This window comes from Palleronia abyssalis, from assembly GCF_900302445.1.
In the GTDB taxonomy this organism is placed as follows: Bacteria; Pseudomonadota; Alphaproteobacteria; order Rhodobacterales; family Rhodobacteraceae; genus Palleronia; species Palleronia abyssalis.
In genome coordinates this window covers 498,634-554,764 of record NZ_ONZF01000002.1, presented here as the reverse complement: position 1 = coordinate 554,764, position 56,131 = coordinate 498,634, and the positions used below count along the sequence as shown (strand labels likewise).

The following is a 56,131-nucleotide window of genomic DNA, read 5'->3' as shown; positions in this document are numbered from 1 at the left end:
AGCGGCAAGACGACCCTGACCGCGCGCCTCTGCGAGGCGCTGCGCGACACGCTGTCGGTCGGCGTGGTCACGAACGACATCTACACCCGCGAGGATGCCGAGGCCCTGGTGCGGATGCAGGCGCTGCCCTCCAGCCGAATCGAGGGGGTCGAGACCGGCGGCTGCCCCCACACGGCGATCCGCGAGGATGCCTCGATCAACCTGCGCGCCATCGAACGGCTGCGCGGGCGGCATGACGACCTGGACGCGGTGCTGATCGAATCGGGCGGCGACAACCTGGCGGCGACGTTCTCTCCCGATCTGGCGGACCTGACGATCTATGTCATCAGCGTGTGCCAGGGCGATGATATCCCTCGCAAAGGGGGGCCTGCGATCAGCCGCTCGGACCTTCTAATCGTGAACAAGACGGACCTAGCCCCGCATGTCGGCGCGGATCTGGCCCGCATGGAAACCGATGCAAGCGCGGCCCGGGCCGGCCGTCCAACCATCTTCGCCGACCTGCGCCGCGGCGATGGCGTGGAGAAGATCGTCGCGTTCCTGCGGCGGACCGGAGGTCTCTGATCCGTCCTACGGCGCGCCCATGGGCAATGGACGACGCGAGCCGCCGAAGCCCCGTTTCAGGGACAGCGCGGGACGTTCGACCAGGTGCCAGGACAGGATTGCGCAGACAAACGTCAACGGTAGAGCGAAAGCGATGTTCGCCATTGGCGTCGTGTATCCTAGCGACGCACCGAGTTGCTGGATCGGGAAGGCATAGATGTAGATGCCGTAGGAATAATCTCCCGGTTTCTGCCACGCCCGGCCTCGCCGGGGCAAAAACCCGACGACCATCACGCCATACGCAAGCGCTGCCGGAAACAGCGTCGTGAAAACGCCGGTCCCGCGCAAAAGCATGGTTGCGCCGAAAACGGCGATTACAATCCGCAGATCCAGCACGACGCGATCGCGCCAGATATACAGGCAAACGCCTAGAAAGAAGGGCCACCCGAGGTCCAGCACCCGCAACACCCTTGGATGATCGACGCCGGTCGGGATCGCGATCGCCAGAAGCCCCACCCCCACCAAAATGGCCATACGCCGCGACCGCGCTCCGAAAAGGCCGGCGAGCCCGGCGAGCAGAAGCCCCGCATAGCAAATGACTTCGTACATCAGCGTCCACAGCGATCCGTTGACCGTGGGGCCGAAGGGCGCTGCGGTGAACACGCCCGGCAGGGTTTGCTGCAGAGAGACCAGGGACAGGTTTCTTGCCAGGTAGGCCGGGGCTGCGGCCCATACCGCGCCGGGGCTGTCCGACAGCACCATTGCCGCCGCGTGTGTCGCCAAAAGCATGACGACCAGCGCCGGGAACAGACGCAAGGCGCGAGCCCTGACGAACCGGATCGGATCGGGGGTCCTGTCAAAGCTTTGCGCGATAAAGAAGCCCGAGATCGCGAAGAACACCAGTACCGCCACATGGCCCAGGGAAAAGCCGGGAAGGATGGTTGACATTGGCTCGGCCCAGCCGCGACCGTAGGACAGAGGCCAAGCGTGGGAGATCAGGACGGCCACGGCCGCGATCATCCGGATCAGGTCGAAGTGATTGTCCCGATCCCCTGCCCGATCGCCCAGCCTAGATCCGTGCAGCATCGGGCCCGTTTCGGTCTGTTCGCAGGGTCAAGATACCGTCCGCCTGAGTTTCACCCCTGCCAGAGTGGGCGGCAATACTTGGTTTTCCATTAACACAATCCGCCAAATCTCAGAAATTTTTCACGTCGGGATTCACCGGTTGGAAACCATTTCCCCGCTCATTGCCCCAGAGGCACAGAGAGCAGGAGACCTGCATGAAGGTTGCCATCTTCGGATTGGGATATGTCGGATTCACCGCGGCGTGCTGCATTGCCAGCACGGGCCATGATGTGGTGGGCATCGACGTCAGCGCCGCCAAGGTCGCCCGGATCCGTGCAGGTGTCGCCCCGATCGTCGAGCCCGGGATCCACCGGCTTTTGACGAGTGCCCTGTCCTCGAACCGGCTGACGGTCGACACCTGCATCGGCGACCATCTGGATGATGCCGATGTCGCAATCGTCTGTGTCGGCACCCCCTCGGCCCCCGATGGCGCGCATGACATGAGCTTTGTCGCCGAAGTCTCGCGCCAGATCGCCCGGGCGGTTCGGATGCGCACCACGCCCCTGACCGTTGCCTATCGCTCGACCTTTCGGCCGGGCACCCTGGACGACCTGATCGCCCCCCTCTTCCGGCACGAGGTGGGCGCGGACTGGATGTCGCGCGCGCGGCTGGTCTACAACCCCGAGTTCCTGCGCGAGGGGACGTCGGTCCAGGATTATTTCGCCCCGCCGAAGATCGTGATCGGCACCCACGACGGCGCCCCGGACCCGGTGATGGACCGGCTGCACGAGGGGATCGAAGCCCCGGTCTTCACGACCTGTTATCGCGAAGCCGAGTTCACAAAATTCGTCGACAACGCCTGGCACGCCACCAAGGTCGCTTTCGCCAACGAGATCGGGCGGATGTGCCTGAACCTCGGGATCTCGGCCGGGCAGGTGCACCGGATGTTCGTGGCCGATACCAAGCTGAACGTGTCGGCCTGTTACCTGCGGCCCGGTGGGGCGTTCGGCGGGTCCTGCCTGCCCAAGGACGTGCGGGCGCTGCAATACATCGCGGCGGACAGCGGCACGCACATGCATCTGGTCGACGCGCTGATCCGGTCGAACGATGCCCACAAGCACCGGCTGTTCGAGTATGCCGTGGCAGGTTTGCCCAAGGGGGCCAGGGTGCTTCTGGCCGGGCTTGCCTTCAAGGCCGAGACCGACGACCTGCGCGAAAGCCCCAACGTGGACTTGGCCCGCAAGCTTCTGACGGCCGGGTTCGACCTGGCGATCTATGACCCCGCGGTCGATCCGGCCGCCCTGACCGGGGCCAACCTGGGATACGCGTTCAGCCACCTGCCCGACCTGCGGGACCTGATGGTCGATGCGTCCGTGGCCGAGACGGGGCACTTCGATCGCATCCTCGCGGTGAACGCGACCGCCCGGCGTCTGAACCTGCGCGGCGATATTCCCGTCCTCGACCTCAGTGCACTGCCATGAGGGGGCTCGACGCGCTGCGGCGCACGCAACCGCTTGCCGGACGCCGGATCCTGATCCTGGTCGAAAACCTTCCGGTTCCGTTCGACCGGCGTGTCTGGCAGGAATCTCTGACGCTGGCGGCCGCAGGGGCCAAGGTATCGGTCATCTGCCCCACGGGGCCCGGGTGCGAGGCCGAGGAAGAGACCCGGGACGGCATCCACATCCATCGCCACCCCCTGCCGACCGAGGCGGACGGGGCGCTGGGCTATGCAAGGGAATACGCGGCCGCGCTATGGCACCAGGGCCGTCTGGCCTGGAAGATCCACCGGACGCGCGGGTTCGACACGATCCAAGCCTGCAATCCGCCCGATTTGCTGTTCCTCGTCGCGCTGCCGTTCATCCTGTTCCACAAGGTGCGCTTCGTCTTCGACCACCACGACATCTCGCCCGAGCTGTTCGAGGCCAAGTTCGGCCGGCGCGGCCCGCTGTGGCGGCTGATGCTCTGGCTGGAACGGGCGACCTTCGGGCTGGCCGACGTCGTGATCTCGACCAACGAGTCCTACCGCCGCATCGCGCTGGATCGCGGTTGCAAACCGCCCGGGCGGGTGCATGTCGTCCGCTCGGGGCCCGATCTGGACCGGTTGCGCCCGGTCCCGCCCGATCCGTCCTGGCGCAACGGGCGGGCCTATATGGTGGGCTATGTCGGCGTGATGGGCCAGCAGGAGGGAATCGACCTGCTTCTGGACGCGGCTGCGCGGATCGTGCGGGCGGGCCATGACGTGCAGTTCGTGCTGGTGGGCGGCGGACCTGCACTGCCGGGCATGCGTGCGCTGGCCGCGAAGATGGGGCTGGCGGACCACGTGACCTTCACGGGCCGGGCGCCGGACGCGGCGCTGTTTTCGGTCCTGTCGACGGCCGATATCTGCGTAAATCCCGACCGGGTCACGGTCATGAACGACAAGTCGACGATGAACAAGATACTGGAATACATGGCGTTTTCAAAACCCATCGTCCAGTTCGACGTGATCGAGGGCAGGGTGTCGGCGGGGAATGCCTCGCTCTACGCACGCCCCGACGATACCGCCGACATGGCTCGGCTGATCGTCGATCTTCTGCACGATCCGTCAAGACGGGACGCGATGGGGCGTGCGGGGCGCCGACGACTGGAGGCGCAGTTCGACTGGAGCCACCAGATCGCCCCGCTGATCGCCGCCTACCGGGACGCCGGCTCAGGTCAGACCCGCCTCCGCAAGCGCGGCTTCGGCGGCGTCGGCGGTCAGGAAACGACCATAGGGGCCGACCTCGATCTCGCTGCGCAGGATACGGGCGGGATTGCCGGCCACCAGCGACCGCGGCGGAACCGACTTCGTCACAACGGACCCGGCCCCCACGACCGAGCCGTCGCCGATCTCGACCCCTGGCAGGATCAGGCTGCGACCGCCGATAAAGCAGTCCGTCCCGATACGTGTATGAAGGTATAGGCCCCGGGTCCGATCATGCGTCAGGATGCGCGTCTCGAAGGCGATGTAGCTGCGCGCGCCCACATGCACGCCGATGGGAAACGTCCGGTCGAGCTTGGCGGAAAGCGACATCTGCATCGTCGGGTGCAGGTCCATTCCCCAGACCCGCCGCAGCCATGCACGGCGCAACCCGACGATGGCGTTTCGCAGTCCCGCCAGCCGATTCAGGCCCCGGCGCCGCGCCTTGGCCGTTCGGCCGCTGTTCATCGTGTTTAACTCCGCGTTAACCGACAACGCCTAAGCCTGATCGCAACCCCGATGGAGCCGGTCAAGCTTTGATGCCCGTCAGAATACTGTGCATGCTCCTGTGTTTCGGTCTCGCCCCGGCCGTGAAGGCGGATGGCGGTCGGACGGTCGCGCCCCCGGGCGTCGCACACGCGGCGTTCGATGCGCCGCAGGACGGGATGGCGGCGCCTGCTCCAACGCTCTGGGCCGGTTGCGGGCATGCTACGGGTAGGACCCGATGACCGAGTATGGCGTCCGGGGAAAATGGATTGGCCTTTCGATCATACTGGCATCCCTTTTCCTGCCCACCCATTTCGAGGTGGCATCGATCCGATTCACCCCCTCCCTCGTGGTCCTGATCTTCGCCGCGCCCTTTGCCGCGGGACTGTTCTTCGCTCAAAGACAGCGCATCCGCCTGCCGGACGTGCTGATCATGGCCTTCGTCTGTTGGCAGGGCCTGACCATCGCGATGAACAATCCGGGGCGCTTCGTCGAGTTCACCGGACAGCAGACCCTGATGACGCTGGGCGGTTACCTGATCGGACGCACGATGATCCGGGACGCCCGGGACCTGGCCGCCCTGATCCGCATCGGCGGCGCGATCGTCGTGTTCAGCCTGCCCTTCGCCCTTTACGAGGCGTTGACCGATGATCCCATCGTCCTTCTCTGGATCGACCAGTATACCGGGTTCGACACCTTCATCCCCAACGATTACGAACCGCGCCTTGGGTTGCACCGCGCGCAATGGGTGTTCACGCATCCGATCCATTACGGGCTGCTGGGGGCGTTCTTCCTGCCGCTCGTCGTCCTTGGCCTTCGGGGCGCAGACCGACCTGTCTTCCGCATGTCGTGCGGTCTTCTGATCTTCAGCGCCTGCGTTCTTTCGGTCTCGAGCGGGGCCATTCTTGCCGCGTTCCTGCAAGCGGGCGTCTATATCTGGTACCGGCTGGCCAAGCTGTTCGGTCCACCATGGCGTATCGTTCTGGCGACGGGAGCCGTTCTTTACGTCGTGCTCGAGGCGATAACCACGAAAAGCGCGTTTTTCGCCATCAGCGGTCGGCTGGCCATCAATCCGCAGACCGCGCATTACCGGACGTTGATCTGGGACTACGGATCGGCGCAGGTCGTGCGGACGCCGATCTTCGGAAACGGGTACAACTATTGGCCCCGGCCGCACTGGATGGTGTCAAGCGTCGACAACTACTGGCTGCAGCAGGCCATGGTTCATGGGGTACCCGCCGTGGCCTGCGTGGCCGGGGCGCTTGTGTACGCCGTCGTCGCGGTCAACCGCGGACAGGACAACGACGCGATGCGGCTGGCCTGGACGCTGTTCCTGATCGGCTTCGCGATGAGCGCAGCGACGGTCGCGATCTGGGGTGAAATCCAGACGCTGTTCATGATCCTGTTCGGCGCTGGCCTTTGGATGCTGCCCCGGAAAGCCATCGCACCGAACGTCCGCACCCCGCGCCCGTTCAGCCGCAACATCGCTCCGCGCCTGACCCGCTTTCCCGCCGGCCAGACAGGAAGCACGGCATGAGCCAGCCTGACCTGACCGTCATCATCATAAGCTACAACACCCGCGCGCTGACGCTGAAATGCCTGTCGACACTTTTCGAAACCACTCGTGAGACCACTTTTCGGACGGTGGTCTTCGACAACGCCTCGGATGACGGATCGGCCGAGGCCATCGCGCAGGCTTTCCCCAGGGTCGAGCTGATCAGGTCGGAACGGAATGTAGGGTTTGCCAAGGCCAACAACCTGGTGGCCGAAAAGGCCCGAACGGAATGGCTACTGCTTCTGAACCCCGACACCGAGTGTCATGAAGGGGCGGTCGACCGGCTTCTGGCGTTCTCCCGCGCGCGTCCCGACGCCGGCATTACCGGGGGCCGGACCGTCTTCCCCGACGGCGCGCTCAACCCCGCGTCGTGCTGGATGCGGATCACCCCGTGGTCGGCATTCTGCAAGGCGACGGGCCTGTCAGCCATGTTCCCCGACAGCGCGCTTTTCAATCCCGAGGGCTTGGGCGGATGGCGGCGCGATACGGTGCGCGAAGTCGATATCGTGGTGGGGTGTTTCCTGATGATACGAAAATCCCTGTGGGATCGGCTGGAAGGCTTCGATCCGCGGTATTTCATGTACGGGGAAGAGTCCGACCTGTGCCTGCGCGCCCGCAAGCTGGGGTTCCGGCCGATGATCACGCCCGAGGCGCAGATCATGCATCTTGTCGGTGCCTCGTCGAAAACCGTAGCGCGCAAATACGTCCACAGCGCCAAGGCCCGCGCGACCCTGACGGCCGATCACTGGCCGCGCTGGCAGGTGCCTTTTGGCCGCGCCATGCTGGTCCTGTGGGTCGGAAGCCGCGTCTTGGCCACCCGCGTCGCTGGCCGCGACGCCGCAGCCCGGATGTGGACCGAGGTCTGGGAAGCGCGGCGCGACTGGATCCGGGGCTATGGCCGTGGATAGGCCCGTCCAGAAGATCCGGCGTACACGCCGGGCGCGGTTCTTACGGCTGCTTGGATCCGTATTGGATCCGCGCGCATGGGCGCATCTGCTGAAAATCGTGAACTTCTACAACTATACCCACGTGCAGGAACTGCGTGCGGCCGATGTCGATCGCTCGGCGAACATCGCGCCCACGGCCGGGTTCGCGAATGGTCGGAACCTGCGGATCGGCGCGCGGGTGACCGTCGGGGCTTATTGCCAGATCTGGGCGGGGTCAGGCCGCGCGCGGATCGTGATCGGCGACGACACGCTTCTGGGACCAGACGTGATGATGACGGCGGCGAACTACCGCTTTAATGACGGCAGCCCCTTGGCGCGTCAGGCCATGAATGAGGCCGATATCCTGATCGGGTGCGATTGCTGGATCGGCCGCGGCACGACGGTCCTGGCTGGCGCCCGGATCGGGGACGGTGCCGTTATCGGCGCAAATTCGGTCGTCCGGGGCACGGTGCCGCCTTTCGCGATCATGGCAGGGTCACCGGCGCGGGTCGTTGGCACGCGAAGCTGTGGCGCGATGCCAGAAAACGAATGGGAAGAATCCGCCTGAGCTGGGGCGAAAAGGTCAGCAGCCCGCCGCACGACAACAGGGCAGCACCCGCCGTCCACACCTGACCGAAGGCCAAGGTCAGGACCGGCAGCCCTGACAATGCGACCCCGGTCACGACAAGTGCGGGCCCAAGGGCGCGGACGGGAAGCAAGACGCGCCGCGAGCCGACGAACAGGGCCAGCGCGGTACCCGCAACTTCAGCCAGGATCGCGACGAAAACCACGCTCAGAAGTGTACCGTCCCGGGACAGGATGACCCATACTGCTGGAAGGGAAAGGGCGCGGATCAGGTCCGTCGCGGCCCCCAGCCATGATACTCCGCACGCGAGCGCCGCCGTGTTCATACCCGCGCGGCACACGCGAAGGGCCTGTTGAACCGCCATCCAGGGCAGGAGGAGCCCAAGCGCCTGGAATGCCGGGCCAAGCGCCCAGTCGATCAGAACCGGGCCAGCCACCATGACGCCGGCACACAGAACGATGGCAGAAAGCAAGGTAGCCTGGGCGCAGGCCACGGCCGCGGGTCGAAACGCGGACGTGCCCATGGCGCGGGACAGCTGAGGCAGGAACCACGATTGCAGCGATTTGGTAACGACCAGTGTCGGCGCAAGCGAAATCGTGACCCCCATGGCGAACACGCCGAGCGCCTCGAACCCGAGGGACCGCGCGACCAGGATCTTGTCGCCTTGGAACACCGCAAAGAGGACGACCCCCTGCAACAGGATCGGCCATCCGAACCGTACACTGCGCCGCCACACCAACAGATCGGCGCGCACCCGATAGGGGCGTTCGGCCATGATGTGCGAGGTCAGGCAGGCGCAGATCTCCTGAATAAGCAGGGCGCCAAGCATGATGCGCCAGTCCTGCGCAAGATACGCGAGCGGGAAGATAGCAATGAAGGAGATCGCCGCCGCACTGGTGGCGGTCAGAAGCACAGGGCCGAACCGCATCGCCCTTGTCTGCCGGTGGATGTCGAAATTATGGAACGCCCGGATCAAGGGGGCCAAAGCCAGGACCCGGTAGGCCCAGGCCAGATCGGGCATGCCCAGAAAGGCGGAGATAGGTCCCGCGCACAGGAAAAGCGCAAGCGCCGACATGCCGCCTCGCGCGATCTGGAACCCGTGAACCGCCGCCAGGTAATCGCGGCCGCCGCCCTCGGGCGACTGGACGATCTGGGCCTGCATTCCGAATTGCGACGCCATCTCGACCAAGGCCATTGCGACGGCAAAGGTCGCCGCGATACCGTAATCCTCGATCGGGAGAAGATGCGCGATAAGGAGGTTGCGCGCCAACAACAAGGCCGACGCGGTGGCATTGCCGCCAAGAAGTGCCAGTAACCTTGCCAAAATCGATCGCCTTTCACCCCCGTGATCCGGCCTACCCGCCAGAGTTTAACCAATCCTTTCCGTTTCCCCCGTATTGCCCGGGACATGCCCCGTGCTGCCATCATCATCCCGCATCGTGACGATCCGATCCGGTTGGAACGGTGTCTGGACGCCCTTCTTCCCATTGCCCGGGACATCGAGATCTGCGTGGTCGACAACGGATCGACCAGCGACCTGACGTCCCTGCGAGACAGGTTTCGCGCGGTGCAGTTCGTCGACGAACCGATCCCTGGGGCCGCCGCGGCCCGAAACCGGGGGGTAAAGGCGACCTCCGCCCCGCTGCTGTTTTTCCTTGATTGCGATTGCGTGCCGGACGTTGGCTGGACCACCCGCGCATTGTCGGCGGCTGCAAAGGCGGACATCGTGGGTGGCCGGGTTTCTGTGTTCGCAGAAGCTGGCAGCAAGCTGTCCGGAGCCGCGGCGTTCGAGATCGTGTTCGCCTTCGACAATCGCCGCTATGTGGAAACTATGAATTTCTCGGTAACGGCGAACCTGCTGACAACGCGGGCGGTCTTCGATGCGGTGGGTCCGTTCCGCGACGGGGTGTCCGAAGATGTGGACTGGTGCCACCGGGCCGTCGCGGCCGGATACCGCCTGTCCTATGACCCGGAACTGGCGGTCTCGCATCCCGCAAGGTGCGACTGGGCCGCGCTATCGGGCAAATGGCGCCGCACGACGCAAGAGGCGTTCGGCCTGTCACGCAGGCACCCGGCACGATGGCTGGCGAAGGCGCTGGTCCTTCCCGTCAGTGCCCTCGTCCACGCGCCGAGGGTGATCCGCAGCCGGGAACTTTCGTCACTGCGCAGCAGGGGCCTGGGGCTTGTCACGCTTTTCGGGATACGATGCGCGCGATCCTTCTGGATGGTGCGTCTGGCTTTGGGACGCGCGATCTAGGCATCGCTCTCCGGCTGCAAGGAACTGGGCGTAGCTCGCACCGACATGGCGGTCGAACCTCGAGAGCACCTCCATGTTCCAGTCGGCGCGCCAACCAGACGACAGAACGACCGAATCCCGTGCCAAGTCGTGCTGTCGTGCATGTAATGGCTTGACGGTCTTGGCCCGGGTGGACCGCGAAACGAAGGCGTCGAGGGACGCTTTGCCTGCGTCCGTTGCCCCAAGGAAACCTGCCAGCGCGCGTCCCAGACGATCCGTGTCAAGGAAGACAGTCTCGTGGGGTACGACAAAAAGACCCTGGTCGCGCAGAACGCGAGGATCGGCCAGCAGTGGGCCGTACAGATCCAGCCACCAGGCGCACATACGCTCGATGCGATCACCCGTTCCGCGGTCCGAAACCCGCCATCCCATACGGTCGAGGGACCGCAAGATCGCGGCGGGATGGCGAACCGATACGATCACCCGATGGCCCGAGGCCAGCAGAAGGGGTGTCATCCTGAGAAGGAACGGGTCCTTGATCGCCATGAAAGCAGTGGGAGCACGGTGAAAGGCGTGAAAGGCCCGCTCCGTCCCGCTGCCACGGACAAGGACAGAGGCTGTCGAAAGTGGGCGTTTCAGATCGACCTTCCGATGAAACCTTGCCGTTCCATCCTGCAGGCACCGCAACCCGTCGAAAAGAATGTCCCGGTCGGACAGACGATCGGGATCCAGATACCAGTCGGAGACTCGGCGCAGCCCGAAGTTCGGGTGGAACGGTTCGTCCAGAAGCCGGGTGCCGGTGATGGCGGACGTCGCATGGCCCAGCCAGGTCGTCCCGCTTCGATGCATGCCGGTCACGAAGCACAGCCTTGGTTCCCCCGGCGTCATCAGTATTTCGTCCGGAAGGCGCGGACCAGATTGACCTCGAACTCGGCGTTCTTCGATGTCCCTTCCGCCTCCAGAAGGCCGAGGCCGATCCCGACGTTCACCGAAATGTCCCGCGTAAGAGCATGCTCGCCCCCGAAGACGACCCGCGCTTCGGCCCGGTCGATCCCGGAATCAAGGGGGTCTGCTCGGCCAAAAGAAAGCCCCACCAGCGCCTCGGTCAATGGGCCCAGTTTCCGGCGCATTCTCAGATCCACCGCCGTCACATTCTGAGGCCCGGTCTGCGCGTCGTCACGGACCGCGCGGGCGAGCCCCAGCTCCGCCCACGTGTTCGGCACGATTTCGGATCGCCATGCGACCTTTCCCGTCGGAACATACCGGTCATCGATGCGGAGTGCGCCGGCCTCCAGCACTATTGACGTGCGCTCGGAAAGCCTGCGTTCGCTCCCTAATTCGAAGCCGGTTCGGTCGCCCTGCCCATTGCCTTCCAGAACGGCGTTCGCAAAAGACGTTCCAAGCGGCAAATCCCGTCTTAAACCGAACGTTAGCCGGTTCGACGTATTGGTTTCCGGGCCGCTGGTGGTCGTCTCGCTGGTGAACTCCGCGATGCCGAACCAAGCTGCGCCGAGACCCAAGTTCAGATCGACCGAAAAGCCGTTTTCCGTTCGATCCCCGACACCCGATTCGTTGCTCCAATCCACGCGATGGGCCCCGACCTGGGCTTTCAGGGGGCGCGCTCCCTCGACCGAAAGGGAAAGCAAGGCACCTAGCTCCCGCCGGGTCTCGTCATTTCGGGCGACCCGATCGACGTCGAGCGGCTGTACCTCAAGGAGCGAGATATCTTCCCGCCCGGCATAGGCCCCGAACTCAAGCCTGGTCCTTGGGCGCGCAATGAAGGCTGATAACGAAGCGGTGGTATCCGGAAGGCCATAATCGCTGTTCTTACTCTCGATCCGCCCACCAAGCGTCAGTGTGACGCCCGATGACGGGGTCGCAGTCGAAAGCAGCCCCGACAGATCCAAGGTCGCCCCCGCGTCGCCCTCCCCGGATCGACGCTCGCCGGTTATTCCGGTCGAAACGTCAAGACTGATCACGCGACCCCCAGGTTCACCCGAGGTTTGAGGGGCGGAAATCAGACTTGCCACGCAGGCAAGCGCGAGGGTGCGCATCGGGTCCGGTCACTCGAACAGGCGGCGAACCGGAACGACGAACGTGTCGCCATGCGTAACGCGAAGACTGCCGCTAGCGCTCTGACCACGTTCGATGGCGTTGTAGTTCAGGCGATGAATGCTCTCTTCGTCTTTCGTCGTTCGCCGCAACTGGATCCGTTTCGTCGCAGCAAACGGGCTGAACCCTCCGGCAAGCGAGAACACCTGCAGTACGGTTGTCCCGGGCTCTACTTCGATCCGACCGGGCTGACCGACTTCGCCCAGAACATACACGCTGATCGTCTCGTCTTCCGAAGGCTGCGCGATCGGCGCGACACCGGATATAGAAAGGGTGATCGTTGGCGGATAGGCAAATTTGTCTGCCAATTTCGCAGACAAGTCTGCGCGGATCTGATCCACACTACGCCCTGCAGCCAAGACGGATCCGGCCATCGGAATCGCAAGCCGGCCATCAGGCGGCACGAGGACGGTCCGATCAAGCGACGAATCCTCGATAACTTCCAAGCGAAGCGTGTCACCGGGGCGAACCCGGTACGCATCAGCAAGCGCAGCAGGCGCCAATAGAAAAATCAGGGCGAATAGGCGGAATAGCACGGACATCGGATTCTCCGACAGGTTCTGACCCGGCCACCTTGCCCTCGTGAAGGTTAACAATTCGTGCAACATGGAAGGCTCGACGCGCCACCCGATCTTAACGGTAATTTCACCAAAGCCGGGTGAGAGCATACAAGATGCCTTACGGAACGCGTACGCCCGCTCCTTTCAACCGACGGCAGAGAACCCAGTGGAAAGGGCCATCTAAGTGATGCAAAAGTCGCGTTTTCTATTCCGACTGCTGAAACGCCGACTTCCGGTTGCGTTGGCGGTCATGGCGGGCTTCGCCGTGATCGGGCTGCTAGTAGGCGTTGCGCGCCCGATTACCTACAAGGCGGATGCGATACTCATGGCAAGCTTTGGTCAGATCGACGAAGGGATTTCGCAGTCTGGGGTGCAAACCGACGAGATTCTTTCTCTGCAGGTCATTCAGCAGAAAATCTTAACTCGAAACCGTCTGGAAGAGATCAAAGGGAAGCTCAATGGCAACCCCGATCTCGACATTCAGGACCTTCGTGACAGTACAAGCATCAATATTTCCGGTGGACCAGCTTTGCGGGGACCGTCGCAGCCAATCGTCGTCCGTGTATCTTTCTCCCACAAATCTCCTGAAATAGCAGCCGACGTCGCGAACGAAATTGCACGTGAAATTGCCTCCTGGAACAAGGAGATGCGCTTGGACATCTCGGCCAGAAATCTTGAACTGTCTCTCGACGCTCTTAACCAGCTTTCCCGCGATGTTGAGGCGAAAACCGCGGAAGTACGGTCGTTCAAACTTTCTCATTCCGACGCGCTACCTGCGTCTCTTGCCATACTCAGGACTGAGAAGGAGCTGTACGAAAGCCAATTGGTACAGCTCGAAGAAGAGAGGGCGTTGATCGAGGGGCGCCTTGCCGGGGGCGGTTCGAAAGAAGCATCAGAGATTGAGAGTAGATTGCAGGAAATCCAAATCGAATACGAGACTTTAGCCTCCGTGTATACGTCCACTCATCCGAGACTCAAGGAGCTTTCAGGCCAAATGTCCGTTCTCAATTCTAGGGGGGAACGTCTCGCAGTGCGATCTGGCTTGGAGGATGAGGCAGCGACGCAGAACCTTCACGACAAACTGCACGACATCGAAGAAAAGAAACAAGATATTCTCATAGAGATTCAGAGTCTTGAGGAGTCTATTGTAAAAACTCCAGTCATCGCCCTCGATCAATCTCGAATTGAGGGGGAACTGGCCAAGCTCACCGCTGATCACGACGAAGCGAGGCGAATTGCGCGTCAGGCCAGGTCCCAGCATTTGATTGAACAGCAATATATGGAAAGGCGGATTGAACTGGTCGAACCGGCGATCGCCACAAATAACCCCAACGGGGTTAGTTTCGAAATTTTCATGTCTATCTTCGCGATCGCCGGACTTTCGCTTGGTTCCGTATTAGCTGTGACTCTGGAATACATCGACAAAACGATTCGACACCCTGCAGATATATCCAAATCGATCGGGATCGACGTGATCGGAAGTGTTCCGTTTATCCCATCGGACCAGGAAAATTTACACTCCATATTGCGAAATCGCCTGGCCCCGTTGGTGATACCGACATGAGCATGGATAGCACGAAATACGGCTTTGATCGATCAGCTGGCTCAAACGTGAAATTCGATCGAGCAGCTGGCAAGGACTTTCACCCCACTGCGACAGACAACTGGAAAGCCCTTCAACCGTTTCACCCTACAGAGAAGCATCTGGTCGAGAACCGTATCTTATCCTATGGCGGAACGCCCGAAAGTGCGGCATTCGATCAGCTTCGCACCCGCATCTCGCGCCGCGCGGAATCGCAAGGATGGAAGCGCATTGTCATCACGTCTCCCACTCCCCGATGTGGCCGGTCGACGATCACGGTCAATCTTGGTTTCGGCCTCGCGCGTCAGATCGGGAAACGAATCATCTCGGTCGAGACCGACTTCCGTAATCCCTCGCATGCCGGGCTGATCGACCTTCCCCCGGCGAAACTTTCAGCGGCCTATTTCTACTCAGGCGAAGCACGGTTTTCTGACTGCGCCGTCCTAGTCCGCCCGAATTTCGCCATGGCCGTGGCCGGAAGCCCCATGGCCGCTGCGTCCGACATCCTTCTCGATCCGGCCGTCGGTGATGCCTTGGCTGAAATCGGCGCCGAGTATGCGCCGGACGTGACCCTTTTTGATACGCCGCCAATTCTCGCCCATGATGATACTCTGGCGTTTCTCTCCCATGCAGATTGCGCACTGATCGTGGCCGAGGCTGATCGCACGACGACCGCGGAACTAGACGAATGCGAAAGGCTGGTGGCCCAGGAAACCAATGTGCTGGGCGTCGTGCTCAACAAGACGCGTTAAGCACGACCCGTTTACTATCGCGCAGTCGGGGCTCCATTCACCAGCCAGGTCCCACCGGAACCAGTGCCGCTTTCGGCATAATAAGGCGCGTTCGCCGTCCCGCGCACTTGCCAACGCGGGGCACCCAAGCCGTCGATCTCACCGTCCGCCGTTCCCTTGAACCAGACTGCCAGGCAATCCACCGCGCCAATCCAACCGTTCCCAGACCCGGTAAGGAAATGGACGGCCCTGTTCGCCTCGAATGATTGAACGTTCGGCGCAATAGCCAAGTCTTCCACGAAAACCCCGTCCTTCCAAACCCTGATCCTGCCCGCGGCGAGGTCCACGGACACGATCAGATCGACGAGTGTCCCAGCTGGCAAATACGTCGACGTGGAGGGGACCGTGACAGTGCCGCCAGCGTCCATCATGAGAAGTCGCAACTTGCCGTTTGGCACCTTCTGCACGTTCAATCGCACAGCTTCGATCCCACCGAGATCCATCGTGTCGCTCGAAGCGTCCGGCGCGATCTTCCACCGCCACGTGATCGCGGAAACGCCGTCTGGAATCAGGTTCGGGTCACGGAACACGACAGAACCATCCGATCCGAACTGGCCGTCCCGCGCCAACGTCGAGGCAATCTCGGCCGCGTCAGGGATAGGTTCGATGGCTACTCCATCGACGCCCGACACCCCATTGACCGCCAGCGGGAGGTCCATCCAGAGACTGTCGAAGGCATCATCGGGCATGACGACCAGTCCGGACGCCCCGCCCAATCCATAATCTATTCGAGTGTTGCCGTCGAACGCTCCGCCATTCGGGTATACGCGAATGCGCCCCCCGACGATCTCGACCCGCTGGGCCGGGACACCATCGATCCGAAAACCCGCGACTTGGGTACGGTGAGGATGGGTCGTCTCAGGGGGCATCAATCCACGCTCCAGCCGGGTTGTGCTTAGTCGTGGCATGGCACCCGCGCTGTCTTCGAACCAGAACTCGGCATAATCAGAACGCCAGAACGCCCGGTTCAAACGCGGAACCTCATCGGTCACCCGCCCCAAAGCGTGCAACGCGGCAATCGCTGTATGGCGGGCACGGGCGGGCAAACCGTCGTCGCTGTGGGTCGAGGGGTGGGCGAAATCGGTCCAGTTGCGCCAGGTGTCCGGATTCGGATCGAAGCCGTCGGCATACCGCGTCCCGACCCATTCTGTCACAGTGGTAGGAGATCCGTTCTGGTAGAGGACGATCTCCGGGCCCTTCGGGCGCATGATGGGACCCAGCGCTGGGTCGGTGACCATTCCGCGAATCGACACACGCGTATCCTGCTTCTGGTCGCGCAATCCCGGCACGTATCCCCCGGTGGAATCCATCGAGAAGTCTTCGAAACGATGGGGACCGTGGAACGCCAGCTTCGTCACGTCCGAACGAAACAAAGCCTCGGGGCGGTCAGCTCCTGACAGATCCCACAGGAAATGATCGATGCGATAGTCGGTTCCGCCGTCGCTCATCGTACCGCCGGCCGGGAACGTCGAGCCGTCACGGCGCAGCCCGCTATAAAACGGATAGAACCGCGTCGCGAAGTTGTCGCCCGGGGCACTGTCAGCCGCCGTCCAGCTGTCCATGACGACCCCCACATCCGATCCCCACGAGCGGACAAGGTCCACACCCTCGGCCAACGTGGCGGTCCAGGCGCGGGCATAGTTCGTATCGTCGACCAGCGCCGTCCGGCTTGTCCCCGCCATCGTCCCGTCGACGATCAGAATCGTCTCGCCCGGTGCATTGCTGGACAGGATCTTTGCAATATGGGCCAGGGCCGCCGTGAACGGTGAGCCTGACCGGACCGGGACGACCCCCAGTTCCGCGTACCCTCTCGGGCCGCGATGATCGCGGGTGACCACGAACAGGCAATCGTCATCGAACTGCGGAACGGACTGCCACCTGCGATCGTCGAAGAGGGGATCGAACATCCGGCTGTCCTCGGACTGACCGATCAGGCAGACCACATGTCCGATCAGAATGTCACCCACTTCGGCGGTCCCGGCCTTCCCAGACACCCGCACCTGGGCCTTCAATCGCCCCTCATGCCGCATCGCCCCGGGATAGGTTCCCGACCAATGGCCGCCCTCGACGGCACCGATCGGCACCCACGGATGGACCTCCCCACGATCTTGGGTTCGAACCAGTCGGGCCTGAACCTCGGCGCCATCGGGGGCGTTTGCCTGCCCTGAAAGTGGAATATCGGCCGTATTCTCCCCCCTGGCCGCACCGGAATCGAACACGATCACGGGCTGCGCCAGCGCGTCGATCGTGATTGGCGGGGCATATGCCAGCCCAGACAGGGCGGACGGCGATGCGGCACAGGTCGACAGCCCGGCCCCGATGGCAAGTTCCATGAGAAGACTCCGGCAAGAATGGGATCAAGTGTTGGGAATCGAACGGTGTGACCTAGTAGAGGCCGCGGATCCCCGTCGCGTCGGTACCCTGCGCCCAGACTCGCGTGGCCCGGATCGGAAAGACCACACCCGCTGCGACGAACACGGTCTCGGTCGTGCCCAGAACGGTGGTCACGCGAACGACACCGCTGCCCGATACGTTCAGGCCGCGTGTGACATTCGCCAAGTCGGTCGTATCACTGGGGGTAATTGCATCCACACCGCCCGGGGGCGACGACAAACCGGATGCATGATTAGAAAATCGGTCGGCCATGATAAACCCTCTTCGCATGCGACATGCCCCGTGCAGCCGCTGGAAAGGGTCTAAGACGCGAAGGTTTCGCAAATCTCGGCGCACCGAACGGCCGGGCACAGCACTACGCAACACCCGGCCATGGTGAACCCTGCGGGGTCAGGCCGCCAGATGTTCCGGCTTCTTCCCGGCGATGATCATCGCCAGCAAGTCGTCGGTCGAGACGTCATCGACATCCACGATCCCGACAAGTTCGCCGTTCTTCATGACGGCCGCGCGATCGCACAGACGCTTAACCTGGTGGACGTCGTGGTCGATCAGGAAGATCCCCAGACCGTCCTTCTTCAGCTCCTGGATCAACTCCGCCACCATTTGCGTCTCTTGCGGACCCAGGGCGGCCGTCGGCTCGTCCATGACAAGGATCTTCGCCTCGAAATAGACCGCGCGCGCGATGGCGACCGATTGCCTCTGCCCGCCCGACAAAGCGCTGACAGGCGATGCAAATTTGCGGAAATTGGGGTTCAACCGCCCCATGATCTTCCGCGTTTCCGCCTCCATCGCGGCATCGTTGACGAATCCCAGCCCCGTGGTCAGTTCGCGCCCAAGGAACAGGTTCGACGCGGCATCTAGGTTATCGGCCAAAGCCAACGTCTGATAGATCGTCTCGATATTGTAATCCCGGGCGTCGCGCGGATTCTCGATATTCGCCTTCTCGCCGTTGACGAAAATATCGCCGGTATCCTGCCGGTATGCCCCAGACAGACACTTGATCAGCGTCGACTTGCCCGCCCCATTATGGCCCAAAAGGCCCACGACCTCGCCGGGGAAAAGATCGATGCTGACGTGATCGACCGCCTTGATTCCGCCGAAAGAGACCGAGATGTCGCGCATTTCGACAAGGGGGGTGCCACTTCGGTCCACCATCATTTTGCTCCCGTACGCTTGCGGTAGACGATGTCCACCAGCACGGCGAGGACCAGGACCCCGCCCACCACGATATTCTGGAACGGCGCGTCAACGCCGACCATGGCCATTCCCGACTGCAATGACTGCATGATCAGCGCGCCCAGGATCGCCCCATAGATCGTGCCCATGCCCCCTGCCAGGGCCGTTCCGCCGATGACCGCGGCCGCGATGACGCGAAGTTCGTCCAACGTGCCGATATCGTTGGAATGAAAGGACAGTCGGGCCGATGCCACCAGCGCAGCCAGCGCGCAAAGGACACCCATGATCGCGAAGACCTTGACCGTCAGCATCCGCGTGTTGATCCCCGACAGCTCGGCCGCATCCGGATTGCCGCCCGTCGCGAAGATATACCGCCCCAAACGGGTCTTGCGGGCCACCACCGTCATCACGACAGCCACGGCGATCAGCAACAGGACCGAGTAGGGCACGCCATAGCCTTGGGTATAGCCCTCGGGTACGGTCAGGCCCTGCGCCTCGAACTGCCGCGCAAGAACCCGCTCGGGAACTTCATAGGCGTTCAGGGTCGCGACCAGACCAAGGATCAAGACTGCTGCGACGATCATCAGGGCGAATTCGGCCCAGATCGGCTTGACCGGGAACTCGTGAGCAATCCGTGCACGCCGCGCGCCCCAGATGGCAACGGCTGCCACGATCACGGCGATCACGCCCAGGATCCAGCTTCCGGTCTCGCCCATGGTGCCGGAGATCCCGCCCAGAAGCTGGAAGGTCTCGTCCAGCGGGCCAATGGTCTGACCGTTCGTCAGATACCACGCGACGTTTCGCCAGACCAAAAGGCCGCCCAGCGTAACGATGAAGGCCGGGATCGCCAGATAGCCGATCAGGTATCCTTGGAAGGCCCCGATGACCGCACCCGTCGCGACGCCCACCAGGATCGCCAGGGGCGCGATAAGCGGACTTCCAAAGTCGAGGCCCAGCCCGGGAAGGATGGCCGTCTGGGTCATCGCCATCATCGCCGAACAGGTGGCCAGCAAGGACCCAACGCTCAGGTCGATATGGCGGGTGACGATCACAAAGACCATGCCGGTGGCCATGATGGCCACGCTGACGGTCTGGATCGTCAGATTGAAGATGTTGCGCGGCGTCAGGAAACGCCCGTCCGTCAGGAAATTGAACATCAGGCAAACGACGACGAAGGCGCCCACCATTCCCAGAAGGCGCGTATCGACTTCAAGCGTCTGGAAAAGGGATTTTCGCTTCGAAGACGTGCCGGAGGCGCTCGCGTCGGCCATCACTTCACTCCGAAATAGGAAATGTCCCGGCGCGCAAACCACGCACCGGGACAAAGACAGGTTGTATCAGTTGCAGGGTGCGGGGCCGTTCTCGACGCCTTGGCACAGCTCTTCCTGGCTGATCCAGCCGGCATCGACGATGACGTCCAGATTGTCCTGGGTGATCGGCACCGGGTTGAGGAACTCGGCCCAAAGCGTCGTGCCACCGGGCGACGTCCACTCTTCCGCACCTTCGATGTTGCTCATCTCGGTGCCGTCCGCCATCGACAGGGCGATCTCGGCAGCGCGACGGCCAAGGTCTCGGCTGTCTTTCCAGACCGACACGGTCTGCGTGCCCTGCGCGATACGGTTCAGAGCGGCGAAGTCCGCGTCTTGACCCGACACCGGGATCCCGTCGAGGCCCTGCGCCTGGAGAGCCGCCACGGCACCACCCGCCGTGCCGTCGTTCGAGGCCACGACCGCATCGACGTTGTTGTCGTTCGCCGTCAGGATCTGCTCCATGTTGCGCTGCGCGTTGGCGGGCAGCCACTGGTCGGTATAGGCCTCGTCGACGATGGTGATGTCACCGGCATCGATCGCGTCCTGCAGGACCTCCTGCTGACCGCCACGCAAGAAGTCGGCGTTCGGGTCGGTGGGCGAGCCCTTGATCATGACATAGTTGCCCTCGGGCTGTGCCTCGAGGATCGCGCGGGCCTGCATCCGGCCGACCTCGATGTTGTCGAAGGTCAGGTAGAAGGCCCGGGGGTCTTCGATCAGACGGTCATAGCCGACGACCGGAATACCGTTGTTCGCGGCCAGCTCGACGGCGGGAATGATCGCTTGGCTGTCCTGCGCAAGAATGATGAGGGCATCGGCGCCCTGGCTGATCAAGGACTCGATGTCCGAAAGTTGCTTCGAGGACGACGATTGCGCGTCGGCCGAGATGTATTCGGCGCCGGCTTCCTCAAGGGCGGCCTGGATCGCGGCTTCATCGGTCTTCCAACGCTCTTCCTGGAAGTTGGACCAGCTTACGCCAACGGTGGGCCCGTCCTGCGCGAAGGCGGCCGGGGTCAGACAGGTGGCCGAAAGAGCCACGGCGAGCAGAGTGCGTCTTTGCATCAATTCCTCCCTAGAACGATCCGGACTCAGGTCGATCCGGCTGGCAAAGATGTTGCCTGTTTTAATTCGCCTGTCAAACTTAATGTTTGCAATCGGAATGAACGCCCGCGTATTCTCGCGACATGCTGCGCCTGCAACAGACTTATTTTGCGCCGCAGCATAAAAACCGTGGGTCTATTTGTTCGGGGAGGGAACGAAATGGCCGCCGATATTGCGGAAGAGGGCGACTCCGTCTGCGGTCCGCTGATCGTTGGCCCCGATCCTTCGCGCCCCCTGAAGTTGCAAATCTTCGACTATGTCCGGGCATCTGGCCCGGTCTCGCGGGCGCGAGTTGCCCGTGACCTCGGAATATCTCCGGGAACCGTATCCACCCTGACCGGGGCGCTGATCGACAGCATGCTGTTATGCGAGTCCCCCGTTTCACGCAGCGCGGCGAACAGTATCCGCGGTCGCCCCCCCGTCGGCCTCGCCGTGCGCCCCGAAGCGTTCATCGTAGCCGGCATCAAGCTGTCGTCGCGCGACAGCACCGGTATCCTGCTCGACTTTGCCGGGCAGCAACTGACCTCCATCCGGCACCGATCGTCTGCGCCGCAAACGGATGTCGACGCACAACTCGCGACGATTACCGCGATGGTGGACAAGATGCTGTGCGACGTAGGCCGAACGCGTCGGGACCTGGGCGCGGTCGGCGTGGGGGTGCCCGGCTTCGTCCATCATGCTTCTGGGCGGGTGCACTGGTCCTGGGCGCTGGACGGGCGGGACATCGACTTCGCCCGCATCGCGACCGAACGGATCGGCGTTCCGGTCGCCGTGGACAATGACGCCAACCTCGTCGCGCTGGCCGAACTGTGGTTCGGCAAGGGGCGCGACCGCGCGAATTTCGCCGTCGTGACAATTGAACAGGGGGTCGGCATGGGCATGGTCCTCGATCACCGCGTCTTTCGGGGGGCAAACGGCGTGGGCCCCGAACTAGGTCATACGAAGGTTCAGATCGACGGCGCCCTCTGCCGTTGCGGCCAGCGCGGATGCCTCGAGGCGTATCTGGCCGACTATGCCATCGCGCGGGAAGCCTATGCCGCGTTGAACTTGCAGATCGAGGATACGCAACCGGTCCCGGAACTGATCGACGCCCTGCAAACAGCCGCCGCGTCTGGAAACGAAGTTGCACAGTCTATCTTCGACCGCGCCCGCCACCATCTGGCCGCCGGGCTGTCGACCGTCATCAACCTGTTCGACCCTCCGCTTCTGATCCTGTCCGGCGGCCAGCGGCGCTTCGACTGGCTGAACACGCAGGACCTGCTGGTCGAGATGCAGGCCTTTACCATCGATTCCGGGCAACCCCTGCCCCCCCTGGTCATACATGAATGGGGCGACCTTTTGTGGGCATACGGCGCCGGCGCGCTCGCACTCTCGCGTATTACCGAGACCGAGCTGGGCCTCGTCCGGGAAGATGTGGCATGAGGCTGGCGTTCGCCCTGGCAATTCTGCCGCTTGCCGCGCAGGCCGACCCGTCCTTCACGGTCCGTCCCGATGCGTTCCCAGTCGAGCACGTCTATTCCGGCGGGTGGGAGCATTTCGTCGGCGGCGGCGTTGCCGTGCTGGACTGCAACGGCGATACCCGTCCCGACATCGCCGCCGCCGGGGGCGAGACGCCCGCCCGTCTTTTCGTGAATGCCACCGAAGGGCCGGGGGGCGCGATCCGGTTCACCGAAGGCCAAATGTCGGATCTGACGGGCGTCACCGGCCTTTACCCTCTCGATATCGATGGAAACGGGATTCTCGATCTTGTGGTGCTGCGGGTGGGCGCGAACCTCCTTCTGAAGGGCGACGGCGATTGCGGGTTCCGCGATGCCAGTGCCGAATGGGGCTTCGACGGCGGCACCGCGTGGTCGACCGCGTTCTCGGCCACGTGGGAGGGGGAAGCCCAACTACCTACACTCGCCATCGGCAATTACGTGGATCGCACCGACTCCGATGGTCCGTTCGGCGCGTGTGACGACAACGCCCTCTATCGCCCAAAAGGCACGGGCTACGGTGCGCCCAGACCGATCGCACCCGGATGGTGCGCGCTGTCGATGCTGATCTCGGACTGGCAACGCAGCGGGACGCCCGAACTGAGGATCTCGAACGACCGGCACTATTATTTGACCGGCGGATACGAGGAGATGTGGCGCCTATCTCCGCTTGAACCGCGGACCGAAGCGGACGGGTGGAAGAAGGTCTCCCTGTGGGGCATGGGGATCGCCAGCGCCGATATCACCGGCGACGGCCTGCCCGAGGTCATGCTGACCTCCATGGGCGATCAGCTATTGCAGTTCAACGATGGCAAGACCTGGGAAAATGCCCCGTACGAGGTCGGCACCGCCGCCCAACGCCCTTACCAGGGCGACGACGGCCGCCCGTCCACCGGGTGGCACGCCGAATTCGGGGACGTGGACAATGACGGCCGCCTCGACCTGTTCATCGCCAAGGGCAACGTGGACCAGATGCCGTCGAACGCGATGCACGACCCGAACAACTTGCTGATGCAGACTGCCGATGGCCGGTTCACGGAAGCAGGCGCCGCCGCGGGGATCGCCGACGACGCCCGGTCTCGCGGGGCGGCGCTGGCCGATTTCGATGGCGACGGGCGGCTGGACCTCGTTGTATCGGCCCGCCGCGCGCCTCTGAGGCTGTGGCAGAACACCAGCCCGGCGGGCAACTGGCTGAAGGTTCAACCCGCTATGGACGGCCCGAACACCCAAGCCGTCGGCGCTTGGATCGAGCTTCGCGCCGGGCCGGTCCGCCAGGCGCGCGAGATCACCGTGGGTGGCGGTCACGCCGGTGGGCAGGCGGGTTCCATCCATTTCGGGCTGGGGGATGCGACGTCAGCGCAGATCCGAGTGATCTGGCCAGACGGGCGCAAGGGCGCGTGGAAAACGGTACCGGCGAACACCTTCCACGCCCCGCAAGGCTAACGGTCGATCGGCAGGCCCGACGGCACCGTCTCGGGGATCCCCATGCGCCCGGAAAGCGCGGTTTCATCGTCGAGCGCGGCGAGGAACGCCATCAACGCGTCCAGAACCCGCTCATCCAGCGGATGCGGCTGACGTTTGACGGCAGACAGGATCGCCCCGCGTTCCTTGGGATCCGACCAGATCGCCCAATCCGGCTTGGCCCCCGCCAGCGGCGGCAACGCGACGTCGGGCGTATACCGGTCGCTGGCGGCCAACGGCTCGGCATGATCGCGCAGGAATTCGCGCAAGTCGGCATGGCCGCCTGCATGCCCCCAAGGTCCGGTCCTGGTGACGTTGCGCAGCATTGGCGTGCGGAAGGCGTACGCGTCCTCGGTCCGGCCGGTGACCCGCATGCGCCCGACATCACGCTGGTGGCTCTCGAACCGCTCGGCCTTGCCGGGGCCAAGCTGCGGCGCGCCCATCGCGTGAAACTCTTGGTCCGACAGGAAGGGCCCGTCATGGCAGGATGCGCACCCCGCATCGCCGAAGAACAGCTCCATCCCCGCAAGCGCTTCGTCCTCCAGCGCGCCTTCCCCCCTTAGATGCCGGTCGAAAGCGCTGTCGTCGGACCGCCATTCCGCGCTGACGAACGCAGATATGGCGTTCGAGATGTCGGTGAACGCGATACGCCCCCCGGACGCGATGTCCGGATAGGCCGCCGCGAAACGGGTGCGGTATTCGGGAATGTCCGCAACGCGGCCCGCGATGATGTCCCACGCACCGCCATCGCCGGTCAGGCGACCCTGCCGCACCGCCTTGGCGACGTCGTTTTCCTGGTAGTGCCCCGCCATCTCGTCCGGGGACAGCACCGGAAACATGGTCTGCGCGGACAACAGATTGTCGAAACCCGCTACCATCTCTTCCTCCAGCGGGGTCCGAAGACCAGAGGGTCGGTCGGGATCCGCCTCGATCCGGCCGTCGGCGAACATCACCGTCACATCCCGGTGGCCGGTGTTGAACAGCGCCGGCGCGTTGCGCGGGATCCGCTGCTCTGGCAGGTTCTCGGGATCGGCCTGCCGGTCGGGCCCAAGCCCCACGCCGCCATCCCCCAGACCCAGGGCAATTCCGTCGCCCGTCGCGAACCTAGGGTGATGACAGGTCGCACAGCTGACGCTGCGATTGCCCGACAGGATGGGATCATAGAACAGCAACTTCCCCAGCTCGACCTCCTCCGCGCCATGGCTTGGAAAGCCCGTCTCGTCGATTGGGACGGGATCGGCCGCGACAGGATTGGCGGCGAGTAGGCTCAGGAAAATCAGAAGGCTGCGCATGCGCGTACCAAAGCACCGCGCACGTCGCTGGGCAAGATCGCCCATCACCGGTGATCCGTCGGAAATCGAAGGCGCAAATTGACGCGCGGCCCGGGTTGCGGCCAGGGCGGAGGGAACGAACCCGTCACCCTGCCCATTTCCGGGGGCAGGAGGTGCCGATGCCCGAATTACCCGAAGCCGAAGCGAACAGGCGCCGCGTCGAAGCGATGTGCTTGAACCGTACCATCGTCAGCGTCGAGGCCGGCGACGACGTCCAATACATCACGCTTCCGGGCGGCAATGCGCGCCAACGTCTGGTCGGACATCAGTTCACCGAAACCCGCCGCCACGGCAAACTGATCTTCGCGGGCTCGAAGACGGGCCCCTGGATCGCCGTCCACCTTGGGATGAGCGGATCGCTCCGCCCCTATGACGATGGGGGAAAGACACCGGATTACCGCAAGCTGATCATCGCGTTCGAGGGCGACCGTCGGCTTGCCTTTCGCTGCCCCCGCAAGCTGGGCTGGGTCCACGTGATCGACGACCCCGAGACCTTCATACGAGACGAGGGCTACGGGCCCGATGCCCTGGAGATCAGTCGCGAGGCGTTCCGGGATGTGATCGGCGGCACACGCGGGGCGGTCAAATCGGCATTGATGGACCAGAAGAAGCTGGCCGGTATCGGCAACCTGTGGTCGGACGAGATATTGTTCCAGACCGGCACATCCCCAACGGCCAAGGCCGCGGACTTGGACGGTGACCGGTTGGACGCCCTCCATGACAAGATGCCCCGCGTTCTGGAAGCGGTGGCTGCGACGGACATGGATTACAGCAAGCTGCCCGGCGATTGGCTGATCCCGAACCGGACTGAAGGGGCGGACTGCCCCGTTTGCGACGGGACGATCGTCAAACGCAAGGTGGGCGGCCGCACATCCTACTTCTGCGACACCCACCAAGCCTAGCGCGGTGCCGGGTTCAGGGCCTTGTTGTAGGGGTGCCAATCCTTGATCTCAGGATAGAACTGCCGCCGCCACGCCTTCACCCTCGGGTTCATGATCCGCTTCCACAACGGGGGGATCATCGCGGCTACGGTCATCACGGGATAGCCCGCGGGCAGTTGCGGGGCCTCGGTACTGGAATAGGTCTGCAAAAGCGGGAAACGGCGGTCGGGCTTGTAATGATGGTCGGAATGCCGCTGCAGATTGATCAATAGCCAGTTCGAGGCCTTGTGACTGGCATTCCACGAATGCCGGGGCCGCACATGCTCGTATCTGCCGTCGCCGAGGTATTTCCGCGTCAGCCCGTAATGTTCGACGTAGTTGACCAGTTCCAGTTGCCAGATCGCGACCCCCGCCTGGAAAAGCAGAAGCCCCACGCCGGCCCACCCGCCGATGAGGAACGCAGCCAGAAGGAACCCTGCTTGGAGCGCCCAGTATTTCCAGAACGGGTTGGTGCGATGCCACCAGGGCCGGCCCCGGCGCTGCTGCATCGCGCCCTCGGCCCGGAACGCCGAGACCAGGCTTTGCTGCAGGACACGGGGATAGAAGCGGTGGAACCCCTCGTTGTAGCGCGCGGTGACGGGGTCGCGGCCGGTCCCGACATACCGGTGATGGACCAGAAGATGCTCGGACCGGAAATGGGAATAGAAGACCATGGCCAGCAGAAGGTCCGCCAACCACCGTTCCGCCCGGTTCCGCTGGTGCATCAGTTCGTGCGCGTAGTTGATGCCGATGGTCCCCGACAGGACGCCGACGCCGAAGAACAGGCCAATGGCCTCGGCCGTACCCAGATCGGACTGTTGGACATACCAGATCAACCCGTAGGTCAGCGCAACCTGGATCGGCAGCCAGATCAGCGTGATAAGACGATACCAGAACAGTTGCGTGTCGGGTGTCGTTGGATCGGCATTGGCCTCGTTCAGGCCGGCGAAACTGTCGATGATCGAAAACAGCCACCACGTCGCGGCAGGCACCAGAAGGACCCACCATCCGCCCAGCGCCGCCGCGAGGATCACGACGGGCACCAAAAGCAATGACAACCAGAAGGGCAGAGCCTGCGAAATGTGGGTCATGCGATGCCTCCTTGCCGTGTCATCATACCGATCCGTTCGATTGTTGCTCAACGGTGCCGAGCTGTCCTGACGCAAGGTCAAACGCCTTGCGCATGACGGTCGGCAGGTCGGATGGACGAAACTCCGCCGATGGCAGGAACCGCCCTCGTCGCGGCTCCTTCAGATCGTCCGCGATCATCACGTCGAGGATAAGGTGAAAATGCGTGAAAGTGTGGCGCACTTCTCCGGCTTCGGCCCATTTGGCGTCCGCGGGTGGAGCATGATCGGGGACCGCTTCGGCCCAGTCCGACCCCGGCCAGCCCCGCATGCCCCCCAGAAGCCCGCTTTGGGGGCGCGTTTCGACCAGCCATGCCCCATCGGCCCGACGCCCGACATAGACGACGCCCCGCCGCACCGGCTTGGCCTTTTTCGGGCTTTTGCGGGGAAGCGTGGCGGCGATCCCCTCGGCCCGTCCCACGCACATGTCCATCAGCGGACATATCCCGCAAGCGGGGCTGCGCGGCGTGCAGATCGTCGCCCCCAGGTCCATGATCGCCTGGGCGTAATCCCCGGGCCGCACCTGCGGCGTATGCGCATCCGCCAACGCCGTCAGTTCGGGCTTTGCCGCCGGCAGGGGCGTCTCGACCGCATGAAGGCGCGAGATCACACGCTCGACATTCCCGTCGACAACCGTTTCGGGGCGATCGAACGCGATGGATGCGATAGCCGCCGAGGTATACGGGCCGATACCGGGCAGCCCCGCCAGACCTTCGCGGGTATCCGGAAAATGACCGCCCAGGTCCCCCGCCACGATGCGCGCGCATTTCAACAGGTTGCGGGCGCGGGCATAGTATCCAAGACCGGCCCATTCCCCCATGACAGCGGTATCCTCGGCCGCGGCCAGATCCCCGACCGTGGGCCAAAGGGTCGTGAACCGCTGGAAATAGGCCTTCACCGCCGCCACGGTCGTCTGCTGAAGCATCACCTCGGACAACCAGATACGGTATGGATCGGGCCGTTCGTCCGCCCGGCGCGCGGCGGGCCCCACGCGCCAGGGCAGGTCGCGGGCGTGTCCGTCGTACCAGTCCAGCAATCTTTCGGAGACGGAGGCGTCACGCATCTTTTATGCTTCCTGATCAGGGCGGGGCTTCCCCCTGTGGCGCACATGCCTAGATTGGCCGCATGAGTGCAAACCAGTCGCCACATCGCCGCACGTTTCGCAAGGGGGCAGTCCGCGCCGCCCAACTGATCGAGCGTGACGTCCGCAAGGTCGGTGAAAGCCGCGGGTTCGCCGTGTCGCGCCTTCTGACTCGCTGGGCCGAGGTCGTGGGGCAGGATATCGCGTCGATCTGCCGCCCCGTCGATGTCTCGTTCTCGCGCGGGGGGATGGGGGCGACGCTAACCGTTCTGACCACCGGCGCGCAGGCCCCCATGCTTCAGATGCAGAAGGAGAAACTGCGCGAGAAGGTGAACGCCTGCTACGGCTATCAGGCGATCCGCCGCGTCCACATCACCCAGACCGCCCCGACGGGCTTTGCCGAACCCGCATCCTCCTATACCCCGCCGCCGAAGACCACGGCGGCCCCGGCCGTCTCGGTTCCCGAGGTGGGCGACCCCGGCCTGCGCGCCGCCCTCGAACGCCTGGGCTCGAACGTCCTCGCCTCCAGCACCAAGAAGGAACAATCATGAACAAGATCGCGACCCTCGCCGCCACCGCCGCCGTTGCCGCAGGGGGTATCTGGTACCTGTCCGGCCCGGGCGACAATCCCGCGATGACGCCGTTCACCCCGGCCCAGGCGCAAGAGGGCGAGGCCACCGCTGAGGCATCGGATGTCGAGATCCAGGAGATGACGCTAGGCAACGAGGACGCCGCGGTTCAGGTCATCGAATACGCGTCCTTCACCTGCCCGCATTGCCGTGACTTCCACGACAACGTTTTCCCGCAGCTCAAGGCCGACTACATCGACACGGGCGAGATCGAGTTCGTCTATCGCGACGTCTATTTCGACCGCTACGGCCTTTGGGCCAGCATGGTCGCCCGGTGCGGTGGATCGGAAGACCGCTTCTTCGGCATCGCCGACCTGATCTACGAGCGGCAGCGCGAATGGACCCAAGGCGAGCCTGCCGAGATCGCGTCGAACCTCAAGACCATCGGCAAGACCGCCGGCCTGGACGAGGAACAGCTTGATGCCTGCCTGTCGGACGGTGCGAAGGCCGAAGCGCTCTACGCCAACTTCCAGCAGAACGCCGAGGCTGACGACATCACATCTACGCCCAGCTTCGTCATCGACGGCGAGAAATACTCGAATATGAGCTATTCCGAGTTCCAACGCATTCTGGACGAGAAGCTCGGCGGGGAAGGCTAAATCCCGATCCGGTCCAGCGCTGCCAGCACCGGCGCCGGATCATCGAACTCCAGCCGAACGGGGACCGTCAGGACGGACGGACGGAAGGACGCGGGCAGACGCACCGCGTCCTTTTCCGTTGTGACGAGCTGCGCGTTTGCCTCTCGCGCCTCTCGCGTCAGCCGCGCCAGGATCGTGTCGGAATAGACTTGGTGGTCGTCGAAGCTTCGCGCCGCGACGACATTGGCACCCACCCCGTTCAATGTGTCGAAGAACTTTTGCGGGCGGCCGATCCCGGCGAACGCCAGAACTCGCAGGCCGTCCCAGGGCATGCCTGTCCGGATCGGGGACAGCCGACCCGTCGCACGCGCGCAAGGAATTTGTGCGCCCCATGCCGCGTCGAAACCCTGCTGGGCATTTGCGGACCCGATGGACAGCAGAAGGTCCGCGCGCCCCATACCGGCCGACACCCCCTCCCGAAGGGGCCCTGCCGGGACCACACGCCCGTTGCCAAAGCCGGTTTCGGCGTCCACGACCAGGATCGAAAGGTCCTTGCGAAGGGCCGGGTTCTGAAAGCCGTCATCCATCACGATGACGTCCGCCCCGCCTTCCACGGCGGCCTTCGCGGCGGCTGCGCGATCCCGCGAAACGTGTACGGGGGCGAAATTCGCAACGATCAGCGGCTCATCCCCTACATCAGCGGCAGTATCCCGTCGCGGATCGACCAGGTGGGGGCCTTTCAGCGTCCCGCCATATCCGCGAGAGACGACGTGCGGCGCGGCGCCGCGGTCGGCCAGCATCTGCAACAGGGCGATGACGGTCGGGGTCTTTCCGGTCCCCCCGACATTCAGGTTGCCCACACAGATGACCGGGACCGGCAGGCGTAAGCCCGACTTTCGCAAGCGGGCCGCGGTCGCCGTCGCATAAAGATGCCCGAGGGGCGACAAGGCGCGCGCGGCGAACCCCGGCGCATCGGCGGGCCGAAACCAGAACTTCGGCGCGCGCATCAGACCGGGATCCCCGCCAGCGTATCGTCCAGAAGATCGACCAACTGCGCCGTCGCTTCCGCACCTTCGCTGGTAACCGACCAGCCGCGATGAGCCATGGCCGCGGCCTCCTCGGGGTTCAGAAGGCTCTCGACCCCGGTGCCGAGGGTCGCGGAATCCTGAATGCTCCGGACCGCACCGACCGCCGTCAGGCGCGACATGCTCGCGACATCTGCCCCCTGCGGCCCTGCAAGAAGCGCCGTGCCCAGGGACGCCATGGCCAGCGGATCGAGGGAAGGGCCATCGCCTGAGAGCGTGCCGCCCATGAACGTCACCGGCGCCAGTCGAAGCCAAAGTCCGTCCTCAGTCCCAAATTCCGTCAGCAGGACCTGTGCATCTATCGGAACGCCATCCGCATCCCGATCCACCCAGCGCCACCCACCGTCGCGCAACCGCGACGTGGCGGTGGCATCGTCGACATCCAGCACCAGCAACAGCCTGTGGGTCATCCGGGATGCCAGCGCGTGGGCCTGCAGAATGGCCTCGGTCTCGTCCGCCATGGCCCCCAGTGCCAGCCAGACGGGGCGGTTGCCGAAGGCTTCGTGCATCCGTTCGATCTCGGCGCGGTCCGCATGGGGCAGAAGCGGCGTGGTCGACAGGGGGCCGGTCACCTCGATCACGGGATCCAGTCGCAGATCGGGCTCAAGCGCGAGGATGGCATCGAAGCCCCGCATCTGCCGGATCATGGCGGCGGCATGGCGGGTCGTATCGACCTCGACCGCGATCAGGGGGATGCCGCGCGCCAGCGCTTCGGACCAGAGCATGGGGAAAACGTCGTTACCGGCGAACAGGGCGATGTCGGGCCGCCAATGGTCCAGGAACGCGCGCACGGACGGGACGGTGTCCGAGGGCGGGGCGTCGATCAGGCCGCCATCGGCTTGGTCCCCCGTGATCAGAACCCGAAGATCCCGGTGCCGTTCGCGCAGCCGTTCGACCGCGATGCAGACACCGGTCGGGTCAAAATTCTCCCCCAAATGCAACCACATAAGCCGCCCCTCGGGTCGCGCCCGCCGCGCCATGGAGGGGCGGCGGGACTGGGTGCGGGCCGAGAGACGGTGGCGCAGAAGGGTGAGGGAGAAGTCGGGCAACCCCGGTGCCCTCAGCCCAGTTCCTCGGTCGGAGAGGCGGCGGTCTCCTCGTCCCGGAGGCGATGAAGATGCGCGATGTAATAGCGCATATGCGCGTTGTCGACGGTCTTTTGCGCCCAGGTTTTCCAGGCGTCGTAGGCACTTGCGTAGTCGGGGAACATGCCGACGATATGGATGTCGTCGACCTTCTTGAACGCGTTCTGGGCGGGATCGACAAGCTCTCCGCCGAAGACGAGATGCAGGCGTTGGGTCATGGGATGTCTCCTTTCGGTGCCATCTAGGCCGTCCCGCCCCCGTCCCGCAAGCGCCGGACTTGTGTCGGACCTGCGCCGGGTCTCCGTCGTGCCTGCGCCGGACACGCGCCGGACATCTGTCATGCATCTGTCGGGACGGGGTCAGGACACTTGCTGGAGCTCGGTAACCAGCCGTTGGAAAGTTGGAATCGAGGAAGCGAATTTGGCGCCCAAATATTCGTTTCCAAACCGTAACAGAAAATCCACCGACTTCTGAAGTTGCTTTAAGGCGCTGGCCGCTAGATCAGCATCATTTTTTCTACGAGCCATACCATGCAGTGCAAAGGCTTCTAAACCAAACGCATTTGCCCAGTCCAATGGAGAATTCTCAGGTCTCCAAACCTTCAAAGCGTCGCGATATGCCGCCATTGCATCCTCAAGGCTTTTCACGCCCGGCTCGCGTGCAGCGATGGCAGCAAACGCGAGACCCAAGTTCATACTCGAACGCGCGTGCTCCATCGGGATGTTCTCGAGGGTATTAACGGTAAGCGCATCCTTCAACTCCGAGACCGCCCTGTATAGGGTTCTTTGACCGGCAAGCCCTAGCTGGCGATACCCTAGTTCCGTCAAAGACGCTCCCATATTAGTCTTCAATATTGCCCAGTCGCCTGGAACCCGTTCCCTCGTCCTAACTCTCAGGGTCGCCTCGTATGCCTCAACCGCCCTAACAAGATAGTTTGATAGATTTTCGCGAATCCCAATTACGGAGAGGGCGTTTCCTAAATTCATCTGAAAGTCGCACCATACGTCGGGGTGCTTATCATGCGTCAATACCGCTAGGGCTTTCCGAAACGAGACCTCCGACTTCCTTAGCAAGTACGTTCCTTCCTCTCGAGTTCCCATATTAAACAATACACCCGCGATACTTCCTTCAACTTCAGACCATCTAATCGGCAATACATCGAGACACCATTCCTCTTGGACAGATTTGAATATCGATAAAGCTTCAGTGAAGTTTTCATCACCTCCTTCCCGCTCACCCATTACAGCTAGTGTCTGAGCAAGCTGAAACCGCAAAACCGTTATATCGTGAGTAGACAATGACGACTTGCCGGCATCGAGGGCTTCGCGGAAGGCGCTGGCCGCCTGCTTTAAAATAAATCGATCTAGGAGACGCCCCCCCAAAATATGGGAGGCAAACCCAAAGCTATACAACGCCGATACCTTTTCCTGCACATCACTCGCGCGCTCTTTCCAGACGCGGCCCAGTTCAACACAAACGCTTAGTTCTAGTCTGGTTTTATCGGCGTGATCGTCGACACCCCATTCTCGCATCTTCTGATTCATGCTCTCAAGCGACATGCGCCCGCCCGCCTCCAGATCACCCTTCTTGACCAGCAGGTCGGCGACGCGGGCGGGGTCGCGGTCGAGGGTTGCGACCTCGATCCCGCGGTCGAAGAGCTTGGTGCGGCGGGCGCGGGTTTCCTCCTCGTCGCGGGCGAGGGCGGCGTCGATCTCGTTGCCTGCGTCGGCATAGCGCGACTCTCGGGCAAGGGCGGCGACGCGGGCCATGACCTCGTCCACGAAGTCCGCGTGGTTGGACGGTGTATGACCCTCGCGCTCGACCCGTTCGGCGATCTCCACGGCACGGGCGAGTTCCTCCATCGCGGAATACGGATCATCCACATCTGCGGAAATCCGTCTTGCCAGTCGGATTACAACCGCCGCGGGAACTCCTGCCTCGACAGCTCGGTCGAAAACAGCGCTCCTGAGCTCCCGCAATTCGCTCAACAGGACTAGTACATGTTGGTTTACCGCCACGACCTCTCGCAGGGTCGTCAGGCTGCGGTCATCGCGCAGAGCGGTGCGGAATTCGTCATCCTCCGTCAGTACCCGCGCGGTTTCGGTCAAGACGAGGCCCACGACCCGGCGCGCACCCTCGCTGGTGGTGCTGTCGAGAGATCCCAATACCGGCTTGGCGATTTCTTCAGGGATCTTGTGCCAAGTTAGGGATACAAGGCTGGTGGTGTCGATCTGCCGGAACAGGTCATTGCGCAGAGTCCCGACGATGGCGGCAGCTTCGGGGATGTGCGGGGCAAGTTCGCTGTCGGAGGTCAACGCGGCCATAACGCGCTTGCCGGGGCGGTCGCGGCACCGGGAGGTCAGTTGTGCGCGGATGCTGGCCCCGCCCGCGATCAGAAGTCCGACGGGCCCGGCAACTGCCCCGAGCGTTGCTGAGCCGATCGCAGCGGCGGTCATGCCAATAACGAGGGCGGCACAGCCCTCGATCAGCTTGTCGGTGTCTTTCATCGGCAATGCCCCATCTTCCCCCAGCCTACGCTATCCGGGTGGGGGGACGGGTCAACTCTGTTGGCGGCGGCCGGTCACCCTGTGGGTCTTCTCGTAGCCGCGGGCGATGAAGAGGAAGGACAGGGGGACGGTCCAGAGGAACGAGCCGCCGATGGCGATCTTCTCGACGATGCCGTCGATGCTATCTGGGGACAGTTTGAAGGCCGCTGCGAACAGGGCCCAGATCGCGGCGGAGGCGACGAAGAGCCAACCATAGGTGGGCGAGATGCCCCCCGCCCCCTTGGCCATCACCAGCGGCCCGATCAGGTAGAGCGGGCCCAGAAGGAACGTGAGCTGGGTGTGGACGGTCATGTCGGTGCCCGGGCCGCCGACGTCGTTGAACTCGTCCCAGAGGCCCAGAAGGACCACGACCAGCGCCAGGAAAGACAGGGCGAAGACGCCCAGCGTCCAGCCGACCTTGCCCAGATGCGCATGCGCGGCGGCTATGGCGATGGCCAGCAAACCCGAGGCGTTGAGGTAGAACCCCACGTCCATGATCCGCTTGTGATCCCCGCGGGCGAGGTCGCTGATCGTATCGGCGATGAAGTCGTGATCTGCCACCGCGGTGCCCCAGACGATGGTCACGAACGGCGCGATGCAGCCCGCAAGACCCATCAGGCCGCAGAACATCAGCAACTCGGGCCGCTCCAGCGAGACGACCTCGGCTTCTTCGTGGCGGTCTTCCAGTGTAAACATTGCACCCCCATGCGGTATCGCAACACGGCTGCGCGGCAAGGGGTTCCCTCAGGCCAGCCGGGCGCGGATGGCGGCGCTGAGCGTGGGGTTGGCGGCAATGACCCCGTCGGTGGTGCGCTGAGGCGAGTTGAACAGCAGTGGACCGCCGCGGCGGTCGGTAACGGCCGCGCCGGCAGACGCGGCGATCAGGGCGCCCGCGGCGATGTCCCATTCCCAAGCGCGGTGCAGCGTCAGCATGGCGTCGGCCTTGCCTTGGGCCACGCAGGCCAGGCGATAGGCCATCGAGGGGCGGAAGGCGCGGTCGAAGGCGGGCACGCCGTCCCAGTTATGGGTGGCGAAGGCCGCCTTGTTGCCAAGGGTCCGGGCGCCGTCGGGTGCGGAATGGGTCGAGGCCTGAAGGGGGATGCCGTTGCACCACGCTCCGGTGGCGTCCGCGGTATAGGTAAGATTGCGCGCCGGAAGATGAATGACGGCGGCAGTGGGCTGGCTGCCGGTGGTCACGGCGAGGGAGACAGCCCAGGTCGGTTCCCCCTTGAGGAACGCGCGGGTGCCGTCGATGGGGTCGAGGATGAAGCAATGCTCGGCCCGCAGGCGGGTGGGGTCGTCGGGGGTTTCCTCGGACATCCAGCCATAGGCGGGGCGGGCCGATAGCAGGGCGTCGCGCAACGCCAGATCCACCGCCAGATCGGCGGCCGAGACGGGGCTGGCGTCGGTCTTGGTCCAGGTCTTGGGGTCGCGCTGCCAATGGGACAGCGCGATCTGTCCGGCTGCATGGGCCGCGTCGATCAAGAGGGCAAGGTCAGTCGCCGGCAAGGGTGATCCCGTCGATCAGAAGCGAAGGCACCCGGCGCGACAGGTGCGGACGGGCGTCGTTGGCGGGCACGATCCGGCGCAGCATGTCGGGCAGGTGGCCGGCGATGGTGATCTCGTTCACCGGATAGGCGATTTGGCCGTTCTCGACCCAGAAGCCCGAGGCTCCGCGGGAATAGTCGCCAGTGTTGGGATTGATCGTGGACCCGATGAAGGAGGTGATCAGAAGCCCGGTGCCCATCTGCGCCAGCAGGCCGGCGCGGTCCGTCTCGCCTGGCGTCAGTGTCACGTTCGTCAGGCTGGGCGATGGCGGAGCAGAGGGCGAGCGGGAGGCGTTCGCGGTCGAGGTGAGGCCCAGCTTGCGGGCGGTGGCCAGGTCCAGCGTCCAGGTGCGCAGCATGCCGCGATCCACGATGGTCCGGGGCGCGGTGGCCAGCCCCTCGGCATCGAAGGGGCGGGATCCGGCGATGCGCTTGCGGTGCGGATCCTCGGTCAGGGACAACGCCTCGGGCAGGACCTGCCGGTCCATGAGGTCGCGCGCCCATGACGAGCCGCGCGCGATGGAGGTGCCGTTGATCGCGATCAGCAGATGACCGATCAGGCTGGAGGAGATGCGTTCGTCGAACAGCACGGGATAGGTGCCGGTCTTGGCGCGGCGCGCGCCCTGCATGGCGGCGGCGCGTTCGCCGGCGAGGCGCCCGACCTCGGCCGGGTCGGGCAGGTCCGCGGCATGGGTGCGGGATTCGCCGTGATACTCACGCTCCATCTTCGTGCCCTGCCCCGAAATCGCGACGCAGGAGATCGACGCCCCGGTCCGCCGGTACCCTCCCGAGAACCCGTTGGTCGCGGCCAGATGGATGTCGCGGTCGCCCCAGGACGCTGTGGCCCCCTGCGCCTGGGTGACGCCGTCGATCTCCAGCGCGGCGGCCTCGGCTGTGCGGGCCATCTCTTCCAACCTTGCGGGATCGGGTTCGGGGCTGTCATCCGCCAACTCCAGCCCCTCGGCCGAGACGTCCTGCGCAAGTTCGGACGGATCGGCAAGGCCCGCACCCGGATCCTCGGGCGCTTCGCGAGCCATGGCGACGGCGCGTTCGGCCATCTCCGAGATCGTGCGCGGGGTCAGGTCGGACGCCGAGACGCAGGCTTGGCGTTGGCCGATCAAGACGCGCAACCCAATCTCGACCCCTTCGGAACGCTCCGCCTGTTCGAGCGTCCCGTTGCGCACGTCGATAGAGAGTGAGGCGTCGCGCACCGCGATGGCGTCGGCCGCATCCGCCCCCGCGGTCTTCGCGGCGCTGAGCAAGGCGGCTGAGAGGTCGGCGAGGCTGTCGGTCATCGATGGCGTTTCCCTGGCTGGTCCGGGGCTGGACCTAGCGCGCCCGGTGCAACGGTCCAAGCAGCGACGGCGACACGGGTGCGATGATCGCCGACCATGATATGGTCCGCCTTCCCGCCCCATATCGGCGACGCCCCCAAGGACACCCTGACGGCGTGATCTGGTTTCTGCCGGAAGACGTCGCGAGCCTGCGGAACGAGGCACGGAAGCAGAAACTGCGATTGGGGATTTTCGACCGTCGCTTTTCCCTAGCGAGTTTGGGCGCGTTCCGTATTATCTTGGAAACCGCCCCCATCGACCTGTCAGGGCCGAACACGCGCATGGAGGGCATCCGGGTTTTCGGCCACGCAACAGGTCCAGCGGCAGCTCCCCAAAACACATGCCGCCAGATCTAGGCGTCTTGCATAATGTCGAGCGTGATGATCGTTCCATGCTTCGACGAAGTCACAGTCAGATCGCCGTCCAGATACTGGACCATCGCGCCCACAATGCTGCCGCCGGCGCCGGATTTCCGTTTGCCGCCGCGCGTATTCAGAACGTCCGCCTCGTTCTCGTTCGCCTGCTTTTGGCGATCCTCGATGGACGGGGCGTTTTCCGGCCAGGTCGACCCTTCGGGCAATCCTACCCCGTCGTCCTCGACCGTCAAACGCAGCTTTCCGCGTGTCTGACGGTGGAACCTGACCTGGATGACCCCCGCGTCCCGCCCGGCAAAGGCGTGTTCGAAGGCGTTGGTCAGAAACTCGGTCAGTAGCATCCCGATGCGCGCCCCGGTCTCGATCGGCAGGTCGACCTCGTCGCAATCGACGTTCAGCCTGATCGACGAGCGACCGTCGAGCGCACCTATCGTATTTGCGACGCGGCTGAGATAGGCGCCCGCAGGAAGGCTCTCGGAATTGCCGGACACCGCGCCCGATGGGGAAAGTTCTTCGTAAAGAAGCGCGAGGCTCTGCACGCGATGGCTCAGCGCCTCGAAAGATTCCTGCGTGACTTCCCGCCTGGAATGAAGGCGGATCATGCTGACCACCATCGAGAGGTGGTTCTTCACGCGATGCTGCAACTCGGCCAGCATCTGTTCACTTTCGTCCCCGACCGAGGTTTTTTGTTCCTTTTCGGTGCCAGCTATTTCACCCTGAATTCCCAGGTAGGCTTGGACTTTACCGTCATCGTCGCGGATCGGCGCGATCACGACTCGATTGAGAAACCGCGTTCCGTCAGCCTTCTCGTTGATCAGATCGGCGGTGACATTCTTCTCTTCCGCAATCGCATCGCGGAGTTTGCGGCGCGCAACCTCATCCGTCTCGTCGCATTGCAGAAAACGGCAGTTCTTTCCCAGCACGGCATCGCGCTGGTACAGCGTGACCGCTTCGAAGGCCTCGTTCACGAATATCAGGGGATTGTCCGGAAGGTTCGGGTCGGACAGGACCATCGCCACGGGATTGTTCTCGATACTGGCCTTGAGTGATGATTTAGGCATAGGCTTTTCGTACATGGGATAAGCCACCATAGGCGGATGGCTTGCCGCTGTCGATTATCAAGATCACGAATTTGGGAGGTCCGATGCGCCTCGCCTACGGCAGTTGCATCACCACCCGGCCATTGACGCTGACCGCGCCCTGGGGGCCGATGTTGATCGTGCTTTCAAGGCTATCGTCGCCTTCGCCCGGGCGGGTGAACATGCCAAGACCCATGCGCGCGCCGATCAGCGCCCCGGTGGGAAGGGTTCCAAGCTCATCCAGGCGGTCCAGCACGCCCAATGCCCCTTCTAGAGTGAACGAGAAGGTGCCCACGGGCTTGCCGAGCGCGCCTTCGCCCGGCGTCTGGAACAGAAGGGAGCCCTGCCCCATCAGCACCGCGCCCAACGCCTCGAGCCGGAAAGCCTCGAGCGCCGCGCGTTCGGGCGCCATCTCGGCGGTGCCGGTGCGCAGGGTCTGGCCCGAAAGCTCGAGCGCCAGGTTGGCCGGGCTGCGCGACAGGGCGGCGGCGGGGTCGATCAGTTGCCACAGTTGTTCGCTGGCCGTCAGCCCGTCCATCGACATCGCGACCGAGAACGGGGCCGGCGCGTCGGTCGGGGCGGCAGGCCCGGTCAGGGCAAGCTCGACGCTTTCGATGGCCGCGCTGGCGTCGGGCAACGGAACGCTGGGACCGTCGGCCGCGATCGCGACATCCTGAAGGGATTGCTGCACGGCCAGAGTCCCGCCCGTGATCTCTACCGCGTCGCGTGTCGCGCCCGAGCGGATCGTCACGGTGGCGGCATTCTCTTGCGCCGGGGTGAAGACCTGAAGGCTTTCGGTCGATGTCAGCTCGATCACCGCGTCGGGGGGCACTTCGCCTGCGACCAGATCGGCCAGGGCCTGGATCGGACCGGCCAGCGTGAAGGCAGGTGAAGTGCGCTCGACCGTGACGGCGGGTCCGTCCTCGGTCGCGTCAGCCACCAGGCGAAGGCTGTCGGCCTCTAGATCCAGCGCGTCCGAGGCGAACAGCCCGGCAAGCCCGACCATGTCGATGGTAACCGGCTGATCGTCGATATCCGTCGCCACGGTCATCTGCGGCGCGGCCATGCGGTAGACCGGGTCGGCCGCGTCGCCTGTGGCCAGAAGCGAGGCGCCCGGCGCGGTGACCTCGGCGCTGACATCGTCGCTGACGAGGCGCCAGTCGTCGGGCAGACCCGCGCGGGTGCCCTCCCCCTCGGGGCTGAGGACAAGGCGGGCGATCTCGGCCGTGACATCCTCGATCGTCAGGCGGGCGTCGGTGACGGTCAGGGTCTCGCCATCCCGGCTGACGGTGCCGACGGCGGAAATCGCGCCCTCGTCATCCTGCCAGCTTTGCCACAGCGCCTCGGGCGTGACGGCCGCCAAGGCCGGGGCACCGGCAAGGCACAACACCAGCGGGGGAAGGTAGCGGAATGGAGACATGCTGTTGCCTTTCGGGGGCGCGTTTCTTTGCCGGACGATGGGTCGCCGGGTGGGTGCGGTCAAGGCGGCGGGTCATGGACAGCCGATCACATGCCGGTCAAAATGCGCGAAATCGCAAAGGGGGACGGGAGACATGGCAGATATGGACGGCAAGGTCGTTCTGATTACCGGGGCTAGCCGGGGGATCGGCGCGGCCGCGGCCGAAGCGTTCGCGGCGGCCGGGGCGAAGGTGTCGCTGATTGCGCGTTCGGACCGGGAGATTGCGCAGATCGCCGGAGATCTGGGGGCCGACCGGGCGCTGGCCGTGCCCTGCAACGTCACGCGTTACCGCGAAATCGAGGCCGCCATCGACGCGACCATCGACGCATTCGGCCGGCTGGACGTTCTGGTGAACAATGCCGGCGTGATCCAGCCCATCGCGATGCTGGCCGAGGCGGACCCCGAGGCATGGGGCCAAGCCATCGATATCAACCTCAAGGGCGTCTTCAACGGGATGCGCGCCGCGGCGCCGCGGATGATCGCGCAGGGCGGCGGGACGATCATCACGATCTCCTCCGGGGCGGCGCATCGTCCGCTGGAAGGATGGTCGGCCTATTGTTCCTCGAAGGCGGGGGCGAAGATGCTGACCGAGGCCGCCGATCACGAGATGCGCGGCAAGGGCCTTCGCGTCATGGGCCTGTCGCCCGGAACCGTCGCGACCGAGATGCAGCGTGAGATCAAGGGATCGGGCGTGAACCCGGTGGCGCAGCTGGACTGGGACGAACACATCCCGCCAGAATGGCCGGCAAAGGCGCTGGTCTGGATGGCGGGGGCAGCCGGCGACGATCTGTGCGGGACCGAGGTATCTTTGCGCGACGAGGGCGTCCGCCGCGCGGTCGGATTGATCGACTGAGGCGCCCCGTATGACCGTGAGGGTTGAGCGGACCGAGGGTGTCCTGCGCGTCGTGCTGGATCGGCCCGACAAGGCGAATGCGTTGACCGCCGAGATGCTGGAAGCCGTTCGGGATGCCGTGCGCGGCGCGTCAGGGGACGTGCTGATCCTGACCGGCGCGGGCAAGGTGTTCTCGGCCGGCGCGGATCTGGAGGCCGCGCGCGCGGGGCTGGCCGTCTCGCCCCTGTGGGAGGACGTGTCGGGCGCCATTGCCAAGTTTCCGGGCCTTACGCTTGCGGCGCTGAACGGGTCATGCGCGGGCGGGGCCATGGGGATGATGCTGGCCTGCGACTGCCGGATCACCGTGCCAGAGGCGTCCTTCTTCTATCCGGTGATGAAGATGGGCTACTTGCCGCAACCTTCGGACCCCGGCCGCCTTGCAGCGTTGGTCGGGCCCGCGCGCGCCAAGATGATCCTGGTAGGGGCTGCGAAGATCGGAGCGGCCGAGGCGCTGGCCATGGGGCTGGTCGATCGGATCGCCGAGGATCTGACGACGGAGATCGAGGGGCTGGCGGCCGTTGCACGGGCGGCACCGGAAGGGCACACCGCCGCGGTCAAGGCGATGATTCCGGTGTGATCCGCCCTGGCCTGTCTAGAGCCGCCGGTGTTGGCAAACTCACCGGGACGGTTTCACGGGCACATGAAAAAGGGGCGGGATCACGAAGAGCCCGCCCCTTCGTGCGTAGGGTCAGTTCAGTCGGTCTCGGTCGTGTCGCCGACGCTGGACTCGATCAAATGCTCGTTCAGTTCGAGGTTCGGACCGTCGTATTTCAGCTCGGTCGGGATGTAGAGCGTTTCCATCCCCACAAGCATGACGACGGCCAGCGCCGCCGCTGCGGCGGCGCCGGTCAGGAAGGATATCATTCTGCCGGTCCTTTCTTGCTGTCGATCTCGTTCAGCCACAGGTCATGATGCTCGGCCGCCCAATTACGATCCACGTCGCCGTTCCACATGGCCCAGAACGCGCCCTGCATCCCGATAGAGCCGATGTAAATGTGCCCCAGGATTACCGCGATCATCAGCACGGCGATGATCGCATGGATCAGCATCGTCCAGGCCATGCCGTCGATCCCGGTCCAGAAGAACGGGAACATCAGGCCGATCCCGGTCAACACCAGAAGACCGCCGCCAAGGATCACGGACCAGAAAATCAGCTTCTGCCCGGCGTTGAACTTGCGCGCCGACGGATGCAGCTCGTCCGAGAACATTCCGCCGCCCTGCTTCAGCCAAGTGACATCGAGCTTCGAGGGGAGGTTATGCTTCACCCACATCACGAACATCAGAAGGATGCCCAGTGCAAAGGGCGGGAAGAACATCATGTGCCCCCATGTGGCCAGCCATCCGGCCTGCCCAAGGAAGTCATCCCCGAAGGGCAAGATCAAACTGTCGCCATAGGCGATCACAATGCCGGTCAGCGCCAGCGCAAGGAAGGACACGCTGGTCATCCAGTGGGTCATCCGCTCGAACCATCCGAAGCGCTTGACCTTGCTGCCTGACTTGCCCGCAACGATCGGCACCCGGCCGCGCAGGGCGAGGACGGCGGCCAAAAGGAAGGCGAAGCCCAGGATCGCGAGCGCGCCCAGATGCGTCGCAATGTCGGCCATGCCAAGACGCCAGTCCCGGGCAAACGGACGCTCGAACACCTCCGCGCCGACATAGGGCAGCGACGATACGCCTTCGACCCGATCGGTGCCGCGGACCATCGCGGTTTCCCCATCGGGCGGCGACGCCCATGACCGGGTGAGGAAGGGCGAGGGGTCCTCGATCTCCTCGGTCAGGAACTGCGTTTCCGAGCCGACCTGGAAGGTGCGGTCATTCTCGGGCGAGGGGCCATAGATCTGCCGCTCGGCCTGCAAGGTCGCCCGTTCGCGCAGGATCTCGTCGGTCTGGACGCCCGACAGCCCGGTCTGCACGTCCGAAATCGGCGGTGTGCCCCAGCGGACCTCGGGGATGGTCTGGTTGTCGTTGTCGAACAGCTCGAAGAACTGGATCGCCAGCAAGACCAACAGGATCAGGGCCGCGATGGCGCCAAAGATACGATAGCCCGGGAAGCTGGGCGGGTTCTTGTGGTGCGAGCTGCCGGTGCCCCCGACGGGGTCGTTCGCGTTCATCATGGTCATCGCTTACGCCTCCTCGGGGTAGTAGGCCGTCTTCCAGCCCCAGGCGCCCGAGCCGAAGCCGCGCGACAGGACACGTTCGCGGTAGATTTCGCCGATCACCTCGCCATCGCCGGCCAGCAGCGCGCGCGTCGAGCAGACCTCGGCGCAGATGGGCAGCTTGCCCTCGGCGATGCGGTTGCGGCCGTATTTCTTGAACTCGGCCTCCGAGCCATTCTCCTCGGGACCGCCAGCGCAATAGGTACACTTGTCCATGATCCCGCGCGAGCCGAACAGCGTGGCGCGCGGAAACTGGGGCGCGCCGAACGGGCAGGCATAGAAGCAATAGCCGCAGCCGATGCAGTTGTCCTTGTCGTGCAGGACCACCCCGATATCGGTCTGGTAAAGGGTCGAGGTCGGGCAGACCGCAACGCAGGGTGCGTCGGTGCAGTGCATGCACGAAATCGCGATGGATTTCTCGCCCGGCTGGCCGTCATTGATCGTGACGACCCGGCGGCGAACCATGCCCCAAGGGACCTCGTGCTCGTTCTTGCACGAGGTGGAACAGGCGTTGCACTCGATACAGCGGTCGGTGTCGCAAAGAAATTTTACGCGTGCCATTCGTTACTCCTTACGCCTGCGTGATGCGGCAGAGGGTGGCCTTGGTTTCCTGCATCTGGGTGATGACGTCATACCCATAGGTCCAGGCGGTGTTGGCGGCTTCGCCCGCGACGACGGGGGCCGTGCCGGTGGGATAGCGATCGGTCAGATCCTCGCCCATGTAGAAGCCGGCGAAGTGGAACGGCATGAACACCGTCCCCGGGCCGACGCGCGGCGTGACCATGGCGGCCACACGGACGCGACCTTCGGGCGTCTCGACCCAGATCATGTCTCCGTCGGTGATCCCGGCGGTGCCGGCATCCTGGGGATTCAGCTCGGCGAACATCTCCTGCTGGAACTCGGCCAGCCACTTGTTCGACCGGGTCTCGTCCCCGCCGCCCTCGTATTCCACCAAGCGGCCCGAGGTCAGGATCATCGGGAATTCCTGGCTGTAGTCGTTCTCCTGGATCGACATGTACTTGACCGGCAGACGCCACAGGCGACGGTCGTCGTAGGTCGCGTATTCCGGAAGCAGGTCGCGCCGAGGCGTATACAAGGGCTCGCGGTGGATCGGCACGGGGTCGGGGAAGTTCCAGACGTAGCTTCGCGCCTTGCCGTTGCCGTAGGGCGCGAGGCCGTGGGCGATGGCAACCCGCTGAAGACCGCCCGAGAGGTCGGTCTTCCAGTTCACCCGGCGAATCCGCTCGAGCACGGGAAGTGATTGCCCTTCTGCCGGCTCGCCCTGGCTGGACAGATAGGCGCGGATCGCCGTGCGGGCGTCTTCGGGATAATCCTCGAGCATGGTCGAGAGGTTCTGGTCCACGTCGCGGGCGCGGCCGCCCTGCCCGCCCTGCCACGACCCATCGATATCGCCCGATTCCGCATCGGCGCGGGACCGTAGCTCAGACAGCGTCAGCGCGGAAATGCGCGACTGGGCTTCCTCTTCGGAGATATCGAAGAGGTCGTAGGTAAAGGCGTCGGCCCCCACCAGCGCGATGATCAGACGCTCTTTCGCGGTCAGCTCGCTTTCCCAGCCCAAGGCCTGGATCATGCCAAGCGTGATCTCGGGATAGCCGTCCTCGATCTCGGACCCTGCGGAATAGCTGTCTTCGGCCAGAAGGTTGTTGCCCTCCCATTCGACACCCCAGCGGGCGCGGAATGGCAGACCGCCTTCGGCCACCGACTTTGAGGTATCATACAGGATCGGCGTGCCGGGGTGGTTCTGTTCGGGCGTGCCCCATGCCGGCCAGGGCAGGCAGAAGTATTCACCTTCGACTTCGGTCCCTTCCTTACCCAGAAGGGTGGTCGAATCGAAGTTCTCCTGCTGGCGCATGTGGCGCTTCAGACGCTCGGGGCTCTGACCGGTATAACCGATGGTCCAGGTGCCCTTGTTGATCTCGCGCAGTACGGATTCAGCCTGCGGGTTCTTGTCGACGACTTCGATATGCTTGAACATCTCGTCGGCGAAGCCCAGTGCCTCGGCCAGGCGATAGGTGATCTCGTAATCCGTCTTGGATTCGAACAGCGGGTCGAACACCTTGTCGCGCCACTGGACCGAACGGTTGGAGTTCGTCACCGAGCCGTCCGCTTCGGCCGTGGTGGCCGCGGGCAGCAGGTACACGTTGTCCTGTTTGTTGGTCATGATCGCGACCTGCGTCGGGTGCGGGTCGATCACGCACAGCAGATCAACGGCGTCCAGCGCCTTCATCTGGTCGGGACCGCGCGCGATGGAATTCGCGGCGTGGCCCCAGAACATCATCGCTTTGACCGGGTTCGGCTGATCCAGGCTTTCGGGATTCTCGTTGATCGCGTCCATGTAGCGCGACAGAGGCATCCCGGCCGTTTCCATCAGGTCCTTCGAGGCGAACTTGTCCTGAAGGTACTGATAGTCGGTGTCCCAGACGCGGGCCCAGTGGCGCCAGGCGCCTTCGGCCAGGCCGTAATAGGCCGGCAGGCTGTCCACCGCGACGCCAAGGTCGGTCGCGCCCTGCACGTTGTCATGGCCGCGGAAGATGTTCGCGCCACCGCCGGTCTTGCCGATATTGCCCAGCACAAGCTGCAGGATCGACGCGGCGCGGGTGTTGGACGAACCGATGGTGTGCTGGGTCAGACCCATGCACCAGATCAGCGTGCCGGGACGGTTCTCGGCCAGGGTGCGGGCGATGCTGCGGACCTGATCGGCCGGGATGCCCGACACATGCTCGACCTCCTCGGGGGTCCACTTCTCGGCCTCCTCGCGGACGGCTTCGATGTTCCAGACGCGCTGGTCGAGGTATTCCTGATCCTGCCACCCGTTCTCGAAAATTTCGCGGACAAGGCCCCACAGAAGGGCGATGTCGGTGCCGGGGCGGATGCGGACATACTCGTCGGCGTGGGCCGCGGTGCGCGTGAAGCGGGGATCGACAACGATCATCTTGGCGCCGTTCTCGCGGCCGCGCAGCACGTGCAGCATCGAGACGGGGTGCGCCTCGGCGGGGTTGCCGCCGATCAGAAAGATCGACTTGGAATTGCGGATGTCGTTGAACGTGTTCGTCATCGCGCCGTAGCCGAACGTGTTGGCCACGCCCGCAACGGTGGTCGAGTGACAGATCCGCGCCTGATGGTCGACGTTGTTCGTACCCCAGTATGCGGCGAATTTGCGGAACAGGTATGCCTGCTCGTTCGAGAACTTGGCCGAGCCCAGCCAATAGGCGCTATCGGGGCCGTACTGATCGCGGATGTCGACCAGCTTCTGGCTGATCTCGGTGATGGCCTGGTCCCAGGTGATCCGGGTCCATTCGCCGCCGACGCGCTTCATCGGGTATTTCAGGCGACGCTCGCCGATGGCGATCTCGCGCATCGCGGCACCCTTGGCGCAGTGGGTGCCCTGGTTGATCGGCGATTCGAAGGCGGGCTCCTGCCCGACCCAGACGCCGTTATCGACCTCGGCCCACATCGAACACCCGACCGAGCAAAACTGGCAGATGGTCTTCTTGAATTCGGGCAGGGTCTCGGCTTCTTCGGCGGTCTGCGCGGTGGCAGTGCGGCGCGCGCCGCCCAGGGCCGCAAGGCCAAGACCCGCAACGCCCGACGCTTGAAGGAACCCGCGGCGCGACAAGGCGCTGTCGGGGACCTGCTGGGCGGGGTGTTCTCCGCGCGACCGGGGCGTGGTGCGGGTGGATTTACGCTTCAGCATGGGAAAACCTCGATCAGCTACGGGCCAGCGCGTAGTATGCGCGGGTATGGGGTGTATCCTTCAGAACCACCTTGCGGGGGTCACTGTTATCCGCCGCAACCGGCTCAGCCGCGTCGGCGGATTGGCCCATGGCCGTTGCAGCCCCCGCAAGCGCGGTTCCCAGAAGCACATTTCTTCGGGATAACTTCTTGTCTTCGGCCATGACAAACTCCTCCAACTCTCGGAACGACCCGGGCATTCTGGCCTCATTATGAGGCATACGTGTAGGGTGGAAAGGGAAAAACTCCGTGACTTGATCACGAATTATCCCGTGTAAATCAGTCGGATAACTCGGGAAGGACGTCGATCTTGGCCGGTTGACGCGCCGCATACCAGGCCGAGACGGCCTCGATCTGGGCATCCGTCAGTCGCGTCGCAGCCTGATGCATAAGGCGCGCTACGCGTGTTCCGCCCCGCACGCCTTCGCGCCAGAGGCGAAGCTGATCCTCGAGATAGGGACGGTATTGCCCGCTGAGCGACGGATAAGCCGGGTCGATCGGTTCGGACCATGGTCCGTGACAGGCCGCACATGCAGGCACGTCGGATCCCGGCACGCCCTCCATCGCGATCCGCTCGCCTGCGATGGTCAGGGAGGTCGTCGGCCCGGCCTCGCCCGTGGCTGGCAGGGCAGCGAACTGTTTTGCAAAAGCCGGAAGTTGCGCGACGGGCACCTCGGAGGCGGCGTGTTCCATATAGCCGCTGTCACGCGCGCCGGACCGGTAGGCCAGAAGCGCGCGGGTCATATACTCCTCGGACAGGATATCGAGGCGCGGGATGCGTTGATTGCCCGAGACGCCGTTCGCGTTGTGGCAGCTTGCGCAGTAGTAGAAGCTGCGCGGATCGCCTTTTTCGACGGCTGTCAGTGCGTCGTAGCGCTGTTCCGTCATGCCGTTCTGGACGGCTTCGAGGAAGGCCACGGTGGGCCAGACCTCATCAGGGCGATCGGCGGGCCAGTGGGGCATGCCGGACATCTTCACGCCCTCGTATAGGATCCAGTGCAGATGCCGTGGTTGCCAGCCCTCGACCGCGGCGGTGATGTGCGGCGGCTCGGGGACCATCGCCTCCATGGTGGCGGTCTTGTCGTGGCCGGGCGCAGAATGGCAGACCCGGCAGGCCGCGTCGAAATGCTTGGCGCCGAGGGCGACCATGGGTTCGGTGAACTCGGGCACCTCGTCCTCGGACACGGCGCGCAGCTTCACCGATTGGTTGTAGGTGGTGTGCAGGATCAGCGGCACGCCGGGGAAGTGCCCGGCGCGGGCCGAGACGTTGTACAGACCAAGCCCCACGACCGAGAGCCCCCCGATAGCGCAGAGCACCGCTAGGGCGGCCAGCGTATAGAAGACGGAGCGGAGATCGAGGCGCTTCATCGCGGATCTGCCTTTGCCGTGCGGGCCGGGCGATTGGGTATTTCGGCAAGGGTGAAGATCATGGGCGTGCCTCGTCAGGTCCGAGGGTGCGGGCGGTGAGCCAGAGCCCGGCGATCAGGTAGGCGGGCGTGCCGATGGCCAGCATGATCATGCCGCCGATCTGCTGCTGTTCGGGGCCGCAATAGGCGTAGAGCGCCGACGGCGACAGGATCAGGAGCGCGCCCAGAAGCGTCATGTGCATCGACGTCAGAAGCATACCGCCCGCGCCGGCCAAAGGCTCGGCAGCGCGCAGGGCGCTGGCCCATGTGATGAGGCCCGCGGCGAGGAAGCTGGCCTGTTCGAGGGTGAAGACCGCGGGGCGGAAATAGGCGGCCTCGTGCAGGGCGGGCACGTGCCAGCCCCAGACGACGGCGAATTCGATGACGGCCGCGATGAGGATGGGGGGCGCGGGGATCCGGGGCAGGCCCATGACGAGAAGCGGGGGGATCAGGGCGACCAGCGCCATGTGGCGCAGCATATGGCCCGGAAACGGCCCTGCGATCCGGTCGAGCGGGGCCCCCCAGACGAGCGCCAGCGCCAGCGCGGCAACGATGAGGGGCGCGGGTCTCATTGGCAGGTTGCCGCGAAGATCGCGGGCATGGTGTCGAAGATGATCGCCACGAAGCTGAGGCAGGCCAGCATGAAGCCCGCGTGGCCAAGGAACTCTCGCCGGTGTTCGTCGGTCGACTGGTCGTGGATGTAGTCGTTGTCGTCGAAATAGTCCCATTGGCGCCACATCTGCCAGCCGAGGATGCCAACGAGGATCAGGCAGACAGCAGTATAGCCGAAGATGACCGCCTGCAGCGCGCCAATGCTGCCCCAGTCCCGCGCGCACCAGAGGGCCGCGGTGCAGTAGACCAGCAAGAAATGGATCGCCCAGACCGTGGGGGCGGCGATCATCCGGAAGATGTTGCGGTGCGCGGGGAGGTCGGTCTTCATGTGCCCTGCCATCACATCATCCTCGGGACGAGGCCCACCACCGCCGTCGAGACGAGGGCCGTGATGAGGAGGAAGTGCCAGAACAGCACGGTGTTCCAGATCGGCGCATCGTATTCCGGCATCACCTTGCCGAAGATCGTACCCGCCAGGCAGTAGCCCTGCATGATGATGCCGACGATCGTGTGGACCGCCGTCCAGACTGCGATGGCCCAGAGGATCGCCGGATAGACGTGGCTGGTCGGGTCGAGCGCCGCGACCGACAGCATGATCGCCGCAGCCCCCGCGATGGCCAGCACGATGCCGGCGGACAGAAGGACCTGCGCCATGACGACGGCACCAGAGCGGTTGATCGGTCGGGCAACCCTGGTCGCGCCCCATGCGGCCGCGTAGCACAGCGCCGAGAGGGCGACCCAGGCGCCGTTCGCGTGATCGGCCAGGGGCGGCGGGAAGTTCGGATGCACCGTCCAATAGAAGAAATATCCGAAGATCAGCGAGGCGAAGGCAGTCATGTCGCCCAGCATGGTGATGAACACGCCCCACCAGCCCGGCGCCGAGGGGCCGGACACGTAGGTCGGCAGGCGCAGGCCGAGGTTCACGTCCTTCATCGGGTTTTCGGGGATCCGCGCCGTCGAGGTCCAGAGCCAGTAGATCACGCAGGCCACCGCCAGCACAGCCGAGATCACGGCGGGTGGATACCAGTGGAAGGTCGGGAAGATGAACGCGCCGCCGGTGAAGAATGCCGCCCACATCGTGCACCAGGCCGGTCCTGTTACACGGGTCACGTGCTGAGGCCGGGCGTCGATGGCCGAGGTGATGATGGTCTCGCGCAGGCCTTCCTGCGCGTCAGGCAGGTAGTATCCGCCCTGGTCCATCCGTTCGACGATGCCAGGCTGGTCCCAAAGGGGGTTGCGCGAAGTGACGTAGGGAATGGACCGGACACCCCAGTAGTGGTCCGGGATACGGTGGCTCCACATCAGCGAGCCTTCGTTCCAGGGGTTCCGATCCTCCATCAGCTTGCCCTTGGGGCGCACCAGATCCCACGCGAAGACGGCGATGCCTGCGGCGATGACGAAGGCCCCCACGGTCGAGATCATGTTGAGCGTGTCCCATCCCACGTCGCCGGGATAGGTATAGACGCGCCGGGGCATGCCCTTGAGGCCGGTCAGGTGCATCGGCAGGAAGCAGATGTTGAAGCCCACGAAGGTCAGCCAGAAGCTGATGCGCCCCAGTCGTTCGGACATCATCTGCTTGCGGATGAACGGATAGAAGAAATAGACGCCACCGATCAAGGGGAAGACCATGCCGCCGAACAGCGTGTAGTGCAGGTGCGCCACCACGAAATAGCTGTCATGCGCCTGCCAGTCGAAGGGGGCCAGCGCCACCATCACGCCCGTCAGGCCGCCCGCGGTGAAGATCGCCAGCGCACCCGCGATCCACAGCATCGGCAGGATCATCTTGACCCGGCCCGCCAGAAGCGTCGCCACAAAGGCGAACAGCTGGACGCCGGTGGGGATCACCACCGCCTCGGATGCTGCCGAGAAGAAGCCGAGGCTGATCGACGGCAGGCCGGTGGTGAACATGTGATGGACCCACAGCCCGAAGGACAGGAAGCCCGTGCCGACGGCCGACAGGACGATCCAGTTGTAGCCGACCATCGGCCGCTGCGCGGCGGCGGGAACGACCATGGCCGCAACGGCGATCGATGGCAGGAAGATGATATAGACCTCGGGGTGCCCGAAGATCCAGAACAAGTGTTGCCACAGAAGCGGGTCGCCGCCCCGCTCGGGGTCGAAGAAGGGCCAGTCGAAGCTGCGTTGCAGCTCGAACAGGAAGTCGCCCGCGATCAGCGGCGGGAAGGCGAACAGGATCATCGCGCCGACGACCAGCACGTACCACGCGTAAAGCGGCATCAGGTTGATGCGCATCCCCGGCGGGCGGCACTTGATGGTGCCCACGATCAGCTCGACCGCGGCGGCAATGGACGCGACCTCGATGAAGGACAGGCCCAGAAGCCAGATGTCGGGGCCGACGCCCTGGTCGATGGTGGTCAAGGGTGGATACATGAACCAGCCGCCGGCGGGACCGGCGTCGAACAGCAGGCTGCCCATGACGAAGATGCCGCCGATCAGGAACGACCAGTAGCCATAGGCCGACAGCCGCGGGAACGGCATGTCGCGCGCGCCGAGGAAGGCGGGAAGCAGCAGGATCGAGATCGCCTCGAACATCGGGACGGCGAAGAGGAACATCATCGCCGAGCCGTGCATCGTGAAGAACTGGTTGAATCGGTCCGCCGAGATCAGGTCGTTGTCGGGGATCGCCAGTTGCAGGCGCATGACCAGCGCAAGGCAGCCCGCGATCAGCATGAAGGCGAAAGCCGTCAGCGAATACCACAGGCCGACTTCCGAGTTGTTGACCGCCGACCAGTAGCGCCAGCCCGGGGGATCGTTCCAGACCGCCAGAAGACGTTCCTTCTGCGCGTCGGCCAGTTCGGGGTCGATGGGAGCGGTCAGCATTTCCTCGGTCGGGGGATAGATGCCTTCGGCGACGTGGACCTCGTGCTTCTCGAGGTCGGCGCGGCGATATCCTTCGCCGATGCGGGAGGGGGTCGCGTCGGTCACTTCAGACCCTCCAAGTATACGGCCATGGCCACGATCTCGTCCGGGTCGAGATGATCGTAGGCGGGCATCTTGGCGCCGGCCTTGATGGCCTTGGGATCGGTGATCCACGCGGCAAGGTCGGGCACGGTGACGTCCAGCGCGCCGGCCGCTAGGTTCAGCCGGCTGCCGACATGGGTAAGGTCAGGGCCCACATTGCCCCGCGCGGGGGTCCCGCGGATCGTGTGACAGCCGCCGCAACCATGGGCCATGAACGCAGTGCGGCCAGCCTGCCCGACTTCGGTATCGGGCGGAACGGCGGGGGCGGCAAGATCTTGGAGGAATGCGTCGAACTCCTCGGGCATCAGGGTCAGCGCGGTAAACGCCATCCACGCGTGGCTTTCGCCGCAATATTCGGCGCATTGACCGCGGAACTCTCCCGGTTCGGTCGGCTCCAGCGACATGCGGTTCACCCGGCCGGGGATCATGTCGGTCTTGCCCGCCAGCGACGGCAGCCAGAAGGAATGGATCACCTGATCGGCCTTCAACGTCAGCTCGGACCTTTGCCCGACCGGGAAGACAACCTCGTTGGCGGAATGGATCGGCTCGGTCGCGCCTTCGGGCCAGTAGGCGACGCGGAACCACCATTGCTCGCCCGTGATCTCGACCCGCAGCCCCTCGCCCGGGGCGCGCTGGTCGGGGATGACCGACAAGCCGTAGGACAGTAGGCCTGCCAAAACCACGGTGGGGAACACGATGCCGCCGCCGAAAATGAGCCACCGGCCCGTCTTGGGAGAGATCGGGCGCGGTTTGGCCCGCCAAGCATAGAACATGAGGCCGTTCATCAAGACCCACAGGACAACCGCACCCGCGACAAGCCAGAAGAACAGGTCGGCCAGAGTTTCCGCATCCCGGCCAGCCGGATCCAACGCGGATTGCGGGCCGACGCAGGCAGTCAGAAAACCGAAGGCGGCCAGCGCGGGCGCGGCCTTCAAGTGATCGGTTCCGGGACGAAGGGGCAGCGCATGGGCAAGCTTTCGGTCGAACGGCTGTGGCAAGTCTTGCGCAGATAGCATTGCCGTTCAACGGGTCCAGTGACGTTGGCCCCCACGAAAAAGGCCGGACCCCGCAGGGCCCGGCCATGTCGCTTTCGTCGAAGCGGCCGTATCAGGCCGCCAGATTGCCGCGGCCCGCGAGGTTCGAGACGAACCGCTGCGCGTCGCCAAGCGCCTTGGCGATCTCGCCACGCTCGGGGTCCATGCCTGCGGTCAGGGTCAGCCAGCCGTCGAAATCGGAGGCGCCCAGAAGGTTCAGGATCGTCTTGAAGTCCACCGATCCGTCGCGGTCGCCCGGCAGGGTGAAGATGCCCATCTTCACGGCCTCGGCCCAGGACGTGTCGCTCATCCGGGATTTCGTCAACGGACGCACGCGGACATCGCCTAGGTGCACGTGACGCACGCGCGGCAGATGGCGCGTCAGGACCTGCGTGGGCTCACCGCCACCGACATAGACCTGGGCGCTGTCGAACGCGAGGAACAGGTTGGGACCCGTTTCCATCATCAAGCGGTCGATCTCGTCGGGGGTGTGGACGACCGTACCGGCATAGGGCTGATACACGGGCGTGATCCCACGCTCGGTCAGCCACGTCGCGATCTGCTCGAGCTTCAGGCCGAAGCTGTCCCAATCGGTCGCCGACAGGGTGGGCTTTTGCGACATTGGCTTGTCGGTGCCGACGATGGCGTTGGACATCTCGCGCAGGATCAAGGTTTTGCAGCCGACGGCGTCCATGCGTTCCAGCACCGGGTCGAGGGCCTTCTGCTCTTCCTCGACAGAGAGGGACAGAAGGCTGAGGCCGTGATGCGCCGCGACCAGGGTCATGTTCTGCGCATCCAGTGCGGATTTCAGAGCGCCCGCATCATCGGGAAGCCCGCGGCCGTCTTCGATGCCCGTGATCTCGAGTTCTGCCGTGCGGGACAGCATGTCCTCGACCGACAGGCCCGCCGCGAGGGCGGTGTCGTCTTCGTTGAACCACAGGGCGGGGGTGGTGGCGATGCGTAGCATGTAAGCTCCTTTCGTTGGTGGACGCGCGACGGGGCGGATCCCCGTGGCGGGCGGTTGGGCGGGGTCAGCGATCCAGAGGGACCGGCCGACGATCGTCAGAAAAGCGCGTGCGTCGCCTGAAATCGGCTTGCAAACAATCGGGCGCGCTAGATGGCGGAGGGCGCTGCTGCGTCCCGTTTGTCCGCCTGGTGGCACGGCCCGCGCCGTGCCGGTCGCCCGTTTGACGAGCCGCAGTATTTTGGCGGATCAGTCGATCAGGGTCAACCGCCCCCGACAGCCTTCGCATATCAAGGGACGCCTTCCCAACGCGGCACCGCGTCATTCGTTCCGCGGCGCAGCGTAATCTTACCGTTGCCGCACATCCCATTCGGGGTGAACCCACGGCTGCGCGTTTTCCGGCGGCAGGTGACGGCCCAAAATATGATCCGCAGCCTTTTCCCCCGTCATGATCGAGGGGGCGTTGAGGTTTCCGTTGGTGATCCGCGGGAAAATCGAACTGTCCGCCACGCGAAGCCCGTCGACACCGATGACGCGGCATTCGGGATCGACGACGGCCCCGGGATCGTCCGGGGCCCCGATCCGGCAGGTGCCGCACGGGTGATAGGCCGATTCGACCTCTTCGCGAATGAAGGCGTCCAGATCGGCGTCGCTTTGAACGTCCTCGCCCGGGCTGATCTCCTTCCCGCGGAAGGGGGCGAAGGCGTCCTGCCCGAAGATCTCGCGCGTCAGGCGGATGCAGGTCCGGAAATCCTCCCAATCCTCGGGGTGACTCATGTAGTTGAAGCGGATCTTCGGTTGGTCCTCGGGACGCGCGCCGCCCAGCGTGACCTCCCCCCGCGATTTCGATCGCATGGGACCGACATGAGCCTGAAAGCCATGCCCTTCGGCCGCGACCGATCCGTCATAGCGCACCGCGATGGGTAGGAAGTGATACTGGATGTCGGGATACTGGACCCCGGCCTTCGAGCGGATGAAACCAGCACTTTCGAACTGGTTCGACGCGCCCGGACCCGTTCCGGTCAGAAGCCAGCGCGCGCCCACATAGGCCTTGCCCATCAGTGACCAGTAACGGAACAGGCTGACCGGCTGGGTCGCGGCCTGCTGGATGTAAAGCTCCAGGTGGTCCTGCAGGTTCTGCCCCACGCCCGGGCGGTCGGCGGCCACGTCGATGCCATGCTCGGCCAGGTGGGCGGCCGGCCCGATCCCCGACAGCATGAGGATCTTGGGCGAATTGATGGCCGAGGCCGCGACGATCACCTCGGCCCGGGCGTTGATCGTGCGAGTCCGGCCCTTGTGGGTGACTTCCACGCCCGTCGCGCGCCCCTCTTCGATCACGACGCGGTGGGCCAGCGCGCGGATCAGCGTGCAGTTCGGCCGCTTCAGCGCGGGGCGCAGGTAAGCCGAGGCCGCGGACCAGCGGCGCCCGTTGTGGATCGTCGCGTCATAGGGGCCGAAGCCTTCCTGCTTTTCGCCGTTGTAATCGTCGGTCAGCTGATAGCCCGCCTGCGCGCCGGCCTCGACGAAGGCGCGGACCAAGGGGTTGTCGCGCTTGCCCCGGCTGACATGGAGCGGGCCATCCGCACCGCGCCAGGACGGATCGCCCCCATGGGGGCCGCCATGCCAGTTCTCCAGCCGTTTGTAGTAGGGCAGCACGTCGGCATAGCCCCAGCCAGCCGCGCCCTGATCGCGCCAGTGGTCGAAATCCAACGCGTGCCCGCGAACATAGATCATCCCGTTGATCGAGGACGAGCCGCCGATCACCTTGCCGCGCGGCACGATCATGCGGCGGTTGTTCAGATGCGGCTCGGGCTCGGATTTCAGGCCCCAGTCATAGCGGCGCATGTTCATCGGATAGCTGAGCGCGCCGGGCATGTTGATGAACGGTCCTGCGTCCGAGCCGCCGTGTTCGATCACGATGACCGACTTGCCCGCCTCGGACAGGCGGTAGGCCATCGCGCAGCCTGCGCTGCCCGCGCCGATGATGACGTAATCCGCCTGCATCGTCTCGGGCATCAGAACGGCGCCTCGGTCGGGTTCAGGCCGACATAGACGGATTTCAGCTGGCTATAGTGCTCGATCGCG

At 64.4% G+C, this 56,131-nt stretch carries 51 protein-coding genes and 1 pseudogene (2 of these 52 running past the window's edge); 16 read left to right on the top strand and 36 right to left on the bottom strand.

Annotated elements, in window-relative coordinates; translation table 11 throughout:
• Positions 1–561 carry the 3' portion of an urease accessory protein UreG gene (ureG, locus tag PAA8504_RS06440; RefSeq protein WP_108893323.1) on the top strand. The gene continues 78 nt to the left of window position 1, outside the view, so 561 of the gene's 639 nt are visible here — the last part of the coding sequence; its start codon lies off the left edge, out of view; it ends in the stop codon at positions 559–561.
• Between the two features lie 6 nt (positions 562–567).
• Here the strand turns inward: ureG and PAA8504_RS06435 are convergent, their stop codons facing one another.
• Complete coding sequence (locus PAA8504_RS06435) at positions 568–1,626, bottom strand: acyltransferase family protein (RefSeq protein ID WP_108893322.1); 1,059 nt, start codon at positions 1,624–1,626, stop codon at positions 568–570.
• 194 nt (positions 1,627–1,820) lie between these two features.
• Between PAA8504_RS06435 and PAA8504_RS06430 the strand changes: the two genes are divergently transcribed.
• Together PAA8504_RS06430 and PAA8504_RS06425 are read left to right on the top strand one after the other, a co-directional pair.
• On the top strand, positions 1,821–3,086 hold the full coding sequence (locus PAA8504_RS06430) for a nucleotide sugar dehydrogenase (protein ID WP_108893321.1): 1,266 nt from the start codon (positions 1,821–1,823) through the stop codon (positions 3,084–3,086).
• Positions 3,083–4,261 (top strand): annotated as a pseudogene (locus tag PAA8504_RS06425) (glycosyltransferase family 4 protein); the annotation flags it as partial. The gene PAA8504_RS06430 and the pseudogene PAA8504_RS06425, both read left to right, overlap by 4 nt.
• A 33-nt stretch (positions 4,262–4,294) precedes the next feature.
• On the opposite strand, the gene PAA8504_RS22685 reads toward PAA8504_RS06425, so the two are convergent.
• On the bottom strand, positions 4,295–4,657 hold the full coding sequence (locus PAA8504_RS22685; RefSeq protein ID WP_281259939.1) for an acyltransferase: 363 nt from the start codon (positions 4,655–4,657) through the stop codon (positions 4,295–4,297).
• A 391-nt stretch (positions 4,658–5,048) separates the two neighbouring features.
• Between PAA8504_RS22685 and PAA8504_RS06415 the strand changes: the two genes are divergently transcribed.
• The 3 genes from PAA8504_RS06415 to PAA8504_RS06405 all read left to right on the top strand — a co-directional run bounded on the left by PAA8504_RS06415 (position 5,049) and on the right by PAA8504_RS06405 (position 7,859).
• A complete protein-coding gene (locus PAA8504_RS06415) occupies positions 5,049–6,347 on the top strand; it encodes an O-antigen ligase family protein (protein ID WP_108893319.1) in 1,299 nt (432 codons plus the stop codon).
• On the top strand, positions 6,344–7,273 hold the full coding sequence (locus PAA8504_RS06410; RefSeq protein ID WP_108893318.1) for a glycosyltransferase family 2 protein: 930 nt from the start codon (positions 6,344–6,346) through the stop codon (positions 7,271–7,273). Before PAA8504_RS06415 ends, PAA8504_RS06410 begins: the two co-directional genes overlap by 4 nt.
• A gap of 61 nt (positions 7,274–7,334) precedes the next feature.
• The gene (locus PAA8504_RS06405) at positions 7,335–7,859 is read left to right on the top strand and encodes an acyltransferase (protein ID WP_245897539.1); all 525 of its coding nucleotides are present in this window, start codon (positions 7,335–7,337) and stop codon (positions 7,857–7,859) included.
• Here PAA8504_RS06405 and PAA8504_RS06400 read toward each other — a convergent pair.
• Positions 7,777–9,201 carry an oligosaccharide flippase family protein gene (locus PAA8504_RS06400; RefSeq protein WP_181375715.1) on the bottom strand — a complete coding sequence of 475 codons (1,425 nt, stop codon included), beginning with the start codon at positions 9,199–9,201 and terminating at the stop codon, positions 7,777–7,779. The two genes, PAA8504_RS06405 and PAA8504_RS06400, sit on opposite strands and share 83 nt — an antisense overlap.
• A gap of 84 nt (positions 9,202–9,285) precedes the next feature.
• On the opposite strand from PAA8504_RS06400, the gene PAA8504_RS06395 reads away from it, so the two are divergent.
• Positions 9,286–10,134, top strand: a complete 849-nt coding sequence (locus PAA8504_RS06395) for a glycosyltransferase family 2 protein (protein WP_108893315.1) — start codon at positions 9,286–9,288, stop codon at positions 10,132–10,134.
• On the opposite strand, the gene PAA8504_RS06390 is transcribed toward PAA8504_RS06395, so the two are convergent.
• The 3 genes from PAA8504_RS06390 to PAA8504_RS06380 all read right to left on the bottom strand — a co-directional run bounded on the left by PAA8504_RS06390 (position 10,036) and on the right by PAA8504_RS06380 (position 12,767).
• Positions 10,036–11,001, bottom strand: a complete 966-nt coding sequence (locus PAA8504_RS06390) for a sulfotransferase (protein WP_108893314.1) — start codon at positions 10,999–11,001, stop codon at positions 10,036–10,038. The two genes, PAA8504_RS06395 and PAA8504_RS06390, sit on opposite strands and share 99 nt — an antisense overlap.
• Positions 11,001–12,092 (bottom strand): hypothetical protein, encoded by a 1,092-nt coding sequence (locus PAA8504_RS06385; protein ID WP_146190457.1) that lies wholly within the window; start codon positions 12,090–12,092, stop codon positions 11,001–11,003. The genes PAA8504_RS06390 and PAA8504_RS06385 overlap by 1 nt, the downstream gene beginning before the upstream one ends.
• An 84-nt stretch (positions 12,093–12,176) precedes the next feature.
• Complete coding sequence (locus tag PAA8504_RS06380) at positions 12,177–12,767, bottom strand: polysaccharide biosynthesis/export family protein (RefSeq protein ID WP_181375714.1); 591 nt, start codon at positions 12,765–12,767, stop codon at positions 12,177–12,179.
• Between the two features lie 205 nt (positions 12,768–12,972).
• On the opposite strand from PAA8504_RS06380, the gene PAA8504_RS06375 reads away from it, so the two are divergent.
• Complete coding sequence (locus PAA8504_RS06375; RefSeq protein ID WP_108893311.1) at positions 12,973–14,349, top strand: GumC family protein; 1,377 nt, start codon at positions 12,973–12,975, stop codon at positions 14,347–14,349.
• Positions 14,346–15,119 carry a CpsD/CapB family tyrosine-protein kinase gene (locus tag PAA8504_RS06370; protein ID WP_146190456.1) on the top strand — a complete coding sequence of 258 codons (774 nt, stop codon included), beginning with the start codon at positions 14,346–14,348 and terminating at the stop codon, positions 15,117–15,119. Before PAA8504_RS06375 ends, PAA8504_RS06370 begins: the two co-directional genes overlap by 4 nt.
• A 14-nt stretch (positions 15,120–15,133) precedes the next feature.
• On the opposite strand, the gene PAA8504_RS06365 is transcribed toward PAA8504_RS06370, so the two are convergent.
• From PAA8504_RS06365 to xylF, 5 genes are all read right to left on the bottom strand, one after another.
• Entirely contained in the window at positions 15,134–17,491 is a 2,358-nt protein-coding gene (locus PAA8504_RS06365) for a hypothetical protein (protein WP_108893309.1), read from the bottom strand.
• Between the two features lie 52 nt (positions 17,492–17,543).
• Entirely contained in the window at positions 17,544–17,804 is a 261-nt protein-coding gene (locus tag PAA8504_RS06360; RefSeq protein ID WP_108893308.1) for a spike base protein, RCAP_Rcc01079 family, read from the bottom strand.
• Positions 17,805–17,942: 138 nt separating this feature from the next.
• Complete coding sequence (locus PAA8504_RS06355) at positions 17,943–18,707, bottom strand: ATP-binding cassette domain-containing protein (RefSeq protein WP_108893307.1); 765 nt, start codon at positions 18,705–18,707, stop codon at positions 17,943–17,945.
• Entirely contained in the window at positions 18,707–19,999 is a 1,293-nt protein-coding gene (locus tag PAA8504_RS06350; protein WP_108893306.1) for a sugar ABC transporter permease, read from the bottom strand. Before PAA8504_RS06350 ends, PAA8504_RS06355 begins: the two co-directional genes overlap by 1 nt.
• A gap of 66 nt (positions 20,000–20,065) precedes the next feature.
• Positions 20,066–21,097, bottom strand: coding sequence for a D-xylose ABC transporter substrate-binding protein (gene xylF, locus PAA8504_RS06345; protein WP_181375713.1), 1,032 nt, complete (start codon positions 21,095–21,097; stop codon positions 20,066–20,068).
• A gap of 198 nt (positions 21,098–21,295) precedes the next feature.
• Between xylF and PAA8504_RS06340 the strand changes: the two genes are divergently transcribed.
• Both PAA8504_RS06340 and PAA8504_RS06335 read left to right on the top strand, forming a co-directional pair.
• On the top strand, positions 21,296–22,558 hold the full coding sequence (locus PAA8504_RS06340) for an ROK family protein (RefSeq protein ID WP_108893304.1): 1,263 nt from the start codon (positions 21,296–21,298) through the stop codon (positions 22,556–22,558).
• Positions 22,555–24,054 (top strand): CRTAC1 family protein, encoded by a 1,500-nt coding sequence (locus PAA8504_RS06335; RefSeq protein WP_108893303.1) that lies wholly within the window; start codon positions 22,555–22,557, stop codon positions 24,052–24,054. Before PAA8504_RS06340 ends, PAA8504_RS06335 begins: the two co-directional genes overlap by 4 nt.
• On the opposite strand, the gene PAA8504_RS06330 is transcribed toward PAA8504_RS06335, so the two are convergent.
• Positions 24,051–25,364: a cytochrome-c peroxidase gene (locus tag PAA8504_RS06330; protein WP_108893529.1), complete on the bottom strand. Its 1,314-nt coding sequence runs from the start codon at positions 25,362–25,364 to the stop codon at positions 24,051–24,053. The genes PAA8504_RS06335 and PAA8504_RS06330 overlap by 4 nt on opposite strands.
• Positions 25,365–25,522: 158 nt before the next feature.
• On the opposite strand from PAA8504_RS06330, the gene PAA8504_RS06325 reads away from it, so the two are divergent.
• Complete coding sequence (locus PAA8504_RS06325; RefSeq protein ID WP_108893302.1) at positions 25,523–26,305, top strand: Fpg/Nei family DNA glycosylase; 783 nt, start codon at positions 25,523–25,525, stop codon at positions 26,303–26,305.
• On the opposite strand, the gene PAA8504_RS06320 is transcribed toward PAA8504_RS06325, so the two are convergent.
• Positions 26,302–27,414 (bottom strand): alkane 1-monooxygenase, encoded by a 1,113-nt coding sequence (locus PAA8504_RS06320; RefSeq protein WP_108893301.1) that lies wholly within the window; start codon positions 27,412–27,414, stop codon positions 26,302–26,304. The two genes, PAA8504_RS06325 and PAA8504_RS06320, sit on opposite strands and share 4 nt — an antisense overlap.
• A gap of 22 nt (positions 27,415–27,436) precedes the next feature.
• Entirely contained in the window at positions 27,437–28,513 is a 1,077-nt protein-coding gene (mutY, locus tag PAA8504_RS06315; RefSeq protein WP_108893300.1) for an A/G-specific adenine glycosylase, read from the bottom strand.
• Between the two features lie 62 nt (positions 28,514–28,575).
• Between mutY and PAA8504_RS06310 the strand changes: the two genes are divergently transcribed.
• Positions 28,576–29,082, top strand: a complete 507-nt coding sequence (locus tag PAA8504_RS06310) for a DUF721 domain-containing protein (protein WP_108893299.1) — start codon at positions 28,576–28,578, stop codon at positions 29,080–29,082.
• Entirely contained in the window at positions 29,079–29,759 is a 681-nt protein-coding gene (locus tag PAA8504_RS06305; protein WP_108893298.1) for a DsbA family protein, read from the top strand. The genes PAA8504_RS06310 and PAA8504_RS06305 overlap by 4 nt, the downstream gene beginning before the upstream one ends.
• On the opposite strand, the gene lpxK is transcribed toward PAA8504_RS06305, so the two are convergent.
• The 9 genes from lpxK to PAA8504_RS06255 all read right to left on the bottom strand — a co-directional run bounded on the left by lpxK (position 29,756) and on the right by PAA8504_RS06255 (position 40,208).
• Entirely contained in the window at positions 29,756–30,745 is a 990-nt protein-coding gene (gene lpxK / locus PAA8504_RS06300) for a tetraacyldisaccharide 4'-kinase (protein ID WP_108893297.1), read from the bottom strand. The genes PAA8504_RS06305 and lpxK overlap by 4 nt on opposite strands.
• Complete coding sequence (locus PAA8504_RS06295; protein ID WP_108893296.1) at positions 30,745–31,872, bottom strand: 3-deoxy-D-manno-octulosonic acid transferase; 1,128 nt, start codon at positions 31,870–31,872, stop codon at positions 30,745–30,747. The genes lpxK and PAA8504_RS06295 overlap by 1 nt, the downstream gene beginning before the upstream one ends.
• 11 nt (positions 31,873–31,883) lie before the next feature.
• Positions 31,884–32,126, bottom strand: coding sequence for a DUF4170 domain-containing protein (locus PAA8504_RS06290; protein WP_108893295.1), 243 nt, complete (start codon positions 32,124–32,126; stop codon positions 31,884–31,886).
• A 141-nt stretch (positions 32,127–32,267) separates the two neighbouring features.
• Positions 32,268–34,415: a hypothetical protein gene (locus PAA8504_RS06285; protein WP_108893294.1), complete on the bottom strand. Its 2,148-nt coding sequence runs from the start codon at positions 34,413–34,415 to the stop codon at positions 32,268–32,270.
• Positions 34,416–34,466: 51 nt separating this feature from the next.
• The gene (locus PAA8504_RS06280) at positions 34,467–35,150 is read right to left on the bottom strand and encodes a DUF998 domain-containing protein (protein WP_108893293.1); all 684 of its coding nucleotides are present in this window, start codon (positions 35,148–35,150) and stop codon (positions 34,467–34,469) included.
• Positions 35,151–35,198: 48 nt separating this feature from the next.
• Positions 35,199–35,963: a 3'(2'),5'-bisphosphate nucleotidase CysQ gene (locus PAA8504_RS06275; protein ID WP_108893292.1), complete on the bottom strand. Its 765-nt coding sequence runs from the start codon at positions 35,961–35,963 to the stop codon at positions 35,199–35,201.
• Entirely contained in the window at positions 35,950–37,296 is a 1,347-nt protein-coding gene (locus PAA8504_RS06270; protein ID WP_108893291.1) for a TldD/PmbA family protein, read from the bottom strand. Before PAA8504_RS06270 ends, PAA8504_RS06275 begins: the two co-directional genes overlap by 14 nt.
• A 391-nt stretch (positions 37,297–37,687) precedes the next feature.
• Complete coding sequence (locus tag PAA8504_RS06260; RefSeq protein WP_181375712.1) at positions 37,688–38,770, bottom strand: sensor histidine kinase; 1,083 nt, start codon at positions 38,768–38,770, stop codon at positions 37,688–37,690.
• Between the two features lie 94 nt (positions 38,771–38,864).
• The gene (locus PAA8504_RS06255; RefSeq protein WP_108893288.1) at positions 38,865–40,208 is read right to left on the bottom strand and encodes a DUF2125 domain-containing protein; all 1,344 of its coding nucleotides are present in this window, start codon (positions 40,206–40,208) and stop codon (positions 38,865–38,867) included.
• Between the two features lie 133 nt (positions 40,209–40,341).
• Between PAA8504_RS06255 and PAA8504_RS06250 the strand changes: the two genes are divergently transcribed.
• Both PAA8504_RS06250 and PAA8504_RS06245 read left to right on the top strand, forming a co-directional pair.
• Positions 40,342–41,100, top strand: a complete 759-nt coding sequence (locus tag PAA8504_RS06250; protein ID WP_108893528.1) for an SDR family oxidoreductase — start codon at positions 40,342–40,344, stop codon at positions 41,098–41,100.
• A 10-nt stretch (positions 41,101–41,110) separates the two neighbouring features.
• Positions 41,111–41,716, top strand: coding sequence for an enoyl-CoA hydratase/isomerase family protein (locus PAA8504_RS06245; protein ID WP_108893287.1), 606 nt, complete (start codon positions 41,111–41,113; stop codon positions 41,714–41,716).
• A 116-nt stretch (positions 41,717–41,832) separates the two neighbouring features.
• On the opposite strand, the gene PAA8504_RS22010 is transcribed toward PAA8504_RS06245, so the two are convergent.
• The 13 genes from PAA8504_RS22010 to betB form a co-directional block, all read right to left on the bottom strand.
• Positions 41,833–42,003: a hypothetical protein gene (locus PAA8504_RS22010; RefSeq protein ID WP_181375711.1), complete on the bottom strand. Its 171-nt coding sequence runs from the start codon at positions 42,001–42,003 to the stop codon at positions 41,833–41,835.
• Positions 42,000–43,259 (bottom strand): formate dehydrogenase subunit gamma, encoded by a 1,260-nt coding sequence (locus PAA8504_RS06240; protein WP_108893286.1) that lies wholly within the window; start codon positions 43,257–43,259, stop codon positions 42,000–42,002. Before PAA8504_RS06240 ends, PAA8504_RS22010 begins: the two co-directional genes overlap by 4 nt.
• Positions 43,260–43,262: 3 nt before the next feature.
• Complete coding sequence (fdh3B, locus tag PAA8504_RS06235) at positions 43,263–43,856, bottom strand: formate dehydrogenase FDH3 subunit beta (protein ID WP_108893285.1); 594 nt, start codon at positions 43,854–43,856, stop codon at positions 43,263–43,265.
• Positions 43,857–43,866: 10 nt separating this feature from the next.
• Complete coding sequence (locus PAA8504_RS06230) at positions 43,867–47,010, bottom strand: formate dehydrogenase subunit alpha (RefSeq protein ID WP_245897537.1); 3,144 nt, start codon at positions 47,008–47,010, stop codon at positions 43,867–43,869.
• Between the two features lie 13 nt (positions 47,011–47,023).
• Positions 47,024–47,248: a twin-arginine translocation pathway signal protein gene (locus PAA8504_RS06225; protein ID WP_245897536.1), complete on the bottom strand. Its 225-nt coding sequence runs from the start codon at positions 47,246–47,248 to the stop codon at positions 47,024–47,026.
• 79 nt (positions 47,249–47,327) lie between these two features.
• Positions 47,328–48,416, bottom strand: a complete 1,089-nt coding sequence (locus PAA8504_RS06220) for a c-type cytochrome (RefSeq protein ID WP_108893284.1) — start codon at positions 48,414–48,416, stop codon at positions 47,328–47,330.
• A 58-nt stretch (positions 48,417–48,474) separates the two neighbouring features.
• On the bottom strand, positions 48,475–49,026 hold the full coding sequence (locus tag PAA8504_RS06215; RefSeq protein ID WP_108893283.1) for a cytochrome c oxidase assembly protein: 552 nt from the start codon (positions 49,024–49,026) through the stop codon (positions 48,475–48,477).
• On the bottom strand, positions 49,023–49,406 hold the full coding sequence (locus tag PAA8504_RS06210) for a hypothetical protein (RefSeq protein WP_108893282.1): 384 nt from the start codon (positions 49,404–49,406) through the stop codon (positions 49,023–49,025). The genes PAA8504_RS06215 and PAA8504_RS06210 overlap by 4 nt, the downstream gene beginning before the upstream one ends.
• Positions 49,406–51,907, bottom strand: a complete 2,502-nt coding sequence (locus PAA8504_RS06205) for a cbb3-type cytochrome c oxidase subunit I (RefSeq protein WP_108893526.1) — start codon at positions 51,905–51,907, stop codon at positions 49,406–49,408. The genes PAA8504_RS06210 and PAA8504_RS06205 overlap by 1 nt, the downstream gene beginning before the upstream one ends.
• A 101-nt stretch (positions 51,908–52,008) precedes the next feature.
• Entirely contained in the window at positions 52,009–53,064 is a 1,056-nt protein-coding gene (locus PAA8504_RS06200) for a cytochrome c oxidase subunit II (protein WP_108893281.1), read from the bottom strand.
• Between the two features lie 91 nt (positions 53,065–53,155).
• Entirely contained in the window at positions 53,156–54,049 is an 894-nt protein-coding gene (locus PAA8504_RS06195) for a TIM barrel protein (RefSeq protein WP_108893280.1), read from the bottom strand.
• Positions 54,050–54,394: 345 nt separating this feature from the next.
• Positions 54,395–56,050: a choline dehydrogenase gene (gene betA / locus PAA8504_RS06190; RefSeq protein WP_108893525.1), complete on the bottom strand. Its 1,656-nt coding sequence runs from the start codon at positions 56,048–56,050 to the stop codon at positions 54,395–54,397.
• An 11-nt stretch (positions 56,051–56,061) separates the two neighbouring features.
• Positions 56,062–56,131, bottom strand: partial view of a betaine-aldehyde dehydrogenase gene (betB, locus tag PAA8504_RS06185; RefSeq protein WP_108893279.1) — the final stretch only. 1,388 nt of this gene lie beyond the right edge of the window; 70 of the gene's 1,458 nt are visible here — the last part of the coding sequence; its start codon lies off the right edge, out of view; the stop codon is at positions 56,062–56,064.

Coding starts and splice junctions, on each gene's coding strand:
- PAA8504_RS06435 (WP_108893322.1), bottom strand. CDS start 1,626: ATGCTGCACGGATCTAGGCTGGGCGATCGGGCAGGGGATCGGGACAAT.
- xylF (WP_181375713.1), bottom strand. CDS start 21,097: ATGCAAAGACGCACTCTGCTCGCCGTGGCTCTTTCGGCCACCTGTCTG.
- PAA8504_RS06355 (WP_108893307.1), bottom strand. CDS start 18,707: ATGGTGGACCGAAGTGGCACCCCCCTTGTCGAAATGCGCGACATCTCG.
- PAA8504_RS06350 (WP_108893306.1), bottom strand. CDS start 19,999: ATGGCCGACGCGAGCGCCTCCGGCACGTCTTCGAAGCGAAAATCCCTT.
- PAA8504_RS06360 (WP_108893308.1), bottom strand. CDS start 17,804: ATGGCCGACCGATTTTCTAATCATGCATCCGGTTTGTCGTCGCCCCCG.
- PAA8504_RS06215 (WP_108893283.1), bottom strand. CDS start 49,026: ATGAGACCCGCGCCCCTCATCGTTGCCGCGCTGGCGCTGGCGCTCGTC.
- PAA8504_RS06290 (WP_108893295.1), bottom strand. CDS start 32,126: ATGACCCAACGCCTGCATCTCGTCTTCGGCGGAGAGCTTGTCGATCCC.
- PAA8504_RS06195 (WP_108893280.1), bottom strand. CDS start 54,049: ATGCTACGCATCGCCACCACCCCCGCCCTGTGGTTCAACGAAGACGAC.
- PAA8504_RS06245 (WP_108893287.1), top strand. CDS start 41,111: ATGACCGTGAGGGTTGAGCGGACCGAGGGTGTCCTGCGCGTCGTGCTG.
- PAA8504_RS06250 (WP_108893528.1), top strand. CDS start 40,342: ATGGCAGATATGGACGGCAAGGTCGTTCTGATTACCGGGGCTAGCCGG.
- PAA8504_RS06410 (WP_108893318.1), top strand. CDS start 6,344: ATGAGCCAGCCTGACCTGACCGTCATCATCATAAGCTACAACACCCGC.
- PAA8504_RS06325 (WP_108893302.1), top strand. CDS start 25,523: ATGCCCGAATTACCCGAAGCCGAAGCGAACAGGCGCCGCGTCGAAGCG.
- PAA8504_RS06330 (WP_108893529.1), bottom strand. CDS start 25,364: ATGCGCAGCCTTCTGATTTTCCTGAGCCTACTCGCCGCCAATCCTGTC.
- betA (WP_108893525.1), bottom strand. CDS start 56,050: ATGCAGGCGGATTACGTCATCATCGGCGCGGGCAGCGCAGGCTGCGCG.
- PAA8504_RS06335 (WP_108893303.1), top strand. CDS start 22,555: ATGAGGCTGGCGTTCGCCCTGGCAATTCTGCCGCTTGCCGCGCAGGCC.
- PAA8504_RS06205 (WP_108893526.1), bottom strand. CDS start 51,907: ATGCTGACCGCTCCCATCGACCCCGAACTGGCCGACGCGCAGAAGGAA.
- PAA8504_RS06255 (WP_108893288.1), bottom strand. CDS start 40,208: ATGTCTCCATTCCGCTACCTTCCCCCGCTGGTGTTGTGCCTTGCCGGT.
- PAA8504_RS06390 (WP_108893314.1), bottom strand. CDS start 11,001: ATGACGCCGGGGGAACCAAGGCTGTGCTTCGTGACCGGCATGCATCGA.
- PAA8504_RS06370 (WP_146190456.1), top strand. CDS start 14,346: ATGAGCATGGATAGCACGAAATACGGCTTTGATCGATCAGCTGGCTCA.
- PAA8504_RS06415 (WP_108893319.1), top strand. CDS start 5,049: ATGACCGAGTATGGCGTCCGGGGAAAATGGATTGGCCTTTCGATCATA.
- PAA8504_RS06320 (WP_108893301.1), bottom strand. CDS start 27,414: ATGACCCACATTTCGCAGGCTCTGCCCTTCTGGTTGTCATTGCTTTTG.
- PAA8504_RS06220 (WP_108893284.1), bottom strand. CDS start 48,416: ATGAAGCGCCTCGATCTCCGCTCCGTCTTCTATACGCTGGCCGCCCTA.
- PAA8504_RS06280 (WP_108893293.1), bottom strand. CDS start 35,150: ATGTTTACACTGGAAGACCGCCACGAAGAAGCCGAGGTCGTCTCGCTG.
- PAA8504_RS06380 (WP_181375714.1), bottom strand. CDS start 12,767: ATGTCCGTGCTATTCCGCCTATTCGCCCTGATTTTTCTATTGGCGCCT.
- PAA8504_RS06430 (WP_108893321.1), top strand. CDS start 1,821: ATGAAGGTTGCCATCTTCGGATTGGGATATGTCGGATTCACCGCGGCG.
- PAA8504_RS06225 (WP_245897536.1), bottom strand. CDS start 47,248: ATGCCCGGGTCGTTCCGAGAGTTGGAGGAGTTTGTCATGGCCGAAGAC.
- PAA8504_RS06365 (WP_108893309.1), bottom strand. CDS start 17,491: ATGGAACTTGCCATCGGGGCCGGGCTGTCGACCTGTGCCGCATCGCCG.
- PAA8504_RS06260 (WP_181375712.1), bottom strand. CDS start 38,770: ATGCCTAAATCATCACTCAAGGCCAGTATCGAGAACAATCCCGTGGCG.
- PAA8504_RS06310 (WP_108893299.1), top strand. CDS start 28,576: ATGAGTGCAAACCAGTCGCCACATCGCCGCACGTTTCGCAAGGGGGCA.
- PAA8504_RS22685 (WP_281259939.1), bottom strand. CDS start 4,657: ATGTCGCTTTCCGCCAAGCTCGACCGGACGTTTCCCATCGGCGTGCAT.
- PAA8504_RS06375 (WP_108893311.1), top strand. CDS start 12,973: ATGCAAAAGTCGCGTTTTCTATTCCGACTGCTGAAACGCCGACTTCCG.
- PAA8504_RS06230 (WP_245897537.1), bottom strand. CDS start 47,010: ATGCTGAAGCGTAAATCCACCCGCACCACGCCCCGGTCGCGCGGAGAA.
- PAA8504_RS06395 (WP_108893315.1), top strand. CDS start 9,286: ATGCCCCGTGCTGCCATCATCATCCCGCATCGTGACGATCCGATCCGG.
- lpxK (WP_108893297.1), bottom strand. CDS start 30,745: ATGCGCGCGCCGAAGTTCTGGTTTCGGCCCGCCGATGCGCCGGGGTTC.
- PAA8504_RS06240 (WP_108893286.1), bottom strand. CDS start 43,259: ATGACCATGATGAACGCGAACGACCCCGTCGGGGGCACCGGCAGCTCG.
- PAA8504_RS06270 (WP_108893291.1), bottom strand. CDS start 37,296: ATGACCGACAGCCTCGCCGACCTCTCAGCCGCCTTGCTCAGCGCCGCG.
- PAA8504_RS06200 (WP_108893281.1), bottom strand. CDS start 53,064: ATGCTATCTGCGCAAGACTTGCCACAGCCGTTCGACCGAAAGCTTGCC.
- PAA8504_RS06285 (WP_108893294.1), bottom strand. CDS start 34,415: ATGAAAGACACCGACAAGCTGATCGAGGGCTGTGCCGCCCTCGTTATT.
- fdh3B (WP_108893285.1), bottom strand. CDS start 43,856: ATGGCACGCGTAAAATTTCTTTGCGACACCGACCGCTGTATCGAGTGC.
- PAA8504_RS06305 (WP_108893298.1), top strand. CDS start 29,079: ATGAACAAGATCGCGACCCTCGCCGCCACCGCCGCCGTTGCCGCAGGG.
- PAA8504_RS06340 (WP_108893304.1), top strand. CDS start 21,296: ATGGCCGCCGATATTGCGGAAGAGGGCGACTCCGTCTGCGGTCCGCTG.
- PAA8504_RS06210 (WP_108893282.1), bottom strand. CDS start 49,406: ATGGCAGGGCACATGAAGACCGACCTCCCCGCGCACCGCAACATCTTC.
- mutY (WP_108893300.1), bottom strand. CDS start 28,513: ATGCGTGACGCCTCCGTCTCCGAAAGATTGCTGGACTGGTACGACGGA.
- PAA8504_RS22010 (WP_181375711.1), bottom strand. CDS start 42,003: ATGATATCCTTCCTGACCGGCGCCGCCGCAGCGGCGGCGCTGGCCGTC.